General features: G+C 72.7%; 50 protein-coding genes and 1 pseudogene (1 of these 51 only partly in view). 29 read left to right on the top strand and 22 right to left on the bottom strand.

The annotated features are described in order from the left end of the window. On the top strand, positions 1-2,559 hold the 3' portion of the coding sequence (locus AB4Y83_RS17635; RefSeq protein WP_442297663.1) for an ATP-dependent helicase. Its footprint begins 2,367 nt before the window's first position; only the last 2,559 of its 4,926 coding nucleotides appear in the window; its start codon lies beyond the left edge, outside the window; its stop codon occupies positions 2,557-2,559. Positions 2,560-2,790: 231 nt separating this feature from the next. Further along, positions 2,791-4,884 carry a multicopper oxidase family protein gene (locus AB4Y83_RS17630; RefSeq protein WP_442297662.1) on the top strand — a complete coding sequence of 698 codons (2,094 nt, stop codon included), beginning with the start codon at positions 2,791-2,793 and terminating at the stop codon, positions 4,882-4,884. A gap of 7 nt (positions 4,885-4,891) precedes the next feature. Here the strand turns inward: AB4Y83_RS17630 and AB4Y83_RS17625 are convergent, their stop codons facing one another. Then, positions 4,892-5,779 (bottom strand): hypothetical protein, encoded by an 888-nt coding sequence (locus AB4Y83_RS17625; protein ID WP_442297661.1) that lies wholly within the window; start codon positions 5,777-5,779, stop codon positions 4,892-4,894. Positions 5,780-5,869: 90 nt separating this feature from the next. On the opposite strand from AB4Y83_RS17625, the gene AB4Y83_RS17620 reads away from it, so the two are divergent. Next, positions 5,870-6,643 (top strand): isocitrate lyase/PEP mutase family protein, encoded by a 774-nt coding sequence (locus AB4Y83_RS17620; protein ID WP_442276739.1) that lies wholly within the window; start codon positions 5,870-5,872, stop codon positions 6,641-6,643. A 6-nt stretch (positions 6,644-6,649) separates the two neighbouring features. On the opposite strand, the gene AB4Y83_RS17615 is transcribed toward AB4Y83_RS17620, so the two are convergent. Genes AB4Y83_RS17615 through AB4Y83_RS17580 form a run of 8 tightly spaced genes read right to left on the bottom strand, consistent with a single transcriptional unit; the run spans position 6,650 to position 15,495 of the window. After that, positions 6,650-6,928: a hypothetical protein gene (locus AB4Y83_RS17615; protein ID WP_442297660.1), complete on the bottom strand. Its 279-nt coding sequence runs from the start codon at positions 6,926-6,928 to the stop codon at positions 6,650-6,652. Between the two features lie 21 nt (positions 6,929-6,949). Next, the gene (locus AB4Y83_RS17610) at positions 6,950-8,236 is read right to left on the bottom strand and encodes a nucleotide sugar dehydrogenase (RefSeq protein WP_442297659.1); all 1,287 of its coding nucleotides are present in this window, start codon (positions 8,234-8,236) and stop codon (positions 6,950-6,952) included. Then, positions 8,229-9,458 carry a non-hydrolyzing UDP-N-acetylglucosamine 2-epimerase gene (gene wecB, locus AB4Y83_RS17605; protein ID WP_442297658.1) on the bottom strand — a complete coding sequence of 410 codons (1,230 nt, stop codon included), beginning with the start codon at positions 9,456-9,458 and terminating at the stop codon, positions 8,229-8,231. Before wecB ends, AB4Y83_RS17610 begins: the two co-directional genes overlap by 8 nt. Before the next feature lie 13 nt (positions 9,459-9,471). Beyond that, on the bottom strand, positions 9,472-10,731 hold the full coding sequence (gene wecC / locus AB4Y83_RS17600) for a UDP-N-acetyl-D-mannosamine dehydrogenase (protein WP_442276736.1): 1,260 nt from the start codon (positions 10,729-10,731) through the stop codon (positions 9,472-9,474). A 19-nt stretch (positions 10,732-10,750) separates the two neighbouring features. Next, positions 10,751-11,962, bottom strand: coding sequence for a glycosyltransferase (locus AB4Y83_RS17595; protein WP_442297657.1), 1,212 nt, complete (start codon positions 11,960-11,962; stop codon positions 10,751-10,753). Continuing rightward, positions 11,959-12,738, bottom strand: coding sequence for an ABC transporter ATP-binding protein (locus AB4Y83_RS17590; protein WP_442276734.1), 780 nt, complete (start codon positions 12,736-12,738; stop codon positions 11,959-11,961). Before AB4Y83_RS17590 ends, AB4Y83_RS17595 begins: the two co-directional genes overlap by 4 nt. Before the next feature lies 1 nt (position 12,739). After that, complete coding sequence (locus AB4Y83_RS17585) at positions 12,740-13,663, bottom strand: ABC transporter permease (RefSeq protein ID WP_442297656.1); 924 nt, start codon at positions 13,661-13,663, stop codon at positions 12,740-12,742. Continuing rightward, positions 13,660-15,495, bottom strand: a complete 1,836-nt coding sequence (locus tag AB4Y83_RS17580; protein WP_442297655.1) for a glycosyltransferase family 4 protein — start codon at positions 15,493-15,495, stop codon at positions 13,660-13,662. The genes AB4Y83_RS17585 and AB4Y83_RS17580 overlap by 4 nt, the downstream gene beginning before the upstream one ends. A gap of 79 nt (positions 15,496-15,574) precedes the next feature. On the opposite strand from AB4Y83_RS17580, the gene AB4Y83_RS17575 reads away from it, so the two are divergent. Next, entirely contained in the window at positions 15,575-17,455 is a 1,881-nt protein-coding gene (locus tag AB4Y83_RS17575) for a glycosyltransferase family protein (RefSeq protein ID WP_442297654.1), read from the top strand. Between the two features lie 9 nt (positions 17,456-17,464). Then, positions 17,465-18,679: a hypothetical protein gene (locus AB4Y83_RS17570; protein WP_442297653.1), complete on the top strand. Its 1,215-nt coding sequence runs from the start codon at positions 17,465-17,467 to the stop codon at positions 18,677-18,679. Here AB4Y83_RS17570 and AB4Y83_RS17565 read toward each other — a convergent pair. Continuing rightward, on the bottom strand, positions 18,624-21,596 hold the full coding sequence (locus AB4Y83_RS17565) for a glycosyltransferase (protein WP_442297652.1): 2,973 nt from the start codon (positions 21,594-21,596) through the stop codon (positions 18,624-18,626). The genes AB4Y83_RS17570 and AB4Y83_RS17565 overlap by 56 nt on opposite strands. Before the next feature lie 82 nt (positions 21,597-21,678). Between AB4Y83_RS17565 and AB4Y83_RS17560 the strand changes: the two genes are divergently transcribed. Further along, positions 21,679-22,551, top strand: coding sequence for a DNA-formamidopyrimidine glycosylase family protein (locus tag AB4Y83_RS17560; protein WP_442297651.1), 873 nt, complete (start codon positions 21,679-21,681; stop codon positions 22,549-22,551). Between the two features lie 69 nt (positions 22,552-22,620). Beyond that, positions 22,621-23,049, top strand: coding sequence for a VOC family protein (locus AB4Y83_RS17555; protein WP_442297650.1), 429 nt, complete (start codon positions 22,621-22,623; stop codon positions 23,047-23,049). Positions 23,050-23,073: 24 nt separating this feature from the next. On the opposite strand, the gene AB4Y83_RS17550 is transcribed toward AB4Y83_RS17555, so the two are convergent. The 3 genes from AB4Y83_RS17550 to AB4Y83_RS17540 are packed head-to-tail and all read right to left on the bottom strand — an operon-like array spanning position 23,074 to position 27,035. Next, positions 23,074-23,994, bottom strand: a complete 921-nt coding sequence (locus tag AB4Y83_RS17550; protein WP_442297649.1) for a carbohydrate kinase family protein — start codon at positions 23,992-23,994, stop codon at positions 23,074-23,076. A 27-nt stretch (positions 23,995-24,021) separates the two neighbouring features. Then, the gene (locus tag AB4Y83_RS17545) at positions 24,022-25,254 is read right to left on the bottom strand and encodes a hypothetical protein (protein WP_442297648.1); all 1,233 of its coding nucleotides are present in this window, start codon (positions 25,252-25,254) and stop codon (positions 24,022-24,024) included. Between the two features lie 56 nt (positions 25,255-25,310). After that, positions 25,311-27,035 carry a glycerol-3-phosphate dehydrogenase/oxidase gene (locus tag AB4Y83_RS17540; RefSeq protein ID WP_442297647.1) on the bottom strand — a complete coding sequence of 575 codons (1,725 nt, stop codon included), beginning with the start codon at positions 27,033-27,035 and terminating at the stop codon, positions 25,311-25,313. Positions 27,036-27,146: 111 nt separating this feature from the next. Between AB4Y83_RS17540 and AB4Y83_RS17535 the strand changes: the two genes are divergently transcribed. Both AB4Y83_RS17535 and glpK read left to right on the top strand, forming a co-directional pair. Continuing rightward, the gene (locus AB4Y83_RS17535) at positions 27,147-27,305 is read left to right on the top strand and encodes a hypothetical protein (protein ID WP_442297646.1); all 159 of its coding nucleotides are present in this window, start codon (positions 27,147-27,149) and stop codon (positions 27,303-27,305) included. 23 nt (positions 27,306-27,328) lie between these two features. Beyond that, positions 27,329-28,855, top strand: a complete 1,527-nt coding sequence (glpK, locus tag AB4Y83_RS17530; RefSeq protein ID WP_442297645.1) for a glycerol kinase GlpK — start codon at positions 27,329-27,331, stop codon at positions 28,853-28,855. 4 nt (positions 28,856-28,859) lie between these two features. Here the strand turns inward: glpK and AB4Y83_RS17525 are convergent, their stop codons facing one another. After that, on the bottom strand, positions 28,860-29,366 hold the full coding sequence (locus AB4Y83_RS17525) for a MarR family winged helix-turn-helix transcriptional regulator (RefSeq protein ID WP_442297644.1): 507 nt from the start codon (positions 29,364-29,366) through the stop codon (positions 28,860-28,862). Positions 29,367-29,455: 89 nt separating this feature from the next. Here AB4Y83_RS17525 and AB4Y83_RS17520 point away from each other — a divergent pair. Continuing rightward, a pseudogene (locus AB4Y83_RS17520) lies at positions 29,456-30,601 on the top strand (MFS transporter); the annotation flags it as partial. A 51-nt stretch (positions 30,602-30,652) separates the two neighbouring features. On the opposite strand, the gene tpx reads toward AB4Y83_RS17520, so the two are convergent. After that, a complete protein-coding gene (gene tpx, locus AB4Y83_RS17515) occupies positions 30,653-31,147 on the bottom strand; it encodes a thiol peroxidase (protein WP_442276721.1) in 495 nt (164 codons plus the stop codon). Positions 31,148-31,274: 127 nt separating this feature from the next. Between tpx and AB4Y83_RS17510 the strand changes: the two genes are divergently transcribed. The 5 genes from AB4Y83_RS17510 (at position 31,275) to AB4Y83_RS17490 (ending at position 35,869) form a co-directional block, all read left to right on the top strand. Continuing rightward, on the top strand, positions 31,275-31,448 hold the full coding sequence (locus AB4Y83_RS17510; protein ID WP_442297643.1) for a hypothetical protein: 174 nt from the start codon (positions 31,275-31,277) through the stop codon (positions 31,446-31,448). After that, complete coding sequence (locus tag AB4Y83_RS17505) at positions 31,445-31,843, top strand: ankyrin repeat domain-containing protein (protein ID WP_442297642.1); 399 nt, start codon at positions 31,445-31,447, stop codon at positions 31,841-31,843. Before AB4Y83_RS17510 ends, AB4Y83_RS17505 begins: the two co-directional genes overlap by 4 nt. Next, positions 31,840-32,088: a hypothetical protein gene (locus AB4Y83_RS17500; RefSeq protein ID WP_442276718.1), complete on the top strand. Its 249-nt coding sequence runs from the start codon at positions 31,840-31,842 to the stop codon at positions 32,086-32,088. Before AB4Y83_RS17505 ends, AB4Y83_RS17500 begins: the two co-directional genes overlap by 4 nt. Before the next feature lie 62 nt (positions 32,089-32,150). Further along, entirely contained in the window at positions 32,151-34,946 is a 2,796-nt protein-coding gene (locus AB4Y83_RS17495) for an alpha/beta fold hydrolase (protein ID WP_442297641.1), read from the top strand. Then, positions 34,943-35,869, top strand: a complete 927-nt coding sequence (locus tag AB4Y83_RS17490) for an ABC transporter permease subunit (RefSeq protein WP_442276716.1) — start codon at positions 34,943-34,945, stop codon at positions 35,867-35,869. The genes AB4Y83_RS17495 and AB4Y83_RS17490 overlap by 4 nt, the downstream gene beginning before the upstream one ends. 15 nt (positions 35,870-35,884) lie before the next feature. Here the strand turns inward: AB4Y83_RS17490 and AB4Y83_RS17485 are convergent, their stop codons facing one another. Both AB4Y83_RS17485 and AB4Y83_RS17480 read right to left on the bottom strand, forming a co-directional pair. Continuing rightward, positions 35,885-36,757 carry an LLM class F420-dependent oxidoreductase gene (locus AB4Y83_RS17485; protein WP_442297640.1) on the bottom strand — a complete coding sequence of 291 codons (873 nt, stop codon included), beginning with the start codon at positions 36,755-36,757 and terminating at the stop codon, positions 35,885-35,887. Positions 36,758-36,806: 49 nt separating this feature from the next. After that, entirely contained in the window at positions 36,807-37,340 is a 534-nt protein-coding gene (locus tag AB4Y83_RS17480) for a phosphoribosyltransferase (RefSeq protein ID WP_442276714.1), read from the bottom strand. A 153-nt stretch (positions 37,341-37,493) separates the two neighbouring features. On the opposite strand from AB4Y83_RS17480, the gene AB4Y83_RS17475 reads away from it, so the two are divergent. The 5 genes from AB4Y83_RS17475 to AB4Y83_RS17455 all read left to right on the top strand — a co-directional run bounded on the left by AB4Y83_RS17475 (position 37,494) and on the right by AB4Y83_RS17455 (position 41,792). After that, the gene (locus AB4Y83_RS17475) at positions 37,494-38,639 is read left to right on the top strand and encodes an aminotransferase class I/II-fold pyridoxal phosphate-dependent enzyme (protein ID WP_442297665.1); all 1,146 of its coding nucleotides are present in this window, start codon (positions 37,494-37,496) and stop codon (positions 38,637-38,639) included. Positions 38,640-38,656: 17 nt separating this feature from the next. Continuing rightward, positions 38,657-39,418, top strand: a complete 762-nt coding sequence (locus AB4Y83_RS17470) for a DUF5995 family protein (RefSeq protein ID WP_442276713.1) — start codon at positions 38,657-38,659, stop codon at positions 39,416-39,418. 143 nt (positions 39,419-39,561) lie between these two features. Beyond that, positions 39,562-40,305, top strand: a complete 744-nt coding sequence (locus tag AB4Y83_RS17465; RefSeq protein WP_442297639.1) for a DUF2589 domain-containing protein — start codon at positions 39,562-39,564, stop codon at positions 40,303-40,305. A gap of 52 nt (positions 40,306-40,357) precedes the next feature. Further along, a complete protein-coding gene (locus AB4Y83_RS17460; RefSeq protein WP_442297638.1) occupies positions 40,358-41,212 on the top strand; it encodes a hypothetical protein in 855 nt (284 codons plus the stop codon). A 1-nt stretch (position 41,213) separates the two neighbouring features. Beyond that, entirely contained in the window at positions 41,214-41,792 is a 579-nt protein-coding gene (locus AB4Y83_RS17455; RefSeq protein ID WP_442297637.1) for a hypothetical protein, read from the top strand. Between the two features lie 27 nt (positions 41,793-41,819). On the opposite strand, the gene AB4Y83_RS17450 is transcribed toward AB4Y83_RS17455, so the two are convergent. Beyond that, a complete protein-coding gene (locus AB4Y83_RS17450) occupies positions 41,820-43,109 on the bottom strand; it encodes an MFS transporter (RefSeq protein ID WP_442297636.1) in 1,290 nt (429 codons plus the stop codon). A gap of 133 nt (positions 43,110-43,242) precedes the next feature. On the opposite strand from AB4Y83_RS17450, the gene AB4Y83_RS17445 reads away from it, so the two are divergent. The 5 genes from AB4Y83_RS17445 to AB4Y83_RS17425 all read left to right on the top strand — a co-directional run bounded on the left by AB4Y83_RS17445 (position 43,243) and on the right by AB4Y83_RS17425 (position 48,473). Next, positions 43,243-43,755 (top strand): MarR family winged helix-turn-helix transcriptional regulator, encoded by a 513-nt coding sequence (locus AB4Y83_RS17445; RefSeq protein ID WP_020142038.1) that lies wholly within the window; start codon positions 43,243-43,245, stop codon positions 43,753-43,755. A 33-nt stretch (positions 43,756-43,788) separates the two neighbouring features. Continuing rightward, the gene (locus tag AB4Y83_RS17440; RefSeq protein WP_442297635.1) at positions 43,789-44,628 is read left to right on the top strand and encodes an SDR family NAD(P)-dependent oxidoreductase; all 840 of its coding nucleotides are present in this window, start codon (positions 43,789-43,791) and stop codon (positions 44,626-44,628) included. A gap of 22 nt (positions 44,629-44,650) precedes the next feature. Beyond that, positions 44,651-46,321, top strand: coding sequence for a 5,6-dimethylbenzimidazole synthase (bluB, locus tag AB4Y83_RS17435; protein ID WP_442297634.1), 1,671 nt, complete (start codon positions 44,651-44,653; stop codon positions 46,319-46,321). Positions 46,322-46,399: 78 nt separating this feature from the next. After that, positions 46,400-47,956 carry a peptide MFS transporter gene (locus AB4Y83_RS17430; protein WP_442297633.1) on the top strand — a complete coding sequence of 519 codons (1,557 nt, stop codon included), beginning with the start codon at positions 46,400-46,402 and terminating at the stop codon, positions 47,954-47,956. A gap of 1 nt (position 47,957) precedes the next feature. Beyond that, the gene (locus AB4Y83_RS17425; protein WP_442297632.1) at positions 47,958-48,473 is read left to right on the top strand and encodes a gamma carbonic anhydrase family protein; all 516 of its coding nucleotides are present in this window, start codon (positions 47,958-47,960) and stop codon (positions 48,471-48,473) included. A 101-nt stretch (positions 48,474-48,574) separates the two neighbouring features. Here AB4Y83_RS17425 and AB4Y83_RS17420 read toward each other — a convergent pair whose 3' ends face one another. Both AB4Y83_RS17420 and AB4Y83_RS17415 read right to left on the bottom strand, forming a co-directional pair. Continuing rightward, the gene (locus tag AB4Y83_RS17420) at positions 48,575-49,336 is read right to left on the bottom strand and encodes a sulfite exporter TauE/SafE family protein (protein ID WP_442297631.1); all 762 of its coding nucleotides are present in this window, start codon (positions 49,334-49,336) and stop codon (positions 48,575-48,577) included. Continuing rightward, the gene (locus AB4Y83_RS17415; RefSeq protein WP_056775573.1) at positions 49,333-50,031 is read right to left on the bottom strand and encodes a FadR/GntR family transcriptional regulator; all 699 of its coding nucleotides are present in this window, start codon (positions 50,029-50,031) and stop codon (positions 49,333-49,335) included. The genes AB4Y83_RS17420 and AB4Y83_RS17415 overlap by 4 nt, the downstream gene beginning before the upstream one ends. 119 nt (positions 50,032-50,150) lie before the next feature. On the opposite strand from AB4Y83_RS17415, the gene AB4Y83_RS17410 reads away from it, so the two are divergent. From AB4Y83_RS17410 to AB4Y83_RS17400, 3 genes are read left to right on the top strand one after another with little or no spacing between them, the layout of a single operon-like run. Beyond that, a complete protein-coding gene (locus AB4Y83_RS17410; RefSeq protein ID WP_442297630.1) occupies positions 50,151-51,491 on the top strand; it encodes an SLC13 family permease in 1,341 nt (446 codons plus the stop codon). A 4-nt stretch (positions 51,492-51,495) separates the two neighbouring features. Next, on the top strand, positions 51,496-52,671 hold the full coding sequence (locus AB4Y83_RS17405) for a CaiB/BaiF CoA transferase family protein (protein WP_442297629.1): 1,176 nt from the start codon (positions 51,496-51,498) through the stop codon (positions 52,669-52,671). Further along, on the top strand, positions 52,671-54,122 hold the full coding sequence (locus AB4Y83_RS17400) for a carboxyl transferase domain-containing protein (RefSeq protein ID WP_442297628.1): 1,452 nt from the start codon (positions 52,671-52,673) through the stop codon (positions 54,120-54,122). The genes AB4Y83_RS17405 and AB4Y83_RS17400 overlap by 1 nt, the downstream gene beginning before the upstream one ends. Here AB4Y83_RS17400 and AB4Y83_RS17395 read toward each other — a convergent pair. Then, positions 54,119-55,141: a DUF3800 domain-containing protein gene (locus tag AB4Y83_RS17395; RefSeq protein ID WP_442297664.1), complete on the bottom strand. Its 1,023-nt coding sequence runs from the start codon at positions 55,139-55,141 to the stop codon at positions 54,119-54,121. The genes AB4Y83_RS17400 and AB4Y83_RS17395 overlap by 4 nt on opposite strands. Positions 55,142-55,326: 185 nt before the next feature. Here AB4Y83_RS17395 and AB4Y83_RS17390 point away from each other — a divergent pair, with 185 nt between their 5' ends. Further along, positions 55,327-56,100 (top strand): helix-turn-helix domain-containing protein, encoded by a 774-nt coding sequence (locus tag AB4Y83_RS17390; RefSeq protein WP_442276700.1) that lies wholly within the window; start codon positions 55,327-55,329, stop codon positions 56,098-56,100. Positions 56,101-56,124: 24 nt separating this feature from the next. Here the strand turns inward: AB4Y83_RS17390 and AB4Y83_RS17385 are convergent. After that, positions 56,125-56,661, bottom strand: a 537-nt coding sequence (locus tag AB4Y83_RS17385) for an HNH endonuclease signature motif containing protein (RefSeq protein WP_442297627.1), incomplete at its 5' end; no start/stop codon positions are given.

Below are 56,661 nucleotides of genomic sequence, written 5' to 3'. Positions count from 1 at the left end.
GCAGCGCGGTTCAGGGAGTGCGCGGCGCGGGCGCTCCTGCTGCCCCGCCGCCGACCCGACAAGCGCCAGCCGCTCTGGCAGCAGCGGCAGCGTGCCGCCCAGCTGCTCGAGGTGGCGAGCCAGTACCCCACCTTCCCCATCGTCCTCGAGGCCGTGCGCGAGTGCGTCCAAGACGTCTTCGACGTGCCGGGTCTCGTCGAGCTCATGGGCGACATCCGCTCGCGCGCGGTCAAGGTCGTCGACGTCGAGTCGAGCCAGCCCAGCCCGTTCGCCAAGTCGCTCGTCTTCGGCTACGTCGCGCAGTACCTCTACGAGGGCGACTCGCCGCTGGCCGAGCGCCGGGCCGCCGCCCTCGCGCTCGACCCGTCGCTGCTCTCCGAGCTGCTCGGTCAGGGTGAGGCGCTCGCGCTGCGTGACCTGCTCGACCCCGAGGCCGTCGCACGCACCGAGGCCGAGCTCCAGCGGCTGACGCCCGAGCGGGGTGCCCGTGACGGCGAGGACGTCGCTGACCTGCTCCGGGTGCTCGGCCCGTTGTCGGTGCGCGACATCGTCGCCCGTGCGGCCGAGGGCTTCGAGCCGTCGACCGTCGAGGCGGCCCTCGCCGAGCTCGAGGCGGCCCGTCGCGTCATCGCCGTGCGCGTCGGCGGCGACGAGCGCTGGGCCGCCATCGAGGACGCCGCGCGGCTGCGCGACGCCCTCGGCACCGCGTTGCCGGTCGGCGTTCCGCAGGCCTTCCTCGACCCGGTGCCCGACCCGCTCGCCGACCTCGTCGCGCGCTTCGCCCGCACCCACGGGCCCTTCGCGGTCCAGACCGTCGCCGCGTGGTGGGGCGTGGGTCCCGCGGTCGTCCACGACGCGCTGCGCCGTCTCGTCTCGGCCGGTCGGGTCGTCGAGGGCGAGCTGCTCCCCACCGAGAACGGCGGCGGCCACGGCCCCGAGTTCTGCGACGCCGAGGTGCTGCGGCTGCTCCGGCGCCGCTCGCTCGCCGCGCTGCGCCACGAGGTCGAGCCGGTCGCCCAGCCCGACCTCGCCCGCTTCCTCCCGCAGTGGCAGGGCGTCGGTGGCGGCCTGCGCGGCCGAGAGGGCCTGCTCCGTGCCGTCGAGCAGCTGACCGGTGCGGTCGTCCCGGCGAGCGCCGTCGAGTCGCTCGTGCTCCCTGCGCGCGTCGCTGACTACCGCCCGGCGCTGCTCGACGAGGTGATGAGCTCGGGCGAGGTCGTCTGGCGTGGCCACGGCTCGCTGCCCGGTGACGACGGCTGGGTCAGCCTCCACCTCGCCGATGCCGCGCACCTGACGCTGACCCCACCCGAGGTCGTCGACCTCACCGACGACGAGCAGGCCGTCCTCGAGGCGCTCGAGGGCGGTGGCGCGTACTTCTTCCGGGCCCTTTCGACGCGGGTCGGACTCGGCGACACCGAGCTGAACGACGCGCTGTGGTCGCTGCTGTGGTCGGGGCGCATCACCAACGACACCATCGCGCCGCTGCGTGCCCTCCTCGCCGGTGGCCGCACCGCCCACAAGCGCACGACCTCCGGACCCCGGTCGAGCAGGTATGCCGGCCGGCGCGGCTCACTCGGCCGCTTCGGCTCCCTGCGCGGTCCCCTCACCGGCACGAGCCCGTCCCAGGTCGAGGCCGCCGAGGAGGCTGCGACGGGCAAGGCGCTGGCCGCAGGTCGCGCGGTCGGGTCCGGGCCGTCGACCGGCGTCGGTCGCTGGACGTCGCTGCCGCCCGCCGAGTCCGACCCGACGGTGCGGGCCGTCACCAACGCCGAGCTGCTGCTCGACCGCTACGGCGTGCTGACCCGCGGGTCGGTCGTCACGGAGGACGTCCCGGGCGGCTTCGCGGCGGTCTACCGCGTGCTCGCCGCGGCCGAGGAGGCCGGCAAGGTGCGGCGCGGCTACTTCGTCGAGGGCCTCGGCGCCTCGCAGTTCGCCTCGACAGGCGCCGTCGACCGGCTCCGGTCCATGTCGCGGCTTCCCGGTGCAGGGGCCGACGACCCGGGAGCCGGCGGGCGTCGGGTCGATGTCGCGGACGGCGACGAGTGGCTGTCCCCCTCGCCCTCCGCTGCGCCCGGCCGAGGCGGCTCGCGCGGGCGTGAGCGCACCGGTCCGCCGGCGCTGGTGCTCGCGGCCAGCGACCCCGCCAACCCCTACGGCGCCGCCATCGGCTGGCCCGAGCGCGGGCTGACCGACGCCGCCGACGAGCCGGCGGGCGACGCGAGCCCCACCTCCGACGACGGGACCGCCGCGAGGGCGTCTCGCCGCAAGGGCCACCAGCCCGGCCGCAAGGCGGGAGCGCTCGTCGTTCTCGTCGACGGCGAGCTCGTCCTCTACGTCGAGCGCGGCGGCAAGACGATGCTCTGCTGGTCCGACGACCCCGAGCACCTCCAGGCTGCGGCCGACGCGCTCGCGCTCGCCGTCCGCGAGGGAGCCCTCGGACGCCTCACCGTCGAGAAGGCCGACGGCGCCTCGGTGCTCGGCTCCGACCACCCGCTCGTGCAGGCCCTGTCCCAGGCCGGTTTCCACATGACCCCGCGGGGCCTGCGCCTGCGCCGCTGACGCGTCGTAGCGTCGGTTGCTGACCGCGAAATGTCGGGATCCTGCTGGTAAGACAGGGAATCCGCCATGAGCGTGTCTCATGGATCTCACAGCAACTTCCCTGATTCGCCGGTTTCGGGACTGACGCGGTGCGACGGTGGACGGAAGGGGGCACGGCGCCCCAGGCGGTCACCGAGCGCAGGCGGGGTCCACTCCGTCCGCGGGTTGTCGCCGAGGTGGACGGTGAGAACGATGCAGGACGCACGTGACAGACGGCAGCTGAGCCGGCGCAGCTTCATCAGGGCCGCGGGCGTCGCGGGTGCGGGATTCGTCCTCTACGCCTACGCACCCGATGGCACGAGACGGGCTGTTGCCGCCGTGTCAGGCGGCAGGCTGGATCCCGCGACCGTGCCGAAGTTCGTGACACCGCTGCTCATACCGCCGGTGATGCCGCGCGCAGGCACCATCAAGCGCAGGGGTGGTAAACCGGCCGACTACTACGAGATCTCCGTGACGCAGTTCTCCCAGCAAGTCCTTCCCGCCGGCCTGCCCGCGACGACGGTGTGGGGCTACGGCGCCGTGACCTCTGCCAGCAAGAAGGGGCTGTTGCTGCATCACGCCCCGTCGCTGACCATCGAGGCGCGCTGGGACCGTCCGGTGCGGGTCAAGTGGGTCAACGGTCTCGTGGACACCGCTGGGAACTACCTGCCCCACCTGCTGCCGGTCGACCCGACGTTGCACTGGGCCAACCCGCCCGGTGGCGTTGTCGGACGCGACACCCGCCCGGACTTCCAGCAGACGCCGGGGCGCTACACCGGCCCCGTGCCCATGGTGACCCACCTCCACGGAGCGGTCGGGGTCGGTGACGAGAGCGACGGCTACCCGGAAGCGTGGTTCCTGCCGGATGCTGACAACCTACCGACCGGGCACGCGACCGAGGGCACCTGGTACGCCTTCTTCAGGGACAAGGCAGCCCGAAAGTTCGGCACTGGGTGGGGCCCGGGCTACGCCGTCTTCGAGTACCCGAACGACCAACGCGCGTCCACCCTCTGGTACCACGACCACACCCTGGGCATGACGCGCCTCAACGTGTACGCGGGACCTGCCGGGTTCTTCCTCATCAGGGGTGGACCGCACGGCGACCACGCTGTCGTCGACGCCCGCTCCGGCACGACTGCCGTGCTGCCCGGTCCGGCTCCGGCGGAGGGGGACCGGTTCCCGTCGAACAAGACGTACCACGAGATCCCCCTCGCGATCCAGGACCGGGCGTTCGAGGAGGACGGCTCCTTGTTCTATCCCGACAGCCGCGAGTTCTTCGACGGCGCCACGGCGGCGGACCCGGGCTTCGTCCCGGACACGGACCTCTCGCCCATCTGGAACCCCGAGTTCTTCGGCAACACGATCATGGTCAACGGGAACACGTGGCCCTTCCAGGTCGTCGAGCAGCGCCGCTACCGGTTCCGCGTCCTCAACGGGTGCCAGTCGCGCTTCCTCATCCTCGACTTCGCCCACATCCCCGGCGTGGAGGTCTGGGCCATCGGCAACGAGGGCGGCTTCCTGACGGCGCCGGTGAACCTCACTGCCGACCACGACAACCGGCTCCTGATGGGCCTCGCCGAGCGCGCTGACCTCGTCGTCGACTTCACGCACGTGCCCGTCGGTCACCACCTGCTGGCCAACGTCGGCCCCGACGAGCCCTTCGGCGGTGGGGTGCCGGACGACGACTTCGACGCGGCCGATCCCGACACGACCGGTCAGGTCCTGCAGTTCCGGGTCGTGCCGGCCACCGGACCCGACCCCACGACGCCACCTCGGCTCCTGCGCCTGCCGGCCCTCGCGCCGCTGCCGGCCGAGACACGCACCCGACGACTCGGCCTGCTCGAGATGATGTCGAGCGCCTGGGACGGACCCGCCGAGGCGATGCTGGGCACCGTGGACCGCGGGGGACACCCGGAGCACCTCATGTGGGCGGACCCGGTCACCGAGAGTCCTCGCGTCGGAGACACCGAGATCTGGGAGTTCCACAACTTCACGGCTGACGCCCACCCCATGCACGTCCACGAGACGACGTTCGAGGTGATCGACCGGCAGGCCTTGGTGACCAACGAGGCCGGCGAGACCGAACCACCGTCCCGGCCGGCAGGCGATCCCCGCCCACCCGAGGCGTGGGAGAGCGGCGTCAAGGACACCGTCATCGCCTACCCGGGCGAGGTGACGCGCATCCGGGCCAGGTTCAGCAACCCGGGCCAGTTCGTCTGGCACTGCCACATCGTCGAGCACGAGGACAACGAGATGATGCGGCCCTACCGGATCGGACCCAGGCAGCACCGCCAACCGCGCGGCTGACCTCGGGTCAGGTGAAGGTGTCGCCGTCGGCCATCGTCACGGCGCTCGGCGCCGTGGGCCGCCAGGTCAGGGACTCCTGCGTGCCGAGATGTGCGCGCAGAACCGGCTGGGTGGCATACCACCCGATGAGCTCGGAGAGCTCGTCCGCCCGCAGCCACAGGTAGGCGACCGGGACGGCGACGCGACCGGCGAACGGCTGGTCGGTGACGTCGAGGGGCACGTCGACCGGGAAGGCCCGGTCACCTGTCGCGTCGGTCGCCCCGGCCAGGCCGTGTGCGAGGTCGTCGGGGGCGCCACGCACCGTCTCCCAGGGCACGCTCGCCGACCGCACGCCCCAGCGCAGCTCGACCGCGGTCGGCGTCAGGTAGACCCCGCCCGCCGAGGCGCGACCCAGGGCGAAGGGCGCCAGCCGGGCACAGGAGGCGAGCGTGGCGAGGCCGAAGACCACGGCTGCCCAGGGCACGGGCGCGGTGAGCACGACCATGAAGGCGCACCACGCCGTCACGAGGATCGCGTTGGTGAGCGGCGTCGCAAACGACCCGCGTGAGCGGAGGACGGCGGTCGAAGCGGCACCGGACGGCGCTGCCGCGAGGACGAGCCGTTCCGGGCGACGCACGCTCCACGACCAACGCGCGGCCGCCTCGACGACCCACACGACCGCGCCGCACGTGGCCATCGCGACGGTGCCGACGCCGAGTGCGCGCAGCCAGAGCGGCTCGTCCCGGGTCACGATGAGCAGTGCCACGAGCACGCCCGCGAAAGCGGCGACGAGGGCGAGCTCGGCGAGCACGAGCACCACGTAGGTGCCGGAACGCTCGCGGTCGAGCATCCGCCGGATGAGCACGGGACCGTAGCGGGCACCCCAGGCTCCGGCGGACGCGTACGACCCGATCACGTCGCGATGCTAGCCGCGAACGGGCCGTCGGTGCCCCGTCGCGTCCGGGTACGTCCAACTCGTCGAGCACCACGACCGAGAGGACCCGAGATGGACACCGCTGCCAAGGCCCAGGAGCTCCAGCGCCTGCACCGCGACCCCGAGCTGCTGCTCGTCGTCAACGTCTGGGACGTCATCACGGCCCGCGTCGTCGCCGACACCCCCGGCACGAAGGCGCTCGCCACGGCGAGCCACTCGATCGCAGCGTCCTACGGCTACCCCGACGGCGAGCAGATCCCGCGCGATCTCATGATCGAGGCCGTCGGCCGCATCGCCGCCGCCGTCGACCTGCCGGTCACGGCCGACCTCGAGGCCGGCTACGGCGACGCGGGCGAGACGGTGGCCCGCGCCATCGACGTCGGCATCGTCGGCGCCAACCTCGAGGACCAGATGAAGGCGCTGCCGGACGCCGTCCGGGCCGTCGAGGCTGCCGTCGCCGCCGGTGAGCGGGCCGGCATCCCCTTCGTCCTCAACGCCCGCACCGACGCCTACGTCAAGGCCGGCGACCGCGACCCGGCCGACGTGCTCACCGACGCCGTGGAGCGGGGCCGCGCCTATCTCGACGCCGGCGCCTCGACGTTCTTCGTCCCCGGCAAGCTCGACGAACCGACCGTGAGCCGGCTCGTCGAGGAGCTGGGGCCGCAGAAGCTCACCGTCATCGCCGTCCCGGGCTCCCTCGACCTCGCGACCCTGCAGCGCCTCGGCGTCGCCCGCGTGTCCTACGGGCCGTGGAGCCAGAACGTCGCCCTGACCGCTCTGGCCCGGCTCGCCGAGGACGTCTACGCCGGTGGCGTGCTGCCCGAGGGCACCCGCAAGCTCAACTGAGCCCGCTCAGCACCTCTCCCAGTAGCCGGGGGAGGACTGCTTGAGCGTGGCCGTGTAGAAGGTGTTGTCGAGCCCGAGGTTCTGGTTCGAGCCGAGGGCGTACGCGTAACCAGCCGACTGGTAGGCCCGCCCGGCCACGACGTGGTCGTAGTTGCTCGAGGTGATGCAGGTCGGCGGCAGCGTCGAGGTGGGCGAGGCGGTCGTCGTCGGGGGCGTGGAGGTCGCCGTCGTGTCGATACGTCGCCCGAGCCAAGGACGCCGGACCGTCGTGGGGCCCGGGACCATTGCGCCGCAACGGAGGAGGCGTCAGAGACGCTCAGCGTGCTCGCTGGGTGTGACGACGCCGCGGGTGTCGAGGAAGCGGCGCGACGCCCGCGCGAGCGCGTCCACGTCGTAGTCCCGGTGGCGCTGCAGCAGCACGACGAGGTCGGCGTCGGCGACGGCGGCCTCGAGGTGCGGCACCGAGACGGCGGCACCCCCGAGCTCGGGCTCCAGCTCGTCCCAGTGTTCGATGAGGGGGTCGTGGAACGACAGGCGTGCCCCCTGCTCGAGGAGGCGTCGGGCGACGGGGACGGCGGGCGACTCGCGCTGGTCGGCGATGTCGGCCTTGTACGTCACGCCGAGCAGCAGCACCTGCGCCCCGCGCAGCGCCTTGCCGTCCTCGTTGAGTGCGTCCTGCACCCGGCGCGCCACGTAGGCCGGCATCGAGGCGTTGATCTCCTGGGCGAGCTCGACGAAGCGGAAGGGGTAGCCGAGCCGCGTGCGCACGTTGTGCGAGAGGTAGTTCGGGTCGATCGGGATGCAGTGGCCGCCGACGCCCGGGCCCGGGTAGAACGCCTGGAAGCCGAAGGGTTTCGTCCGCGCTGCCGCGATGACCTCCCACAGGTCGATGTCGAGGTCGTGGCAGAAGCGCGCCATCTCGTTGACGAGCGCGATGTTGATGTGGCGGTAGGTGTTCTCGAGCAGCTTGGCCGTCTCGGCCTCGCGGGTGCCCCGTGTCGGCACGACGGTGTCGACGAAGCGTGAGTAGAAGGCGCAGGCCGCCTCAGTGCACGCGGGCGTGTGCCCGCCGACGACCTTCGGGGTGTTGCCGATGCCGTATGCCGTGTTGCCCGGGTCGACGCGCTCCGGCGAGAAGGCGAGGGCGAAGTCCACCCCGGCGCGCAGCCCCGACGTCTCGAGGATCGGGCGCACCACCTCGTCGGTCGTGCCCGGGTAGGTCGTCGACTCGAGGACGACGAGCGTGTCGCGGGTCAGGTGTCGGGAGAGGTCGGTCGTGGCCGCCCGGACGGCGGCGAGGTCGGGGCCGCCCTCGTCGCCCAACGGCGTCGGCACGCAGACGACGACCGCGCTGGTCTCGGCGAGGCAGGTCGGGTCGGTCGTCGGCTCGAAGCCGGCGCCCAGCATCTTCGTCACGTCCTCGTCGGTCAGGTCGTCGACGTGCGAGCGGCCGTTCGCGAGGGAGGCCACGACGACGGCGCTGGCGTCGAGACCGACGACGGACAGGCCCGCGCCGACCGCTGCCTGCGCGAGCGGGAGGCCGACGTAGCCGAGCCCCACGACGACGACGTCGTGGCGTCGGCGGTCAGACACGGACCAGTCGGGAGTCGCTGTCGGTCACAGCCTCCCGCGCGGACTCGATCGGGTCGAAGTCCGGGGCCCGGTGGCCGAGGCCGAGCAGCTCGGCGATGGCGGCGACCGACCGCTCGGCGGCCCGACCGTCGCCGTAGGGGTTCACGGCGTTCGCCATCGCGGCGTAGGCGCCGGCGTCGTCGAGCAGCTCCTCGACGGCGGCGCGGATCGTCGCGCCGTCGGTGCCGACGAGGCGGACCGTCCCGGCCTCGACGGCCTCGGGCCGCTCGGTCGTGTCGCGCATGACGAGCACCGGCTTGCCGAGGCTCGGGGCCTCCTCCTGCACGCCGCCCGAGTCGGTGAGGACGACGGTCGTGCCGGCGAGGGCGTGCGCGAACTGGTGGTAGTCGAGCGGCTCGGTGAGCAGCACGTTGTCGAGCGACCCGAGAAGCGGCTCGATGACGTCGCGGACGATCGGGTTGCGGTGCATCGGCAGGAGGACCTGCAGGTCGGGCCGGTCGAGCGCGAGGTCGCGGATCGCCGTCATCGTCTCGACCATCCGGGGACCCCACGACTCACGGCGGTGGGAGGTGACGAGGAGCAGGTCGCGCCCACCCGCCGCGTCCTCGACGGCCTCGGCCACCCGAGGGTCCACGAACTCGACGGGCTGGGCGGTCGTCCACTGGAGCGCGTCGATGACGGTGTTGCCGGTGACGGGCACGCGGCTCGCGTCGATCGACTCGCGCACGAGGTTCGCCCTGGACGTCGCCGTCGGGGCGAGGTGCAGGTCGGCGAGCGGCGCGGTGAGGCGCCGGTTGGCCTCCTCGGGGAAGGGCGAGCGCACGTCACCCGTGCGTAGGCCCGCCTCGAGGTGCACGACGGGGATGTGCTCGTAGAAGGCGGCCAGCCCCGTCGCGAGCACCGTCGTCGTGTCGCCCTGGACGACGACGACGTCGGGGCGGGTCTCCCGCAGCAGGGCCGAGGTGGCGAGGACCGTGCGGGCCGTGATCTCGGCGAGCGTCGCCCCCGGGGCCATGAGGTCGAGGTCGTGGGCCGGACGGATCCCGAAGAGCGCGTTGACCTGGTCGAGCATCTCGCGGTGCTGGCCGGTCACGGCCACGACCGGCTCGATGCGTTCGTCGGCCTCGAGGGCCGCCACGAGCGGGGCCATCTTGATCGCCTCGGGTCGGGTCCCGTAGACGGTCATGACGCGGTGTCGGGCCGTGGGCAGTGCAGTGCTCATGTCCTGATCTCCTTCAGCGCCAGAGGCCGCGGGTGTCGACGAGCTCGCGACCGCGGAGGTCGCCGAGGCTGATGGACCGGAAGGCGGCGTGGTCGACGAGGAGGACGACGACGTCCGCCTCGTCGATGGCCTGTCCGGTCGCGGCCAGCTCGACGTTCGGCAGGGCGGCCAGGGCCGGGGGCAATGCGCCGACGTGCGGCTCGACGGCGAGGACCCGGGTGCCGGGGAGCTCGGCGGCGAGGGTCTCGGTGATGAGCAGGGCCGGCGACTCGCGCAGGTCGTCGATGTCGGCCTTGAACGCGAGACCGAGGCAGGCCACCGTCGCGCCCTGCCCGTCCCCGCGGCCGGCGGCCACGAGCGCGTCGGACACCTTCCGGATGACGGTGCCCGGGCGGGCGTCGTTGGTCTCCCGGGCGGCTCGGATGATCCGCGCCTGCTCGGGGGCCGCCGACACGATGAACCACGGGTCGACGGCGATGCAGTGCCCGCCGACGCCGGGGCCGGGCTGGAGGATGTTGACCCGGGGGTGGTGGTTGGCCATCGAGATGACCTCCCAGACGTCGAGGCCGATGTGCTCGCAGATCTCGGCGAGCTCGTTGGCGAAGGCGATGTTGACGTCGCGGAACGCGTTCTCGGTCAGCTTGGACATCTCCGCGGACTTCGCGTCGGTGAGGATGATCTCGCCGGTGACGAAGAGCCGGTAGACCTCCGCGGCGCGCAGCGCGCACTCGGGCGAGAGACCGCCGACGATGCGGTCGTTGGAGAAGATCTCGACCATGATCCGGCCGGGAAGGACCCGCTCCGGGCAGTGTGCGAGGTGCACGTCCGAGATGCCGCCCAGGTGCGGCAGCTTGAGGTCGGGGCGCAGGTCCGAGATCCACTCGGAGATCAGCTCGGTCGTCCCGGGAGGCGACGTCGACTCGAGGATGACGACCTCCCCGCCACGGAGCATCGGCGCGATCGCCTCGGTCGCCGAGCGCACGTGCCGCAGGTCGGGCTCGTGGTCGCCCATGAACGGGGTCGGCACCGCGATGAGGTAGACGGACGCGTGCGGCATCGTCGTCGTCGCCGTGAGCAGGCCGTCCGCGACGGCCGAGGCGATCGCGACGTCGAGGTTCGGCTCGACGATGGGCACGCGTCCGGCGTTGATCTCCGAGACGGTGCGTTCGTTGACGTCGACGCCCGTGACCCGCAGTCCGTGGCGGGTGAGGGCGGCGCAGGTGGGCAGGCCGATGTAGCCGAGGCCGATGACGGCGATTCCGTCCTCGAACATGGTGGATCTCCCTGTGCTGTCAGTGCTGCTGGTGGGTGGCGGGGTGGGCGTAGGTGCTGGGTCGCTCGGCGATGTCACGGGGCTCGCCCGCGCCGCGGTGGCGCTGGGCGAGGTCGGTGACGTGGCGCACGAAGTCGCGGCCGATGACGTTCCAGTCGTGGTGCTCCCGGGCGTACGCGTGTCCGGCCCGTCCCAGGGCCGCGCGCCGCTCGGGGTCGCGCGCCAGCTCGATGAGGGCGGCGGCCGTGGCCTCGGCGTCGTCGAAGGGCACGACGACGCCGCAGCCGGATCGCTCGACGAGGTCGGCCGCGAGCGGCAGCGGCGTCGTGATGACCGGCAGGCCGTGGGCCATGTACTCGATGACCTTGGTCGGCATCGAGTGGCGGTAGTTCGGGCGGTCCTCGAGCAGCGACAGTCCGGCGAGCGCGCCGTCGAGCATCGGGAGGGCCCGCGCGCTCGGCACGAAGCCGTGGTGCACGACGTGGCCGCACTTGACGCCCCAGTCGAGGGTGTCGGCCGTGCGGGTGTCGCGGGCGCCGCCGATGATCTCGACCTTGACCTCGCCCCGGGTCGCGACCGTGAGCAGCCGCCCGGTCTGGAGCAGGGTCGCCGCGCCGCGGGCCATCGTCAGCGAGCCGAGGTAGACGGCGCGCGAGGCGCCGGGCGCCGTCGCCGTGGCCGGGACGCGCACCGTGTTGGGCACGACGACGTGCTCCCGCTCGAAGCGGTCGGCGTAGGCGTACTCGGCGAGGATCAACTCGTGCCGACGTTCCGCGTGCCRCTCGATGGCGCGGGCCGCGCTGGCGAGAGGGGAGCGGGCACGTGCCGGCACCCAGGACTTCGCCTCGATGGCGGCGGCGGTGTCCTCGTGGACGTCCCAGACGAGGTTGTCCAGACGCAGACCCGCTGCGGCAGCGACGATCTCGGGGTCGTGGACGAGCACGACGTCGTGGTCGCGAGCCTCGTGGGCCAGCAGCCGCCGGGCGGCCCGGAAGGCCTCGCCGCGCGAGCGCCCGGTGGCGTGCGGGAGGTCGACCGGGCGCAGGCCGGCCACGTCGGGGAGGTCGAGTCCGTGCGCGACGAAGGGGGCGGCATACGTGACCTGCACCCCGGCGTCGAGGAGGGCGCCGATCTCGCGGTGCCGGATGCGGGCGTCCTCGGGGTGGTGCACGACCGTGACGACGAGCGCGCGCAGGACCCCGTCGCGTCGCGGTGCGGGGTGAGGGCTCACGCCGGGGCCTTCCGGTGGGACTGCTCGTAGGCCCGGACGACCTCGTCCGTGGGGCCGTCCATGACGAGCCGTCCCTGCTCCATCCACAACACGCGGTCGCAGGACTCGCGGATCGCGGCGTTGCTGTGGCTGACGAGGAAGACGGTGCTCGCGTCGCGGCGGATCTCGGCGATGCGGTCGCGGCTGCGCGCCTGGAACTCCGCGTCCCCGGTCGCGAGGGCCTCGTCGATCATGAGGATGTCGGGGGCGGCCGCCGTCGAGATGGCGAAGCGCAGCCGCGCCCCCATGCCCGACGAGTAGGCGCTCATCGGCAGGTTGACGAAGTCCCCGATGCCGCTGAAGTCGACGATGTCGTCGTAGCGCTCACGGACCTGGCGGGGCGTCAGGCCGAGTGCGAGACCGCCGATCATGACGTTCTTCGCGCCGGTCAGGCCCGTGAGCAGCACGGCGTTGACGCCGAGGAGCGACGGTCGCCCGGAGGCCCAGACGCGTCCGTTCGTCGGGGGCATGAGCCCGGCGATGGCGCGCAGCAGCGTGCTCTTGCCCGACCCGTTGCGACCGATGATGCCGACGGCCTCGCCGTGGTTGACGACGAACGAGACGTCCTTGACGGCGTGCACCTTGCGGACCGAGCTGACCGGGTTCCGCTTCGTCAGCAGCCGCTCGACGAAAGGCAGCTCGCCGCCCGTGTCGGTGCCCTTCTGCTTGGCGCCGAAGACCGTGTAGACGATGTCGAGCCCCGAGCAGACGACGCTCGGTTTCGTCGTGTCAGCCACGTCAGTTGCTCCCATAGCGACCCTCCCCGCGCCAGAAGAAGACGATCCCCGTCACGCTGAGCGCGACGCCCCAGGCCGCGGCAGCGACCCAGCTGCCCCACGTCAGCGGGTACTGGTCCATCAGGGCCTCGCGCGCGGTCGTCATGCTGACGGCGAGCGGCTGGTAGAGCAGGAGCGCGCTGAGCAGGCCGAGTCCCGCGTAGTGCGGGATCGAGAAGAAGACGCCCGAGACGTAGCGGGCGAGACGCACGCCGACGGGCACGAGGTTGGCCGAGTCGCGGGCCGTGTTGACGACGCGGGCGAGGTAGAACGCGAGGCCGAGGTTGATGAGGCTCTGGAAGACGAGCGCGACGGGGAACAGCAGCCAATGCGGCGAGAACGGCTCTCCCGTCAGCGGGATCATGACCATGAGCACGGCGAACGCCGGGACGTTGACGAGGAACTGCGTCAGCGTCACCGAGATGGGCAGCACGGCCCGGGGGAAGCGCAATGCGCGCACCAGCCCGATCTGCCCGACGACGGCCCGCGATCCGGCGATGATGGCGCTCGCGGAGTAGCCGAAGACGAAGATGCCGATGGTGAGGAACGCGATGTAGTTCGACGTCCCGCCGCGCGTCTTGAGCAGCAGGCCGAAGATCAGGTAGTACGACCCGACGAGGAGCAGCGGGTTGAGCACCGCCCAGAGCTGGCCGAGGTAGTTGTTCTGGTTCGTCGCCCAGGCCTGCGCCGACGACAGGTGCCAGACGAGGTGGCGGTAGCTCCAGACCTCGCGGGCGTAGCCGACGAGACCGGGTCGGACGCCGAGCTCCTCCAGGCCGGCACTGCGCGCCAGCGCGGCCGCCTCCTCGGCGGTGAGCCGGACCGGCTCGGTCCGTGCCTCCGGCGCCTCGACGCTCTCCACCACGCTGCCGCTCCCGATCGTCATGGCGCCACCGCCTCCACCTGCTCGTAGACCTGTCCGTATGCAGCCGCGGCCACCGACCACGTCCGCTCCTTCGCGACGTGGTCGCGTCCGCTCGCCCCGAGCCGGTGCCGCCGGTCGGGGTCGGCGACGAGCTCGCCCAGCGCCTGCGCGAGCAGCTGCGGGTCCGCGCCCTCGACGACGAGTCCGCGGTCGGGGCCGACGAGCTCGCGCAGCGGCGGGAGGTCGGTGACGACGACGGGACGTCCGAGCGCCATCGCCTCGACGGGCTTGAGGGGCGGCACGAGGGTCGTGACCGGGGTGGCCCGGCGGGGGACGCAGAAGACGTCGATGGCCGCGTGGTGCTCGTGGGTGCGGCTGTGCGGCACCCGTCCGGTGAGGACGAAGCGCGTCCGCGTGCCCGACCGGCGCAGCTCGGCAGCGCGACGGGTGAGGCGTTCGTGGGCCGGACCGTCCCCGACGACGAGCACGACGAGCCGGGCGTCGTCGAGCAGGCCACCCGCGTCGAGGAGCACGTCGATGCCCTCGTACGCGTTGAGCGTCGACACCGTGCCGATGACGACGTCGGTGGGGCGGATGTCGAGGGCCTCACGCACGGGTCCGCCGTCGACGACGTCGGCRAGCAGGGCATCGGGGACGCAGTTGCCGACGACGTGGACCCTCGTCGGGTCCACGCCGCGCGCGACGACGTCCTCGCGCATGCTCTGCGACAGCGTGACGACGGCGTCGGCGAGCGAGAGGCAGCGCGTCTCCGTCCGGCGGGTCCACCGGTAGAAGTCGCTGTCGGCGTCGCCGCCGCGGGTACGCCACGTGTCCTCGAGGAACCCCCGGGCCTCGTAGACGACGGGCACCCCGAGGCGTCGGCCGGCGAGCAGGGCGGCTTGCGCGTTGACGTGCTTCGAGTGCGCGTGGACGACGTCGGCACCGACGGCGCGGGCGAGCGCGGCGACCGTGACGGCATACGCCTCCAGGTGCCGGTCCGGGAGGTCGAGACGGCGCCCGGCCGCGAGGTCACGGTGGTAGGGCACGCCTGCGAGCGTCGTGAACGGCGCCGCGCCGAGGTGTCCCTGGGCGACGGGGAAGCCCGGCGGGGTGCACACGTGCGCGTCGATCCCGGCGGCGCGCTGGGCGGCGACGAGGCCCTGCGTGCGCACCGTGTAGCCGGCCTGCACCTCGGGCAGCGAGTTCGTGACGACGTGGACGACGGAGGTGCGGGTCGCCGTGGCCGGAGCGCGGTGCGGGCCGTCGGTCGTCGTGGGTAGTCCGTCGAGGGCCGCGCCCGTCAGGACGGAGCGCTCGCCGGCCAGCCAGCGTCGGTGCGCTCTGGCGGCAGGGTTGCGCAGGCCGTCGAGGGCGCGCTGCGCACCGGTGACGTCACCGGCGGCGTGGGCGAGGTAGGCGGCGGAGGAGCCCGTCGTGGCCTGCGTGAAACCGCCTGTGGCGCCGTCGATCCCGGCCAGCTGGCCCGTCGCGGCCGCGGCCGCGAGGAGGTGCTGTGCCCGCCGGGGACCCGCGCCACGCAGCTCGTCCGCGAGACGGCGGCGAGCGAGCTCGCGCTGTCCGGAGGCCGCGGCGGCGATGACCGACAGCGGTCCGCGACTGCGCCGGCTCAGCTCGCGCTGCGCGCCGGCGGGGAGCACCCGGGCGCCGACCCACACCGCCTGCCACGGGTTGCGGGCGAGGTGGGAGCTGGCCACGCACGCGGCGACGGGGAGGTTGGCGACGAGCAGTGCCGTCGTGGTCGGGACGTCACCAACTGTTCGACTCCCCGTTGCATCGCGTGGACCGGGGGCGCCGAGCGCGGATGCCACACTGGCGCCGAGTCTGGAGGTCACGCACCGAACGTTGCAGTCCCACCCCCAACGGCGGACCGGCCCAGGCGGAACGTCAGTCGAACAGAGAGAGAAGTTTGTGGTGAACACGCGGCAGCGAGTGCTGTCCGACCTCGACCGGGCCCGCAGTGCAGCAGTGCGGGCGGCGCGGGATCCTCAAGCGCGACAAGCTCTTCCGCGCAAGGTGCGCAAGGAGGTCGAGCGCCGACTGCCCCGGGTGAGGTCGGCCCGGCTGCGTGTCGACGTGCCGCGCCCGGAGATGCCCAGCGGTCCCGTGGCGCGTCCGGAGGTCGTCGCGGCGGTGGTCCTCGACGACTTCTCGCAGCTCGCGCTCGGCTACGAGTGGACCCAGGTCTGCGTCACGCCGCAGGACTGGCGCGACCAGCTCGCGGCCCGGCCGGTCGACGTCCTCTTCGTCGAGTCGGCGTGGGCGGGCAACGGGGGCACGTGGCGCCTCGCCATGACGAGCGAGGCCGGACCGTCACCGGAGCTGCGCGCGCTCGTCGATCACTGCCGCTCGACGGGCGTCCCGACGGTCTTCTGGAACAAGGAGGACCCGCCCAACTACGACCTCTTCGTCGAGACGGCCCGCCTCTTCGACCACGTCTTCACCGTCGACGCGGGCCGCATCCCGGACTACGAGCGCGACCTCGGCCACACCCGGATCGGCCTGCTGCCCTTCGGTGCCCAACCACGCATCCACACGCCGGTGCGGCACGGCGCCGGCCGCACCCGTGAGGTCGCCTTCGCCGGGAGCTACTTCACCGACAAGCACGACGAGCGCCGGGCACAGATGGCCTACGTCCTCGAGCCCGCCCTGCCGCTCGGGCTCGAGGTCTTCTCCCGGCTCGCCGGTCGCGACCCGCGCTACCAGTTCCCGAGGACGTATGCCGGAGCGCTCGTCGGGAGCCTGCCGTACCGTCGCATGCTCGGTGCCTACACGGCCTACAAGGTCTTCCTCAACGTCAACTCCGTCACCGAGTCGCCGACGATGTGCGCCCGGCGGCTCTTCGAGCTGTCCGCCGCGCAGACGCCGGTGCTGTCCGGTCCGGCCGCCTCGGTCGAGCCCTTCTTCGGCGACACGGTCCGCGTCACCCGCAGCGCCGAGGAGACGACGCGCGAGCTGCGGGCCCTCCTCCAGCACGAGGACTACCGCGACCGGCTCGGGCTGCGCGCCCACCGCCGGGTGCTCGACGCCCACACCTACGGTCACCGCATCGACACCGTGCTGGCCGCCGTCGGTCTCGAGACGCCGGCCCGCGACCTCGGCGTCTCGGCGGTCGTCCCGACGATGCGTCCCGGCCAGGTCGACCACGTGCTGGGCTTCGTCGCGGCCCAGGCCCATGCTGAGACCGAGCTCGTCCTCGTCACGCACGGGTTCGAGGTGGGTGGCGAGGAGCTGCGTCGTCGCGCCGAGGCCGCCGGCCTCGACCCGACCCGCGTCGTCGTCGTCGCGCGTCCCTCCACCGACACCCTTGGCGCGTGCATGAACGCCGGCGTCGACGCCGCGTCCGGGCGCTACGTCGCCAAGATGGACGACGACAACGTCTACGCCGCGCACTACCTCCGCGACCTCGTCCGCGCCTTCGACTACACCGACGCGGCCGTCGTCGGGAAGTGGGCGCACTACGCGCACCTCACCGCGACGGGCGCGACCCTGCTGCGCTTCCCCGACGCCGAGCACCGCTACGTCGACCTCGTCCAGGGCGGCACCCTGCTCCTCGAGCGCGACCTCGCCGCGCGGCTGCGGTTCGAGGACCTCCCGCGGCGGGTCGACACGACGTTCCTCGACAAGGTGCGCGCCGAGGGCGGCCGCGTCTACTCGACGGACCGCTTCAACTTCGTGTCGGTGCGCGCGTCGACGCCGGACGGTCACACGTGGCCGATCTCGGACGTCGAGCTGCTCTCCCGCCGTGGGGTGCTCGCCTTCCACGGCGACCCCACCGTCCACGTCACCGTCTGAGGACCCACCATGAACGCACTCGCCCGTCGCCTCGTCGCGTCGTACTGCTTCCCGCCCTACAGCGACACCGCTGCGGTCGTCGCGGCCAAGCGCGTCCACGACCGCGGCGAGCCCGTCGACGTCATCTGCAACGCGATGGACTCGATCCGCCACCAGGACCCTGACCTCGTGCAGCTCTGCGGCGGCCTCGTCCGGCGCTTCGCCGCCGTGCCTTCACGCACGGCCTTCAGCTCATGGGGCTCCATCGTCGACTACCAGCAGCTCGGTCTCGAGACCTTCCTCCGCTGGGAGTCGCTACAGGGTGAGTACGAGTCCGTCTACAGCAGAGCACAGTTCGCGGCATCCCACTTCCTCGCGGTCGCGCTCAAGTCGGCGCGGCCCGGGCTGCACTGGGACGCCGAGTTCTCCGACCCGCTGTCGCACGACGTCCTCGGGCAGGTCCGTGTGGCACCGGCCCACGACGACCGCACCCTCGCGCGACTGCGGTCGGCGGTCGAGGCGGTCGGGTTCCGGCCACCCGCCGGCCTCAACGCCTTCGAGTGGTGCGAGGTCGCGGCGTTCGCCCTCGCGGACTCGGTGATGTTCACCAACACGCGCCAGCGCGACTTCATGCTCGAGAGCTGCCACGACCGCGAGCTCGCGGCCCGCGTCGAGCAGGTCGCCGTCGTGTCACCGCACCCCACGCCGCCGGCCGCGCTCTACGACGCGAAACCGTCGACGCACCAGCTGGACCCGGGCCGGCGGCACATCGGCTACTTCGGCAACTTCTACGCCAACCGCGGCGTCTCCGGGGTGCTCGACGCCCTGGCCCTGCTCCCTCGCGAGTCCCGCGAGCGCATCATGCTCCACGTCTACACGTCGAAGCCCGAGGAGCTGCACGACGTCGTCGTCGCGCGCGGGCTCACCGACTGCGTCCGCGTCGGGCCCTTCGTCGGCTACCTCGAGTTCCTCGCGCTGTCGCGCCGGATGGACTGCCTGCTCGTCAACGACGCGGTGAGCCCACCGGGGGCGCCGAACCCCTTCCTGCCGTCGAAGTGGAGCGACTACCGGGGCAGCGGCACCCAGGTGTGGGGCGTCGTCGAGGAGGGCAGCGCCCTCGACGAGCAGCCCCTGGACCACCGCTCGCCGATCGAGCACGTCAGCGCGGCGGTGCAGGTGCTCCGCCGGATCAGCGCTCTCCCAGCACGATCCGGCGCAGCCGCTCTGCCGAGTCCGTCCCGCTGAAGCGCTCGCGCACCGTGTCGACGGTGCGCCCGCTCGCGTCGTCCCACGTCCCGGAGCCGCTGACCCTGAGGATCCGCTGAGCGGCCTCGGCCGCGGTGGTCGACACCCAGTCGGCAGGGAAGAGGCTCGTGGCACCGCCGATGCCGGCATACACCGGCCAGTCGCGCACGACGGGGACGGCGCCGCTCGCGGCCATCTCGACGAGGCCGATGTGGAAGCCCTCGCGGCGGCTCGAGCTCACGGCCCAGCCGACCTCACGGAGGTGCTCGGGCAGCCGCGCCGTGTAGCCGACGAAGTCGACGCCGTCGGCGACGAGGGGGTCGCCCATCCGGGCGTGGAAGGCGCGAGCGGCCTCCCGCTCGACGGGGTTGGGGTCGTCGACGGCGAAGTCGGCGCCGATGAGCCGCAGCCGCCAGCGGGGGTCGTGCCGGCGCAACGCGGCGAGGACGTCGAGGGTCCACAGCGGGTCCTTGACCTGCTGCGCCCAGCCGACCATCCCGAGCGTCGTGCGAGCGGACTCGGTCTTGGGCAGGACGTAGCGCTCGACGTCGACGGGGTTGGCGACGACGTGCTGGCGTATGCCGTCCAGACGTCCTCCCAGCGCCGCCGCCGCCGCACGCCGCAGGTGGTCGCTCGGGAAGATCACGTCGTCGACCTTGTCCCACTCGGCGGTGTGCAGCCAGGCGCTCAAGGTGTCGACGCCGTGCAGGCGTACGACGACGCGCGTCCCCTCCGGCACGACCTGCGTCAGCCAGGTCAGGCCCTTGTCGGCCCAGTCGACGAAGACGACGTCGGCCGAGAGCGCCTCCGCGGTGGCGAGGTCGAGCGTCGGGGGGTGGCCGGTCGCGGCGAGCAGCCGCTCGCGCACCGTCACCGGGTCGACCCCGGTGTTGGCGAAACGCCTCTGCCGGGCCGAGAGGTCGAGCACCTCGACGTCGGCGCGGTCGTCGAGGCCGGCGACGACGGCCGCCGCGAACTTCGGGTAGGCGCCGGGCAGCACGGTGACGCAAGGGCGGTCGGTCTCCCTCGGCTGCTGCCGCGACAGCCGCGACACCCGCGGCGTCGGGCTGGCCGTGCGCCGGCCGAGCAGGCGGCCGACCTCGGTCTCCCTGAGGGGAGCGAGGAAGGCGTCGGGCTCGGACACGATGGCCGAGCGCGTCTCGGCCGTGTGCAGGCGCCGTGTGAAGAGCAGGTCGAGAGCGACCGTCGTGAGGAAGGCGGCGCGGTCGAGGTCGCCGTCGGCCAGCGCGTCGTCGGTGTGACGCAGCGTCACACGGGCGGCGTCGACGACGTCGACGGTCGACGGGTCGACGCCGGTGAGGACGGCGTGAAGTGCCTGGAGAGCGGGGTGGGCGAGCGCGCCGAAGAGGGCCTCCCGGTCGTCGAGCAGGGCGGTGGCGGCCTCGAGCCTACCGGCGCGGAGCAGCCGGTAGGCCACCATCGTCCACAGCTCCGGGTCGAGCTCGCCGCGGGTGCGTGCGGCCTCGCCGCGCAGCAGCCGCGAGGCCGCGCGGACGGCGTGCGCGTCGGCGAGCGACCCGCGCAGCTGGCTGGCGGCCGTGCGCAGCACGAGGTCGGCGAGCTCGGGCGCGCCGACGGTGGGGCTGTCGTCGCCCCACGCGCGCAGCAGGGTCGAGCCGGCGCGGTCGAGGACGAGCCGCGTCCCCGGCTCGGCGAGCAGCGTGGCGGCGCGGGTGTCGACCCGGCCGAAGGCGGGTGCGGCCAGCCGGGCGGGCACGAGCTCGGGGAGCGCGCGCCGACCGAGGCGCAGGCCCTCCTGCGAGGCCCGCAGCGCGATCCGGCGGCGGCGGGGCGCACCGGCGGTGACCCGGGCCTCGATCCAGCCGAGGGAGGCGGGAAGCACCTCGACCCGATGCGTCTCTGGGAGCCTGCGCAAGCTCTGCTTGAGCCGACCTCGGTAGTGCAGGACGCGGATGCCGTGCCCGCTGCGGGCGAGGAAGCCGAGCATCCGCGCGTGCTCGTTGACGGACCCGGCGCTGCCCGCGACGACGACGAGCGACCGGGCGCCGGACGGAGGAGTGTGGAAGAGGCCGAAGCCGTCGGCGGTCCCGTCGACGTGGGCCGGTCCGAGCGAGGTGATGCCCCGGATGCCGGCGTCGCGGAGAGCGGCCTCGACGTGGGCGTGCCCGCCGGGGTGGAGGTCGCTCATCTGCCGCAGGTCGGCGACCTCGGCGGCCGCGAGGGCGTTCGTGACCGGGGTGCGGTCGGCCGGGTCGGCCTGCGTCCCGGCCGTCAGGGCCGTGAGGACCGACAGGTGCGCCCGGACGGCTGCGTCGGGGTCTACGGCGTCGGCAGCGTCGGGCCGGTCCCCGGGCGCGTCGGCGGGACCAGGCGTCAGGTCGAGCTCGGCGAACTGACGGTCGAACCGGCTGAGCAGCTGCCCGTGGAGCACCGTGTCCTCGCTGCCGCACAGCCCCTCGACGAACGGGGTGTCGACGAGCCACCGGGTCGGGTAGAGCCTGCCGCGCCGCCCGCGCAGGCTCTCAGCCGCGAGGTGCGGCGCGACGTGGCGCGGGGCGTCGTCGCCCGCCGGCGTCGTGCTGACGACGATGCGCTCGGGGTGGCGGACGGCATACAACGTCTCGAGGTGCGTCGGCGCGACGGCGTCGGTCCCGTCGACGAACGTCGTCCACGGGGCGCGCGCGAGCCCGACCCCGACGTTGCGGGCGGCGCCCGGGGAGCCTGCGACGGCGTCGACGAGCTCGACCTCGTGGCCCGCCAACGGTCCCCGCGCCACGCGCTCGACGGTGTCCCGGGCGCTCGACCCCGGGCCGTGGAGCACGACGACGACCTCGAACCGGTCGGCCGGGAGGGTCTGGGCCGCCAGCGCACCGAGGCACGCGGCCACCCGGTCGCAGGAGCCGTGGGCGGACACGACGACGGAGAGGTCACGCACCCGGCGAAGGTAGTCGGGAGATGTGAATAGGCTGGACGGGCGCGCGACCGCGCAGGTGAACGACCGGTGATCAGGAGGTGGCGTGCCCGAGGGAGACACCGTGTGGCGCACCGCCACCCGCCTCGACCAGGCCCTCGCCGGCCGCGAGATCGTCGAGTCCGACCTGCGCTGGCCGGGGGAGATCGCCACGGCTGACCTCACCGGCCGCACGACCCTCGAGGTCGTCAGCCGGGGCAAGCACGTGCTGCACCGCGTCGAGGGCGGTCTCACCCTCCACTCGCACCTGCGGATGGAGGGCCAGTGGCGCGTCGAGGCGACACCGGGGCTTCCTGCCCGGTGGCGGCGCAACCCGCAGCTGCGGGCCCTCGTCGCGGCGCCCGACTGGACCGCCCTCGGGCTGCGGCTCGGCATGCTCGACCTCGTGCCGAYGGCGCACGAGGGCGACCTCGTCGGCCACCTCGGGCCCGACGTGCTCGGCCCGGACTGGGACCTCGCCCGTGCCGTCGACAACGTCGCGGGCGCGCGGGTGCCCGTCGGGCAGGCCCTGCTCGACCAGCGCAACCTCGCGGGCGTCGGCACCATGTGGTGCGCCGAGACGCTCTTCCTCGAGCGGGTGCCGCCGTGGAGCCGCGCCGACGAGCTCGGGCGCGAGACGGTCGAGCGGGTCGTGGCCCGYGCCCACCGCCTCATCGACAACGGCCGGCGCCATGCGGTGCAGTCGAGCACGGGCAGCCAGCGCCTCGACGAGGCGCACTACGTCCACGCGCGCAGCGGCCGGCCCTGCCGGCGCTGCGGTGCAACCGTGCGGGTCGCGATGATCGGCGAGCCCACCCGTGAACGCACGATGTTCTACTGCCCCGGCTGCCAGGGCGGCCTGGGACCGACCGACAACGGCCGGACCCAGGCACCCCTTGGCTCGAACCGGGGAGCGGCCCGGTCGCGACGCTCGTACTGAAAGCAACCGCGGATGTCGGTCCGCGGTCCTACCGTGAGGGATCCGCTTCACCCAGAGAGGAGCACGGCCATGGCATCCCGCCTCAACCCCTACATCAGTTTCAAGGACGACGCCCGAGCGGCGATGGAGTTCTACCGGTCCGTCTTCGGCGGCGAGCTCGTCGTCTCGACGTTCGGCGAGTTCGGTGACAACGGTCCCAGCGCCGACAACGTCATGCACGCCCAGCTGGAGACGCCGAGCGGCTACACGATCATGGCGTCCGACACCCCCGAGCAGATGCCCTACCAGCCGGGCACCAACATCTCCGTCAGCCTGAGCGGCGACGACACCGACGAGCTGCACGGCTACTGGGACAAGCTCGCCGACGGTGGCTCCGTCATGATGCCCCTCGAGAAGCAGGCGTGGGGCGACGAGTTCGGCATGGTGACCGACCGGTTCGGCATCGGCTGGATGGTCAACATCGGCAGCGGCATGTCGGACGACGCGCCGACGGGGTGAGCGCCGAGGCGTTCCGGTCGGGCCTCAGTCCCGACCGGCACCGCCGTAGTGGCGCGCCAGCTGACGGATGAGCTCGTCCGGGCCGATGAGGCTCGAGTGCGTGCCCGCGGTACCGCACGCCCACGACCCCGCCACGGTCCCGGCCCGGGCCGCCGCGCGAGCGTCACCGCCGGCGAGCCACGCGTGCAGGAAGGCCGAGACGTAGGCGTCGCCGGCGCCGTTCGAGTCCACCGCCAAGCGACCGTCGATGTCGACGGCGGCCACCGCGAACGAGCCACCCTCGCGCACCGTCACCCGGCTGCCCCGGGCGCCGTCCATGACGACGACGAGCCGGGCGCGGCCGCGGTCGAGCACGTCGGCGACGACGTCGTCCTCGACCCCGTCCAGACGCGAGCCCGACACGAAGACGAGGTCGGCGGCATACGCGAACGGGCGGTGGTGGGGGTTGCGCCCGTCCCAGTCGTGCAGGTCGGTCGACGTCGTGGCCCCGGCGGCCGTGGCGTCCTCGAGGGCGCCGACGGCCCACGGCATGATCGAGGCGTGCACGTGCCGTGACTGCTCGAGCGGACTGCGCCAGAGCGCCGGGTCGGGCGCGAGGTCGTAGGGGTGGCGCGGGTCGTAGAAGGACATCCGGCGGCCCGTGGCGTCGACGAGGTTGACGGCCCGACGGGTGCCGCTCGCGTCGACGACATGATCGAAGGCGAGCCCCTCGGCCGCGAACCGGTCGAGGAGCATCCGGCCCTCGTGGTCGTCGCCGATGACGTCGACGAATCGCGTGGCGAGGCCGAGGCGGTGGCAGCCGAGCGCGACGCCGCAGCCCGTGTGCCCGACGACGGTGTCGATGGGCGGGACGACGTGGGAGTCGGAGAAGGGAACGGGCAGGGCATCGACGCGCACGATGGTGTCGACGCCGGCACCGCCGACGACGAGGACGTCAGTCTTCACGGCCTCATTGTGCACGGCCGGACGCGGTCAGGGACGCGTGACGCTGAGCAGACCGAGGCACATCTCGTCGGTCGTGCCCTCGCCCCAGACGACGTAGCGCTCGGGCAGCCCCTGGAGGTCGGGCAGCTTGTCGCGCCAGGCCTGGTCGTGGGTGCAGCTGACCCGGATCGAGTCACCGGGCCGGATCGCCGTCGCCGGGATCGGGACCGAGCCCTGGTTGTCGAAGTCCCAGGCCAAGATGTCGAGCAGCGTCTTCGCGCGGGCGGTGCCGGGGTTGAGGTCGATGCGCAGGGACGAGCCGAGCAGGTGCATGTGGCCGGCAACGGCGCGGATCGTCGCGGCCTGCTCGACGCTGCGCGTGCAGGACTGGGTGGCGCCGGGGGTCGGGATGAGCGTGCCGTTGCAGACGAGCAGCAGGCCGTTGACGATGCGCGACGACATGGCGCCGAAGCGTTCGGTCACGTCGGCGACTGCCGCGTTGCGATCGCACAGCGGTCCCGACTTTCCTGCGCGACAAGGCAGCTCGACGGGCGCGGGGTAGAGCATCGTCTCGAGGGGCTTGAGCTTCGACGAGGACGAGAGACGCAGCTTCACGGAGGTGCGGTCGGGCGTCACGCCGTGCCGGAGGTTGTAGTGCACCTGCATGACGAGCAGGGAGCCGCGCTGCAGGGGGATGCCGACGTCGGCCGGTAGGACGTTCTCGCGACCACCCGGTGCCCAGGCTCCGACCCACGGGGCGTCGTCGAGGCTCGCGCCGCGCGACCCGAGCCCGGTGCCGCCGAAGCAGGTCCAGCCCCTGCCGCCGGACTCGGCGTCGCGGGCGCGGGCCGCAGCGGCCGCCGACGGTGGCACGCGGAAGAGGATGACGTGGTGCACCTCCTGCGGCTGGCCCGGGGCGATGTCGAAGCCGGTGACGAACGCGTCGCGCGTCACCCCGGGGTCGAGGACGAAGCACCGATAGTCGTCGGTGCCGGTCGTCGGCGCCTTCGGCGTGTAGGAGACCGGCGACGTCACCGTCCGCATCGACTCACCGGCCCGCAGCGCGGCCGGCTTGGCGGGAGCGACGGGCTTCGCCGCGTGACCCGTGGCAGCCGTCGCCGGGTGGTCGGTGGCGCCCGCCGTGTGCCCGGTCGCGTGCCCCTCGAGCCGGGCCTGGGCGGTCGGGTTGGGCGTGCCGCAGCCCGCGACGAGCAGGACGACGGCCGCGACGGCCGCCGCGACGGTAGCCCCTACCGCGGTCCGGCCGCGTCGAGTCCTCATCCTGTCAGTCTAGGAACGAGGCCGTCCTGCGGAGCGGTTGTCGAGCGTTCGGTCCCTCAGGACTGCTCGGGCGCGCGGCTCACCGGGATGCGGCGGACGTCCGGGGCGCTGAGGCGCTCGGCGTTGGCCTCGGAGTCGGCGAGCTCCTTCTGCGACTCGAGCTCGGCCTCGACCCTGGCGATGTAACCGGACACTTCGGCCTCGACCCGCTCGGGATCCCATCCGAGCACCGGCGCGACGATCTCGGCCACGGCGCGGGCGCTGTCGGCGCCGCGGCTCGAGGTCTCGATGGAGATGCGGGTGCGCCGGGCCAGCACGTCGTCGAGGTGCAGCGCGCCCTCGTGCGTGGCGGCATACAGCGCCTCGACCCGGAGGTACTCCTCCGCCCCGGGGAGCGGCTCGTAGAGCGAGCGGTCGTCCTCCGCGAGGGCGAAGAGCTCGTGGACGAGCGATCCGTAGCGCTCGAGCAGGTGCGTGATGCGCCAGACCGGGAGGTCCTGGTGGCGCGCGAGGCGGTCGATCTGGTTGACGAGGGCGACGTAGCCCTCGGCGCCCGACAGCGGGATGAACTCGGTGACGCTGTCGGAGACGTCGCCGCCGATGTCCTCGCGTGCGGCGTCGACGGCATCTGCCGCCATGACGCGGTAGGTCGTGTACTTGCCGCCGGCGATGGAGACGAGCCCGGGCTGCGGGCGGGCCACGGCGTGCTCGCGGGAGAGCTGGCTCGTGTCCTCGCTCTCGCCGGAGAGGAGGGGGCGCAGGCCGGCGTAGACGCCCTGGATGTCCTCGTGGGTCAACGGCACCTTGAGCACGGTGTTGATGTGCTCGAGGATGTAGTCGATGTCGGCGCGCGTCGCTGCCGGGTGGGCGAGGTCGAGCTCCCAGTCGGTGTCGGTCGTGCCGATGATCCAGTGCGTGCCCCACGGGATGACGAAGAGGACCGACTTCTCGGTGCGCAGGATGAGGCCCGACTCGGAGTTGATCCGGTCGCGGGCGACGACGATGTGCACCCCCTTGCTCGCGCGGACGTGGAAGCGGCCGCGGCCACCCGCCATGGTCTGGATGTCGTCGGTCCACACGCCGGTGCAGTTGATGACCACGGAGGCCCGGACCTCGGTGCGCTCGCCCGTCTCGACGTCCTCGACGAGGGCGCCGACGACCCGCTCGCCCGCACGCAGCAGCTCGACGACGCGGGCCGAGGCGACGACGGTGGCGCCGTAGGCGGCCGCGGTGCGGACGGTCGTCAGCGTGTGGCGGGCGTCGTCGGCCTGGGCGTCGTAGTAGAGCAGCCCACCGGTGAGGGCGTCGCGCTTGAGGGCCGGGGCCAGCTTGAGCGCTCCGGTGCGGGTGAGCTGCTTGTGGCGCGGGACCGAGCGCGCGCCGCCCATCGAGTCGTAGAGGGTCAGGCCCGCGGTGACGTAGGGGCGCTCCCAGCCGCGGCTGGTCAGCGGGTAGAGGAAGGAGACCGGCTTGACGAGGTGTGGTGCGATGCGGCTCAGCATGAGCTCGCGCTCCTTGAGCGCCTCGCGGACGAGGTCGAAGTTCATCTGCTCGAGGTAGCGCAGGCCGCCGTGGAAGAGCTTGGACGACCGCGACGAGGTGCCGGAGGCGAAGTCGCGCTGCTCGACGAGTGCCGTCGAGAGACCGCGGGTGGCCGCGTCGAGGGCCACGCCGCCGCCGGTCACGCCGCCACCGACGACGAGCACGTCGAACTGCTTCGTGGCGAGGCGCTTCCACGCCCGCGCCCGGTAGTCCGTGTCCAGCCGCACTGGGCTCGTCATCGGTTCCCCTTCACGTCGGTGCCGAGAACGACACTCTAACGACCGGGCCCGGCAGCACCTCGAGCTGTCCAACCCGTCTCACGGACGGCTCTGGTGGACGACACTGGGCGGGTGAGACTCATGTGGATCATCTGCCTGTTCGCCGGTCACCGGTGGCGCCGTGAGAGCCGCGACGAGGACACGATCATCGTGTGCGGACGGTGCGACGCGGTCAGCCGCGTGGCGGAAGCGCGCGAGCGGCACCGCGAGCTCGGACGCGGCGAGATGTAGGCGCGCGACGGTACGGTCTGGTCATGCCGACGGAGCAGCGCAGCCATGTCGTGTCGATCGACCAGGGGACGACGAGCACCCGGGCCATGGTCTTCGACCGGAGGGGCCGCGTCGTGGCCGTCGACCAGATGGAGCACCGGCAGATCTTCCCGCGCGCCGGGTGGGTCGAGCACGACCCGATGGAGATCTGGCAGAACACCCGCGTCGTCGTCGGCGGGGTGCTCGGCAAGGCCAACCTCAACGCCACCCACGTCGCCGCGGTCGGCATCACGAACCAGCGCGAGACGACCGTCGTCTGGGAGCGTGCGACCGGCCGGCCGATCCACAACGCCATCGTCTGGCAGGACACCCGCACCCAGGCGATCTGCGACGAGCTGGCCCGCGACGGCGGCATCGAGCGCTTCAAGGACGTCACCGGTCTGCCGCTCGCGACGTACTTCGCCGGGCCCAAGGCGCGCTGGATCCTCGACCACGTCGACGGCGCCCGCGAACGGGCCGAGGCGGGGGAGCTGCTCTTCGGCACCATCGACACGTGGCTGCTCTGGAACCTCACGGGAGGCGCGGACGACGGTGGCGTGCACGTCACCGACGTCACGAACGCCTCGCGCACCCTCCTGATGGACCTGCGCACCCTCGACTGGGACGCGTCGGCCGCCGAGGCGATCGGTGTCCCGCTCGCGATGCTCCCCGAGATCCGCTCGTCGTCCGAGGTCTACGGCTCGTGCAAGCCGGGCATCCTCATCGACGTGCCGGTCGCCGGCATCCTCGGCGACCAGCAGGCGGCGACGTTCGGCCAGGCCTGCCTCGACGTCGGCACGGCCAAGAACACCTACGGCACGGGCAACTTCATGCTCCTCAACACGGGTGAGGAGATCGTCGCGTCGAAGAACGGGCTGCTGACGACCGTCTGCTACCAGCTCGGTGACGGCCGGCCCGTCTACGCCCTCGAGGGCTCCATCGCCGTCACCGGGTCGCTCGTGCAGTGGCTGCGCGACAACCTCGGCCTCATCAAGGACGCCAAGGAGGTCGAGACGCTCGCGGCGAGCGTCGACGACAACGGCGGCGCCTACTTCGTCCCGGCCTTCTCGGGCCTCTTCGCGCCGCACTGGCGTCCCGACGCCCGCGGTGCGCTCGTCGGTCTGACCCGCTTCGTCAACAAGGCCCACATCGCCCGAGCAGCGTTGGAGGCCACGGCCTTCCAGACGCGCGAGGTGCTCGAGGCGATGAACGCCGACTCGGGAGTGCCGCTCACCGAGCTGCGGGTCGACGGCGGCATGGTCGTCAACGAGACGCTCATGCAGTTCCAGGCCGACCTGCTCGGGGTCGACGTCGTGCGACCCGTCGTGGCCGAGACCACCGCGCTCGGCGCCGCGTATGCCGCCGGGCTGGCCGTCGGCTACTGGCAKAGCACCGACGAGATCCGTGAGAACTGGGGCGAGGACCGCCGGTGGACCCCCGCGATGGACGAGTCCGAGAGGGAGCGCCTCTTCCGCACGTGGAAGAAGGCCGTCGAGCGCACCCTCGACTGGGTCGACGACGACACTCCCTGACGGCTCAGTCCTCGCCCTCGAGGTGGAGGACGACCTTGCGCAGCAGGCCATTGAGGGCGACGAGCTCCTTGGCGGTCAGTCCCGAGAAGGCCTCCTGCTCACGAGCCATGCCGGCCTCGATCCCCTTCTCCCACATGGCCCGTCCCGACGGCGTCGGCCGGATGAGGATGCGGCGCCGGTCGATGGGGTCGACCTCGCGGGTCGCGTGGCCCCGCTGGACGAGCCGGTCGACGCGTGACGTCATCGCGGCGCGGGTCACGCCGCACGCATCGGCGAGCTGCGCGGGTGTCGCCTCCTCGGGGAACGGCTGGATCATCAGCGCGTGGAGCGTGTGGTAGTCCTCGATCGTGTCGTCCGTACCGGCGTAGCTCGCGTGGTCGGCTGCCTTGAGCCGCTTGGTGATCGCCTGCATGCGCGAGACGGCGCCCTCGACCTCGGGGTCCATGTCCTCGAGGAGGCCGCTCCAGCGTGCGACGTGCCGGTCGACCGAGTCCTGCCGTGCTCTCGCCATGGCGTCAGTCTCGCAGAGCCGAAGCACGGGGAGCGCAGATCCCTGACTATTCGTTGACAGATAGTCAGACGTTTAACTAATGTCACCCCATGCCCATGCGCGACCTGCTCCACCTCCGCGACGTCCGACTCCTGCTGGCCGGCCAGGGGCTCTCGTGGGTCGGTGACGCCTTCAACCCGATCGCCCTGTCCGTGGCCGTCGTCCTGGGTGGCGGGGGAGCAGGCGAGCTCGGTGTCGTCCTCGCGAGCGCCGTGGTGGCCCGCCTCCTGTGCACCCTCGTCGGCGGCGTCTGGGCCGACCGCGTGACGCCGCACCGGATCATGGTCGGCGCTGACCTCACCCGAGCCGGCTCCGTCGCCGCCATGGCCGTCGCCTTCGCGCTCGGCGACCCGCCGGTGGGCGTACTCGCCGGTCTGGCCGCGGTCACAGCGGGTGCGGGCGCCTTCTTCCACCCGGCCTTCGTCTCGCTGAGGCCCCTCATCGTCCCGGCCGCGGCACTCCAGACCGCCAACGGCGCGATCAGCTTCCTCCAGTCGAGCGCCCAGGTGGGCGGCCCGGTCCTCGCCGGCCTCGTCGTCGCCCGGTTCGGCCCGGTCGCCGGTTTCACGGTCAACGCGCTGACCTTCGCCTGGTCGGCGGTCTGCGTCGCGCGGCTCCGGGCTCGCGCCGACCACGTCGCGGAGCGCACCGGCATGCTGACCGAGATCCGCGAGGGCCTCGCCGAGATCCGGAGTCGGGACTGGCTGTGGTCGAGCCTCCTCGCGGCGGCGATGTTCCACGTCGCGAGTGGGGTCTTCATCGTCCTCGTCGAGGTGACGGCCGTGCGCGACCTCGGCGGCGCGCACGCCCTCGGCCTCGTCACGGCGGCGCTCGGCGCGGGCGGGCTCGTCGGAGGGCTCGTCGCGATGCGGCTCCAGCCTCGCCGGATGCTCCTCTGGGCCTTCGCGGCCCTCGGCCTCTTCCCGCTCTTCCCGCTCGCGTTCGCCTGGCCCGGAGGGCTCGTCGCGATCATGGCGCTCGCCCTCGTCGGCCAGGCCGGACTGCTCTACTTCGACGTCGGGTGGCAGACCGCCGTCCAGCAGGGTGTGCCCCACGACCGGCTGGCCCGCGTCGTCTCGTGGGACGTGCTCATCTCGTTCGTCGCGCTGCCTCTCGGCAACGTCATCGCCGGCCCGCTCAGCGCCTCCGTCGAGACGCCCGACCTCATGGTCGGCATCGCCGTCTGGATGCTCGTCGCCGGCTGCTGGCCGCTGCTGGTGCGCAGCGTCCGCGGCTTCACCCGCGCGTCAGCCCAGGGCGGCGATGGCGGCGTCGTAGTCGGGCTCCTGGCCGATTGCGGGGACGAGCTCCGTGTGCGCGACGGTGCCGTCCGCGTCGATGACGACGACCGCACGGGCGAGGAGGCCGGCGAAGCCGCCGTTCTCCATCCGTACGCCGTAGTCGTAGCCGAAGCCGGAGCGGAACGACGACGCCACGACGACGTTCTCGATACCCTCGGCGCCGCAGAAGCGGTTCAGCGCGAACGGTAGGTCGGCCGACACGCAGACGACCGCCGCGTTGTCGAGCCCGGCGGCGATCTCGTTGAAGCGGCGCACGCTCGCCGCGCAGACGCCGGTGTCGACGCTCGGGAAGATGTTGAGCACGACGCGCCGGCCCGACGGCAGCGTCACGTCGTCGCGCAGGTTCGTGCCGGTCAGCGTGTACGCGGGAGCGGGGGTGCCCACGGCCGGCAGGTCGCCGACGGTGTGGACGGTGGTGTCTCCGAGGGAGGTGGTGGCCATGGACGTATCTAACACGGGTCGCCTGGGGCTACCGTCGCGGCATGCCCGCTGACGGCGCGACGTGCCTCGCGACCCGCTGCTTCTGCGAGCTCGCTCGCCCCGACGGCATCGCCCAGCCGGCCGGCGCGTGGTCGTCCTCGGCGGGGTCTCCCTCCTCGTGGCCCTCGGCGTCCTGATCTGGGTCTGGCCCGAGTCCCGACGGGTGCTCTTCGCCGCGGTCCTGCTGCCCGGCATCGTCCTCGGCGCCGTCGCCGGGTGGTGCCTCGCCCGGCACTGGGCGACCCGTAGGTTGGTGTCATGACGGAGTCGCCGCTCACGCCGGAGCAGCTGGAGCAGATCGTGGCGGTCGCGATGGACATGGCGCGCGACGGTCGCACAGCCGACCTCGTCGAGTTCCTCGACCACGGCTTCCCGCTCGACCAGCAGGACGCCGCCGGCAACACGCTCGTCATGCTCGCGGCCTACCACGGCCACCTCGACACGGTCACGAGCCTCGTGGACCGCGGCGCCGACGTCGACCGCCGCAACGACCGCGACCAGTCCCCGGTGGCCGGGGCGATGTTCAAGGGCGAGGACGAGGTCGTCCGGGTCCTCGTCGCGGCGGGCGCCGACCTCGACGCCGGGTCGCCGACCGCGCGCGCCACGGCCCAGCTGTTCGGGCAGCAGCACCTCATCGACGGAGAGGACCGACCGTGACCGACCCGCACGACACCGGAGCACGCTCGCGCTTCGTCATCAACCTCGTCGGCGTCATCGGCATCGTGTTCGGGGTGCTCCCGATCCTGCGCTACCTGCTCGACCTGTCGCTCTTCGAGTTCACCGTCGCGCCCTACGAGTGGCTCCAGCTCGAGGGGGCCGCGCGGTTCCTCCCGCCCGGGATGGTCCTCGTCGCGTGCATCGTCGTGGCCTACGTCCTCGAGCAGCGGCTCTCCCGCGACTGACCCCGGTCCAACCCTCGACGGTCGGTGACCGTTCAACGACGAGCCCGTGATGTGATGTGGGCATGTCGGTCCGGGCCTCCCTCCTCGCCGCGCTCGTCCTCGGGTCGAGCCTGGCGATGGCGCCCGCCCCGGCCGCTCTCGCCGCCGACCCGGTCTCGCCCGAGGCCACGACGGTGCCCGTCGGTGCCGAGCCCGACGGCACGGCCGTGCGCCTCGACGTCTCCGTGTGGCCGCAGTCGAGCGGCAAGCACCCGGTCGTCCTGCTCGCCCACGGCTTCGGCGGCACCAAGGACTCGGTGACGAGCCAGGCGAACGACCTGCACGACCGCGGCTACGTCGTCATCGCGTGGAGCGCCCGTGGGCACGGCGCGTCCGGCGGTCGCATCCACCTCAACGACCCGGCCTACGAGATCGCTGACGCGAGAACGCTGCTCGACCTCGCGGCCAAGCGCTCCGACGTCGAGCTCGACGGTCCGGGAGACCCGCGCGCCGGGGTCATGGGTGCCTCCTACGGCGGCGCCCTCGCCCTCATGCTGGCCGGCTCCGACCGGCGGGTCGACGGCGTCGTCTCGGCCATCACGTGGAACGATCTCGCCGACGCCTTCTTCCCGCAGGCCGCCGTGACGAAGGCGGCGACCACCGCTGCCGGGCGCTCGCCGATCGACGTCGCCGGACCCTTCAAGCAGGTCTGGGCGACAAACTTCTTCCTCTCGGCGCTCCGTGGCGGCCAGGGGGCGGGCACCGGAACCGCCGACTGCGGCCGCTTCGACCCGACGATCTGCCGCCTCTTCGTCCAGGCCTCCGAGACCGGCACCGCCTCACCCCAACTGACGACGCTGCTGCGCGCGCACAGCCCGAAGCCGACGATGAACGCCCTCACCGCGCCGACCTTCCTCGTCCAAGGGGTCGGCGACTCGCTCTTCGGGCTCGACCAGGCCGACGCCAACGCGTCGGCGCTCGCCGCCTCCGGCACGCCGTATGCCGTCCGGTGGAGCGACGGCGGCCACGACGCCCCGAGCACCCACGAGGCGGAGGAGGTCGAGGCCTCCTACACGTGGCTCGACCACTACGTGCGTGACAAGGGCGCACGCGGATCGGCCCTGCCCACAGCGGCCTTCACCTACGGCACCCCCGCCGGTCGGGCGGGTCAGCCGACGACGCTCCACACCCTCACGGCATACCCGGGGCTGTCCGGCGCGGCGCTCCGGACGCGCGAGCTGCCCCTGACGACGACCTCCGGGGCGCTGCTGCACCCGCCCGGCGGACAGCCGGCCTCGCTCATCGCCGTGCCCGGCCTCGCCGCCCTGGGCGTCAGCCTCTCGACGTACCAGATCGCGGCGCTGCCCGGTCAGTCGACGGCCCTCGACACGCAGCCCGTCGCCGAGGCCGAGACGGTGGTCGGGTCGCCGACGATGCGACTCACCGTCACGTCCGACGCGCCGGACGTCACGCTCTTCGCGTCGGTGTGGCGCGTCACCGGTGGCTCGGTGACGCTGACCAACCCGCTCGTCGCGCCGGTGCGCCTCACCGTGACGCCGGGCCGGCCCACCCCAGTGACGATCTCGCTCCCGGCAGCGACCTACGACCTGCCGGCCGGCACCCGGTGGCGCGTCCTGCTGACGAGCACCGAGTCGACGTACTCCAACTCGCGGACCCCGAGCGGCATCCGCATCTCGGGGGCCTCGGCGCTCACCCTCCCGGTCGCGACCGGTGCCGCGGTCGACGGGGCCGTGGCCGGCGGCGTCGACACCGAGACCCTCCTCGCCTCCGGCGCCCTCGCGGTGCTGCTCCTCGCGGCGCTCGCCGGTTGGCTCGTGCGCCGTCGCCGCCGGATGCACCTGCCCGCGCGGCCTGACCTCGCCGACGTCCCGCTCGTCATCGAGGGACTCGTCAAGACGTACGCCGACGGCCACCGCGCCGTGGACGACGTGTCGTGGCGGGCCGAGAAGGGTCAGGTCGTCGGGCTGCTCGGCCCCAACGGCGCCGGCAAGACGACGACCATGCGGATGGTCATGGGACTCATCTCCTCCGACGCCGGCAGCGTCCACGTGCTCGGTGAGCCCGTCTCCGCCGGCTCGCGGGTGCTCGGCCGGGTCGGCGCGCTCATCGAGGGCCCCGGCTTCCTGCCGCACCTCACCGGGCGCCAGAACCTCGAGGCCTACTGGTCCGCCACGGGCCGGGACCCCGAGGACGCCCACATCGCCGAGGCCCTCGACGTCGCGGCCCTCGGCGGCGCCGTCGACCGGCCGGTCAAGTCCTACAGCCATGGCATGAAGCAGCGACTGGGCATCGCCCAGGCGATGCTCGGGCTGCCCGAGCTGCTCATCCTCGACGAGCCGACCAACGGCCTCGACCCGCCCCAGATCGCGGCGATGCGCCCGATCCTGCGCCGCTACGCCGAGACCGGGCGCACCGTCGTCGTCTCGAGCCACCTGCTCGCCGAGGTCGAGATGACGTGCACCCACGTCGTCGTCATGCACGCCGGCCGGGTCATCACGCAGGGCCCCGTCGCCGAGCTCGTCGACAGCGACGACACGACGATCCTCGACCTGCCCGAGCACGTCGACCACGACGTCGTCAGCGCCGGCGTGCACGCGCTCGAGGCCGCAGCTGGCGTCACCGAGGTGCGCGTCGACACCCCGACCCGGATCGTCGTCGTCGCCGACCGCGGCCGGGCCGAGGTCGTCGCGGCTGCCGTGTCGGCGGGGCTGCCCGTCGTCGGCGTCAGCAGCCGCCGCCACCTCGAGGAGGTCTTCCTCGGCGTCATCTCGTCGGCGTCCGCACCGGGTGCGGCCGGCGAGCCCGGAGACGAGGGTGCGTCCCTCGTCGAGCGACTGAGGCAGGTGAGGGCGCGATGAGCGAGACCCACGCGGGGGGCCCGGACGTGAGCCCCGGGGACGCTCTGCTCGACGTCATCGAGCCGGCTCCGGCAGCGGGGAGCGGCGAGATCCACCAGGTGCGCGATCCGCTGTCGTGGCGGTCCGAGCTGCGCCGGCAGTGGGGCCGGCGACGCACGATCTGGGCCTTCGGCCTGCTCCTGGCGCTGCCGCTCGTCCTCGTCGGGTCGTTCGCCTTCGGCCAGCGGTCGAGCAACAGCCGTGGCGGTGCCTCGACCCGGATCTTCGACCTCGCCCAGAGCGGGGCCGCGAACTTCAGCCTCGTGCTCGTCTTCCTCGCCTCGGAGCTGCTCCTCGTGCTGCTCGCCGCCCTCTTCTGCGGCGACGCCGTGCCCTCCGAGGCGTCGTGGTCGTCGCTGCGCTACCTGCTCATCGCGCCGGTGCAGCGGGCCCGCCTGCTCACGAGCAAGCTCGCGATCGGGATCGCCTCGACCCTCGTCGCGACGGTCCTGCTGCCGGCGTGGGGCCTGCTCGTCGGCGGCGTCGCCTACGGCTGGGACCCGCTGACCAACCCGCTCGGCGAGAACCTCTCGTGGGGCCAGTTCCTGCCGCGCCTGGCGCTCGCGATGGCCTACATCTTCGTGACACTGCTGCCGATCGCCGCCATCGCCTTCTGGATCGGGACGCGCTCCGACGCGCCGCTCGCGGCGGTCGGCGGCGCCGTGCTCGTCAGCATCCTGCTCAACATCCTCGACCAGCTCGACGCGCTCGACCCCTACCGCAACGCCTTCCCGGGCCACTACTCGCGGGCCTGGCAGGACGCCCTCGCCGTGTCACCGGACTACACCGACATGGTGCACGGCGCCTTGTGGGCGCTCGTGTGGGCCGTCGCCTTCACGATGCTCGCCTACCGCCGCTTCCGGCGCAGCGACATCCTCAGCTGACGCCGCGCCTCCCGCTCAGAACGTCGCGGCCTCGGGGATGATGCGCTCGCCGATGAGCTCGAGCACGTCGGTCTTCGAGCCGTCACCGATGCCCAGCTGCACGTGCGTCACACCGAGCCCGGCGAGGTCACGCAGGTGCTCGAGCGTGGCGTCGACGTTCTCGCCGTCCGCGCCCGGGTCGACCGGTCCCATGACGGTCTTCTCGACCTCGTCGTAGTCGCGGCCGAGAGCCTCGCAGTGGCCGCGGAGGACCTCCAGCTTGTGGGCGAGGTCGGGGCTGTCGAAGAGGTTGCAGGCCTGGGCGTACTGCGCGACCATCCGGAGCGTCTTCTTCTCGCCGCCGCCACCGATGAGGATGGGCGGGTGCGGACGCTGCACCGACTGCGGGGAGTTGAGGGTGCTGCCGAGTTGGTAGTGCTTGCCGGCATACGGCTCGACGCTGTCGCCCCACATCTGGAGGCAGATCTGCAGCGTCTCCTCGAGGCGCTCGAAGCGCTCGGCGGTGGCGGGGAAGGGCAGGCCGAGACCGACGCACTCCTCCTCGTTCCACGCCGCGCCGATGCCGAGCATGGCGCGGCCCTTCGACAGCACGTCGAGGGTCGTGACCTCCTTGGCGAGCAGCCCGGGCTCGCGGTAGACGGCGGCCGTGACCCAGGCGAGCAGCTGCACCTTCTCGGTGACGGCCGCGAGGAAGCCGAGGGCCGTGTAGGCCTCGAGCATCTCGTGCTCCTTGGGCCCGACCATGCCGATCTGCCAGACGTGGTCCATGACCGAGAGCTTGGTGAAGCCGACGTCCTCGGCCGTCCGCGCCGTGCGGACGAGGTCGTCGACGAAGGTGGAGGAGCCGCCGCTCCACGTGAAGTTGGCGAGGTGCAGTCCGAGATGCATCCTCCGACACTACGTCCGCTCGCTGGAAGTGGAACCCCTGAGCGAGCCTTCAGGGGGCGTCCGGCGCCGCGGTGAGCTGGGAGCCGGAGACGGGCGGCTCGGCCGACCACGGGAAGACGATCCACTGGTCGGTCTGGCGCCAGACGTAGTCGGGCGTCACGGCCGATCCGGGCTTGCCGTAGAGCACCGCGCTGCGTGCCTCGGCGCCGTGCTCCTGGAGCAGGTCGAGCACGAGCGCGAGAGTGCGGCCCGAGTCGGCGACGTCGTCGACGACGAGGATCCGGCGGCCCTTGAGGCTGCCGGTGTCGAGGTGCGGGGCCAGGAGCACCGGGTCGGGCAGCGTCTCCTCGACGTCGGTGTAGAACTCGACGTTGATGGCATCGGTGAGCTTGACGCCGAGCGCGTACGAGAGCCCGCCGCCGGGGATGAGCCCGCCACGCGCCACGGCGACGAGCACCTCCGGGCGGAAGCTCGAGTCGGCGACGAGGGTCGCGAGCTCGCGGATCGCGACGCCGAAGCGCTCCCACGTCAGCACCTCCTTGTCGACGAGCGTGGAGGCGTCTGCGTGGTAGGCGATCGTCATGCGAGGAAGGCTAGTCACGTCCCGTGAACGGCGTGTTTCGGGTGTCGAGGGTTCGGGCAGACTGGCCGGGTGACCCCCGACCCGAGCCGCGCCAGCTGCCCGACCCGACCGCTCCGGCCCTCCCGGCGCTCGCAGGTGCCCCCGTTCGAGGTCATGGACGTGCTCGACCGGGTGGCCGTGCTCCGGGCTCAGGGGCGCGACGTCGTGTCCCTCTGTGCCGGTGAGCCGTCGGGAGGTGCGCCGAGCCTCGTCTCGGAGGCCGCGGCGCGCATCCACGGCTCGGGCCGTGCCCTGACCTACACCTCGGCGCTCGGCATCCGTGAGCTGCGGTCCGAGATCGCCGCGCACTACGGCCGGTGGTACGGCCTCGACGTCGACCCGGCCCGCGTCGCGATCACGACGGGCTCGTCGGGCGGCTTCGTGCTCGCCTTCCTCGCCGCCTTCGAGCCGGGGGACCGTGTCGCGCTCGCGCGGCCCGGCTACCCGGCCTACCGCAACATCCTCACCTCGCTCGGGTGCGAGGTCGTCGAGATCGACTGCGGCCCCGAGACCCGGTACCAGCCGACGCCCGAGCTGCTCGACGCCGCGCAGGCCGACGGCGAGCTCGCGGGGCTCATCCTCGCCTCGCCCGCCAACCCGACCGGCACGATGGTCGACCGCGCCGAGCTCGCGGCGATCACCGACTGGTGCGCCGCCCACGGCGTACGTCTCGTCAGCGACGAGATCTACCACGGCGTCACCTATCCGGACCCCGGCGCCGCCGACCCCCGCGGTGTCTGCGCCTGGGAGACGGACGACACGTCTCTCGTCATCTCCTCCTTCAGCAAGTACTGGGGGATGACGGGCTGGCGCCTGGGCTGGATGCTGCTCCCCGACGACCTCGTGCGCCCCGTCGACGCGCTGGCCGGCAACGTCGCGCTGTGCCCACCCGCACCGGCGCAGTATGCCGCCGTGTCGGCCTTCGCGGAGGAGTCCTACCACGAGTGCGACGACGCGGTCGCCGAGTTCGCGCGGACCCGAAAGCTCTTGCTGGACAATGCATCCCGCCTCGGCTGGGGTGAGTCCGCGCCGCCGGACGGCGCGTTCTACTACTGGGCAGACCTCGGGCCGCAGCGGGGCCGGTGGGGCGGCTCGGCGGCATACGCCAGCGCCCTCCTCGAGGAGGTCGGCGTCGCGATCACGCCGGGCGGCGACTTCGACGACCGGGCGGGCGGCCACTCGGTGCGGCTCAGCTTTGCCGCCGGAGCGACCGCGGTCAGCGAGGCGATCGAGCGGATCGAGGCATTCAACGCCCGCTGAGCCGCTAGCGTCGGCCCATGGGGTGGTTCTCCGGCGCGGTGGCGTGGGTCCGCTCGCGGATCGGGAGCCAGCCGCGGCCCGAGCCGCCGGCGCCCGGCCAACCGGCGACGGTCGACGCGCTCGTCGAGCGGATGCACGAGATCGACCGCGCGCTGCCCGGGAGCGACGGTGTCGCGGCCTTCAACCGGATGTACCTCCGCGTCACCGAGCTCGTCCGTGACCGGCTCGTCGAGGGGTGGTTCGGCAATCCGGCCTTCGTGACGCGGCTCGACCTCGTCTTCGCCGGGCTCTACCTCGACGCGGTCGGTGCGGGCTCGCCCGACCCGTCCTGGCAGCCGCTCTTCACGTGCCGGCTCGAGCCGGGCCGGGTGCCGATCCAGTTCGCGCTCGCCGGGATGAACGCCCACATCAACCACGACCTGCCGCTGGCCGTCGTCACGACGTGCCGCCAGCTCGGCCTGACGCCGGACAGCCCCGGGGTCGAGGACGACTACCACCGGGTCAACGACCTGCTCGCCGCCGTCCAGGAGGACGTGCGCCGATCGTTCCTCGACGGCATCGCGCTCACCGTCGACGAGCAGTACGCCGGCCCGGTCGCCAACCTCGTCAGCGGCTGGAGCATCGTGCGCGCCCGCGACGCCGCGTGGACGAACGCCCGTGTGCTGTGGTCGCTCGAGGGCGTCGAGCCGTTGCGCACCGACTTCCTCGCGACGCTGTCGCGCACCGTGGGGATGGCCGGGCGCTACCTGCTGACGCCGGTCGCCGACCTCGCTTCCTGACCTCGGCCTCGCGGGCCAGGCGACTCGTGCCGTTTTCGAACGGTTTGGGTGTATCAACGACCCCCGATGTGGCTCTGAACGGCCGTGACCCGTACAGCGGTCGCGCTGATGTCTCCCAGGGGGAGTCCACGAAAGGAACTGAGATGGCAGAGACCAAGAGCACGGCCGGCCAGGCCGCCAAGCGCCGCACCACCGCCGGCAGTGCGGGGCGCGCGGTCGCCACAGGTCGCAACGGTGCGACGGCCGAGGCACAGGACGTAGCCGACGTGGCTCAGGACGCCGCGGAGCTCGCGATGCAGACGGCCGGCGCGATCGCCGACCGTGCCCTCGCGGACCCGCGGGCAGCCACACCGACGACGAACTTCACGTCAGAGCTCAACAACATCGACTTCCGCAAGATGATCGGCGGTCCGCTGCAGGCAGCGGTGGACGCGCAGGTGGCCTCGTCGCTGGCGACGATCGACTTCATCAACAGGGTCGGCTTCTCGGGGGAGGGCGACAGTCGCGAGCTCGTCATGGTCGACTTCTCGCACAAGCGCAAGGACGTCGACTCCACCGGAGCCGAGGTGACGAAGGACGTCGCGCTCCGCGTGCCGCTGCTCGCCATGCTGCCCATCCCGTCGCTGCGCATCGAGCAGGTCGTCATCGACTTCAACGTCAAGCTCAACTCGGTCGAGAGCTCCAGCACGAGCGACGCGCTCGGCGTCGATGCGGAGGTCAAGGCGGGATGGGGACCGGTCAGCTTCAAGGTGTCCGCGTCCTACCAGCGCAAGACAGCCACGAACGTCGAGGTGAAGAAGGAGTACGCGCTCAACGTCAACGTCAAGGCGGTCCAGGACGAGATGCCCCCGGGCCTCGAGAAGGTCCTCGGGATGTTGTCGGCCTGACGGACCGACGCGCCGACACGCAGACACGCCGACACGACGAAGGAGAACGGGCATGGCCGAGGTGACCCTGGGCGACTACACCGGCTACATCCTGCTCGAGATGATCAGGGCCCGGGAGATGGCCGACCACTACTCCCGGACCGTGGCCGAGCGGTATGCCGCCGACGAGGTGATGCGCCACTTCGCGGTGCCGCGCTTCAAGGTGCCGAAGATGGAGCTGACCATCCCGGTGCTCATCTCCGGGGCGCGGTTCAGCCAGGTGCTGCGTTTCGACATGGCCGCCGACGACTTCGTCGCCACCATGGGGCAGCGTGCGGCAGAGGCCCGGGAGCGGCTGGCCAGCCCGCCCCTCCCGGGCTTCCCGGGCAAGATCGGGCCGGTCATGCCGGGTCGGCCAGACATCCCGATCCTGCTGCCCCCGCGGCCGGTGCCCGTCGATCGTGACGCCACCGTCGGCGCGGCCGTGACGGACACCGGGGACCCGACGGCCACGCCCGACCTGCGCTCCCTCGCCCTGGACTTCCACGCGCAGCTCGTCGCCAATCCCGACCCGCTACGACCCGAGACGATCGTCGCGGTGATGTGGAGCCGGATCTTCTGGTCCGCCATGGGTGATCCGACGTCCAGCCCGACGGCCCCGCCGGAGTCCGCGCTGCCGACCGACCCGCGACAGGCTCTTCTCGCGGAGACGAGCCAGGACGTGCTCGAGCTCGTGCGGTCCCGCACCGTCATCGACCGGACGACGATCGACAACCTGCTCATCAACCCTGAGACCAACGTCGTCAAGAACGGCAGCACGGACTCGAGCGTCTTCACCGTCTCGGCCGAGCTGCTGGAGGAGGCGTTCTTCCTCCGATCCGTGACCGACGAGTCGGGTGCGACGTCCACGGTCGTGGAGTTCGAGTGACATGCTGCCCTTCCTCCATGACCGACTGACGAGGTATGCCGTCCTGCTGGAGTCGTCCTCCGCGGCGATGACGGCGTATGCCGCGAACGACGCGGGATACGCCGTGGCGGTCGCCGACCACCTCGCCGCCACGGCCGCCGCCTACGAGTCGATGGGCTCGAGCGACGCCGAGAACGCGGTTCGCGCGTCCCGCGCTGAGCTGGAGGCGGCCCGTCGCGGTGTCGACGTCGGGACGGGGGTCCGTGTGGAGACCCGGCGGCGCGAGTTCGAGCGCTCGGCCGCGCTCCGAGTCCTGCTCGCGACCGCGGAGCGGCTCCGTGACGACCATGGGAACGCGAGGTCCACGCTCGACGACGCTCGTGAGCAGCTCGGCCCCGTGGTCGTGTTCGCGCTCGACCACGGCCTCATGCCGGCCGGCTTCGGCGCCCCGACCCAGGAGGAGCTGGAGAAGCTCTGGCGCGCGATCCTGCTACGTCCCGAGAGCCGGGGCACGGCTCAGGTGCTCGCGATGCGGCTGTCGCAGCCCGACATCCTGCTCCTGCTGGCCGACCTGCTCGTGGCAGCCGGCGTGCGGCAGTGACCGGCCCGCCTGCCCCGGACCGCGGGCTCAGGCAGCGACCACGGCGCGGGCCGGCGCGCTCTCCGAGGCGGCCGACGTGACGCCCGCAGCGGCGGTGCGACGCTCCTCGACCCGGCGGTCCCGGAGGGCGCCCCGCAGTCGCCACGCGCCGTAGACGGCGCCGACGCTGATGACGAGGTGCAGGCCGAGGAAGCCGTTGGCGAGCCCCATCCCGAGCAGGGCACCGGCCACGAGCGGCCCGACGGCCGAGAAGGTCGTCTGGATCGCCGTGAAGGTGCCCAGCGTCGTGCCGACGAGCCCGCGGGGAGCGAGGCTCGCGGTGAGCGGGTTGAGCACGGGTGCGTACATCGTCTCGCCGACGGCGAAGATGCCGAACGTCGTGACGAAGAGGGCCGAGGCGACCTCCGGCGTGAGCTGCGCCACCGAGAGGACGACCCACGACAGGGTCCAGATGGCGCCGACGACCATGAGCAGGCTGGCCGCGTTGCGACGCGCGGTGACCCGCACGACGACGACCTGCAGGACCACGATGACGACGCAGTTGACGGCGGCCGCGAGACCGATGGCGGACTCGTCGACGTCGAGGACGGTCAGGGCGTAGGCCGGCAGGCCGGACTCGAACTGCGCGTAGAAACCGAGGGCCAGGGCCACTGCGACGACCGCGGTCCAGCGCAGGGCCGGCACGGCGAAGATGCGGCGCAGGGCCGCCATCGTGCCGAGCTGCGTCTCCGCCTCGCCCGCGGCGAGGTCGGGGGCGACCTCGCTCGGGGCGCCGATGCCGGCGACGTGGATGAGGACGGCCGAGATCGCGAAGCCCGCCCCCGCCGCGATGAACGCGAACGTCATGCCGTCGGCGCGCGAGAGGTCGACGAACTGGCCGGCGACGAAGGCGCCGAGGGCCATGCCGATGGCCTCGGCGGTGAACTTGTAGGCGAAGACCTTGCGGCGGTCGTCGCTCCCGGCCCAGCGCAGCACGAGCACCGACGCGGCGGGGCCGGCTGCGGTCAGGCCGAAGCCGAAGACGAACATGCCGACGAGGAAGGCCGGCGCCGACCCGGCCCAGACGAGGCTGCCGACGCCGACGGCGGCGAGCAGCTTGGCCACGACGGCGACGGTGACCGGGTTGTAGCGGTCGCTGAGGCGCCCGGCGAAGGGTGCGGCGACGAGCGCGCCGACCGAGAAGAGCGTGCTGGCCAGGGCGGCAGCGAGGGCGCCCCAGCCGCGGGTGTTGGCCGCATACGCGTACTGGTAGGGCAGCACGGTGCCCCATCCGAGCATGCCGATGGACGACGCGAGGATGAGCAGCTTGGTGCGCATGGGTTTCACACCCTTTCCGGGACGGGGAGGCGGACTTCGGGAGTCAACGCAGCTTCGGTATCGAATATTTCGTCATCGAAGTTCGACTTCGAAACAGTAGCACCAGCCCACCCGGGTGCGACAATGCCTTTCCATGGCAGCGAAGCGACGACAGACCGCCCAGCAGGAGCACGCCGCGGACGTCGCGACCTACGTGGCCGCCGGCGGCGAGGAGTCCGTGCAGCGGGTCATCACCGCGGTGTTCTCCGTGACGAAGAAGCTCGACCAGTGGTACGTCCGGCAGTTCGCCGACCTCGACCTGACCCAGGGCGAGTGGTCGGTGCTGGCCTCCCTGGCCCGCGCGGGCGACACGTGCCTCACCCCGAGCCAGCTCGCCGACCTCTCCAACGTGGCCCCCTCGTCGATGACGCACCGCCTCGACAAGATGGCCGGCCGTGGCCTGCTCCAGCGCCGCCCCGACGAGTCCAACCGCACCCGCACCCTCGTCTCCCTGACGAAGGACGGGTGGGCCCTGTTCAGCGCCGCGGTCCGCGAGTCCAACGTCGTCGAGAGCGACACCCTGCGCGGACTGTCCGACTCGGAGCGGCACGAGCTGGCCCGGCTCCTCGAGATCGTCATCGCGGGCCTCGACGACATCGACGCGTAGCCGGGCCTGCGTCGCGGGCGTAGCGTCGCCCGCATGAACGCCAACGGGCAGCCGGTCGCCCTCGTCACCGGAACCTCCTCGGGCATGGGCCTGGACACCGCCGTCGAGCTGGCCCGTCGCGGCCTCGCCGTCGTCGCGACGATGCGCGACACGAGCCGGTCCGGGGCACTGACCGCTGCCGCGACCGAGGCGGGCGTCGAGCTCGACGTGCGGGCCCTCGACGTCACCGACCACGAGGCCGCCCGGGCCTGCGTCGACGGGGTGCTCGCCGACCACGGCCGCCTCGACGTCCTCGTCAACAACGCCGGCCGCGGCGCCGTCGCCACCGCCGAGCAGCTGAGCCTCGACGAGATCCGCGACCAGCTCGAGGTGAACTACCTCGGGCCCGTCGCCCTGACCAAGCTCGTCCTGCCCCACATGCGCTCGGCCGGGTCCGGCGCCGTGCTCACCGTGACGAGCGTCGGTGGCGCCGTCGGGCAGCCGTTCGCGGACGCCTACTGCGGCGCCAAGTTCGCCGTCGAGGGCTTCATGCAGTCGCTCGCCGTCGTCATGCTCGCCCACGGCGTGCACGTCTCGGTCATCGAGCCCGCGGCCGTCGCGAGCGACTTCGTCGGCAACGTGGCCCGTCCCGAGGGCGATCCCGCCGACCCGTATGCCGCCCAGCTCGACGCGTACCTCGCGCGGTCCGCGGGCGCCTTCGCCAACGCGCAGTCCTCCCGGGACGCCGCGGTCGCCATCGCCGACGCCGCGACGTCGGCCGAGCACCGCTTCCGCTGGCAGACCTCGGAGGGCGCGACCGCCTTCGTCGGCATGTCGCTCGCCGACACGGACGGCAGTCGCGTGCTCGGCGTGACCCGGTCCTGGATCGAGTGAGCTCCTCGTTAGAGTCGGCCCCGTGAGCTACCGCAGGCCCGTCCCGACGATCGGCGACCCGTCGTCGGCCGCCGAGCGGGCCCAGGCGCCCGACGCGTGGGCGCTGCGCGACGACCTCGCCTCGCTCGAGCGGGTCGTCGGCGCTCGCCGCGACATCCGCCGCTTCCGACCCGACCCCGTGCCCGACGACGTGCTCACCGCGGTGCTCACGGCCGGTCACCGGGGTCCGTCGGTCGGGCACAGCCAGCCGTGGCGCTTCGTCGTCGTCACGGAGGCTGCGACCCGCGACACCGCCGCCCTCATGGCCGACCGGAGCCGCCTGCGCCAGGCCGCCGGGATGACGGAGGAGTCGGCGCGCGGCCTGCTCGACCTGCGTCTCGAGGGCATCCGGGAGGCGCCCGTCGGCGTCGTCGTCGCGTGCGACCGCCGCACCCCGGCCGCCGGGGTGCTCGGTCGGGCCACCTTCCCCGACGCCGACCTCTGGTCGTGCGCGGCGGCCATCGAGAACATCTGGCTGACGGCCCGGGCCCACGGCCTCGGTCTCGGCTGGGTCACCCTCTTCGAGCCGGCCGAGCTCGCCGACCTGCTCGGCCTGCCCGACGGCGTCGAGACCCTCGGCTGGCTCTGCCTCGGCTGGCCCGACGAGCGGCCGCCCGAGCCCGGCCTCGAGCGGGCCGGCTGGAGCAGGCGCCTCCCGCTCGAGCAGGTCGTCATGCGCGAACGCTGGACCGAGCGCGACGCCCCGCCCTCCCACCTGCGTGCGCCGGAGCCGGCCGACGTCGTCGCCGCCCGCGACCGATCCGACGACCTCCTCACGGTGCCGGGCTCGCTCGGGGTCCTCGACACCGTCCTCGACCGCGTCACCGCGCTCGCGGCCGTGGACGGTCGGGGCACCCTCGTCGTCGCGGCCGCCGACCATGCCGTGACGGCATACGGCATCTCCGCCTTCGACCCGACGGTCACTGCCGATGTCGCCCGCGCGACCCGTGAGGGCACGTCGATGGGGGCCGTGGCCGCTCGCGCTGCGGGCCTCGACGTCGAGCTCATCGACGCCGGGATCGGTTGCAGCAGAGGCGATCTCGTCACCTCCGACGCGCTAGACGAGAGGGCGTATGCCGCCCTGCTCGCTCTCGGTCGCGACCGCGGTCGCGCGCTGGCGGGCGCCGGACCCGTGGCGCTCGGCGAGGTCGGTGTCGGCAACACGACCGTGGCGGCCGCCCTCGCCGCCGCCCTGCTCGACGTGCCGGCCGACGACGTCGTCGGCCGTGGGTCCTCCGCCGACGCGGCGATGCTCGACCGCAAGCGCGACGTCGTGACGCAGGCGCTCGCCCGGGTCGGGCGCGTCGGCCCGGACGAGGCCGTCCGTCGCCTCGGCGGGGGAGAGCTTGCCGTCCTCACCGGGATCGTGCTCGGGGTGGCCGAGTCCGGAGGGGTCGTGGTGCTCGACGGCCTCGCCACCTCGGTGTGTGCGCTCGCCGCCGTGCGCCACGAGCCGGCGGTCGCGGCGCACCTCGTCGCCGGCCAGCGGTCACGTGAGAAGGCCCACGCCCTCGTGCTCCGCGAGCTGGGTCTCGAGCCCCTCCTCGACCTGCGTATCCGTGCGGGCGAGGGCGTCGGTGCGGCCCTCGCGACCGGGCTCGTCAAGGCCGCGCTGGCGCTGCGGACGGGCGTCGCGCGCACCTCCACGGTTTGAGTCCGACGGCGGGACCCCTCTAGTTTTGTGTGGTTGTCCAACCATCGAACTGCCCCCACGAGGGGCTGGGAGACTCGCATGACCACACAGACCCAGGACCGACCACCGACTCCCGACTCGGGCGCCAGCGCCGACGACCGGGCCTTCCTCGGGCACCCCAAGGGACTGTCGACCCTCTTCTTCGTCGAGCTGTGGGAGCGCTTCTCCTACTACGGGATGCGCGCCATCCTGCTCTACTTCCTCATCGACACCGTGGCCAACGGCGGCCTCGGCATCGACGAGACCACCGGCACCGCCGTCGTCGCGATCTACGGCGCGTCCGTCTACCTCCTGTCGATCATCGGCGGCTTCACCGCCGACCGGCTCTTCGGCGCCCGCCGCTCGACGCTCTACGGCGCGGTCGTCATCATGGCCGGCCACGTCTGCCTGGCCATCCCGGCCGCGGCGACCGCCTGGCTCGGCATCGCGCTCGTGGCCCTCGGCACCGGCCTGCTCAAGCCCAACGTCTCCGCCATGGTGGGCACGCTCTACAAGCCCGAGGACGCACGTCGCGACGGCGGCTTCTCGATCTTCTACATGTCGATCAACATCGGCTCGTTCTTCTCGCCGCTCGTCGTCGGGTGGCTGCGTGAGCACTACGGCTACCACGTCGGCTTCTCGGCCGCAGCGGTCGGCATGGCCATCGCCATCGCGTGGTTCGTCCTCGGTCGCAAGGCCCTCGGCCCCGCCGTCGACGACGTGCCCAACCCGCTCTCGCCCGAGGAGCGCGGCCGCGTGTCGGCCCTCGCCGTCGGCGCCGTCGTCGCTTTCGCGGTCATCGTCGTGCTCGCCGGCCTGTGGCGCGACACCGTCCTCGACCAGGTCATCGACGGGATCTCGATCGTCGCCGTGCTGACGCCCATCGGGTACTTCACGATGATGTTCCGCAGCCCCAAGGTCGAGCGCGAGGAGAAGTCGCACCTCGCCGCCTACCTCCCGCTGTGGATCGGCGCGATGCTCTTCTGGATGATCTTCGAGCAGGCCGCCGGCAAGATGGCGATCTTCGCCGCCGACAACACCGTCAAGGAGACGGCGGGCATCACCATCAACCCCGAGTGGTTCCAGTCGATCAACCCGCTCGCCATCGTCCTGCTCGCGCCGGTCTTCGGCTGGATCTGGACCAAGCGCGCCGGACGCTTCCCGTCGACCCCGATGAAGTTCGTCCTCGGTGTCACGATCATCGGCCTGTCGGCCCTCGCCATGTCGTGGGCCTTCGCGACGTTCCAGGGCAACACGGCGCCCGTCTACATCCTCGGTGGCATCTTCGTCATGCAGACCGTCGCCGAGCTCTGCCTCTCGCCGGTGGGGCTCTCGGCCACGACCCGTCTCGCGCCGCGCGCCTTCGCGAGCCAGGCCATGGCGCTCTGGTTCCTCGGCAGCGCCGCGGGCCAGGCCATCGCCGCGCAGCTCATCCAGGCGATGGGCGGCCTCAGCGACGCGGTCTACTACCTCGTCAACGGCGTCATCACCCTCGTCGTCGCCGGCGTGCTCCTCGCGCTCGTCCCGTGGATCCGTCGCAAGATGTCGACGGCCGAGCTGCACGCCACCGACCGCGTCGCCAGCACCGGCCGCACCGACAGCGTCTCGGTGCACTGACGTGATCGTCAGGCTCGACGGCGTCAGCCCGGTGGTCCACGAGACCGCCTGGGTGGCGCCGAGCGCCGACCTCGTCGGGGCCGTCGACCTCCGGGCGGGCTCGAGCGTCTGGTACACCGCCGTGCTCCGCGCCGACGTCGACCCGATCGTGCTCGGCGAGGGCAGCAACCTGCAGGACGGCGTCGTCGTGCACACCGATGCCGGACACCCGACGAGCATCGGCGCGGGCGTGTCGGTCGGCCACCGTGCCGTCCTCCACGGCTGCACCGTCGAGGACGACTGCCTCGTCGGGATGGGGGCCATCGTGCTCAACGGGGCCCGCATCGGCGCGGGCAGCCTCATCGCCGCCGGCGCCGTCGTGCCCGAGGGTGCCGTCATCCCGCCCCGGTCGCTCGTCGCCGGCGTGCCGGGGAAGATCCGCCGCGAGATCGACGAGCCGGGGCTTGCGCGCATCCGCGCCAACGCCGAGGTCTACGTAGAACTCGCCCGCCGCCACCGCGCAGCCACCAGCGCCTGAGGGCGCGCACGCGCGGCGGCGGCCCACCCGGCATACCCTCCGCTGGTTCGAGGTGATGTCGCGAGGCACATGTCCGTGCCGGCAWCACCTCGAACGGCGGTTCAGCGGAGGAGCAGGACCGCGGCGACGACGCCGGCGACGACGACGAGCACCCGGAAGAGGGTCGGGGGCAGGCGGCGTCCGACGCGGGCACCCACGTAGCCGCCGACGACCGACCCGGCCGCGAGGAGCCCGATCGCCTGCCAGTCGAGGTCGGCGACGGCGATGAAGATGAGCCCGGCGACGACGTTGCCGGCGAAGATCGCGAGGGTCTTGAGGGCGTTGACGACCCGCAGGTCGATGTCGAGCCCGAGCCCGAGGACGGCGACCATCATGACGCCGGAGCCCGCCCCGAAGTAGCCGCCATAGACACCGGTCAGCAGGGCGAAGAAGGTCGTCACCGGTCCCATCCGGGTGCGTGGTCCGACGTCCTTGCCGCTGCGCGACCGGAGCCACCGGGCGACCCACGGCTGCACGCCGACGAGCAGGCAGGTGAAGAGGATGAGCCACGGCGCGACGGCCTCGAAGACGCTGGACGGCAGGGCCAGCAGCAGCACCGCCCCGCCGACGGCACCCACCGCGCACGTGACGACGACGGTCCACGTGATGCGCGGGTGCTCGCGCAGCTCGGCCCGGTAGCCGAACGACCCGCTGACACCCGCAGGCACGAGGCCGACGGTGTTGGAGGCGTTGGCCACGACGGGTGGCAGCCCGACGGCGAGCAGGACGGGGAAGCTGAGCAGCGAGGCCACCCCGACGGTCGTGGTGAGGATGCCGGCGCCGAGACCTGCGCCGAGGACGGCGAGCATCTCGAGGGGCGTCACGACCCGTCTCGCAGCACCGCCACGTCACTGACCATGACGACGTGGGCGTGCATCGCCGCGGCGGCCGCCTCCGGGTCGCCGGAGCGGATGGCGTCGGCGATGGCGCGGTGCCCGACGAGCGAGTCGGCAGGGCGGCCAGGCTGGCTCAGGGACTCGATGCGGGTCTCGCGGACGAGGTCGCGGATCTCGTCCATGAGCCGGGCCAGCAGCAGCGAGTGGGCGGCCGCGGTGACGGCGCCGTGGAAGCGCTCGTCGCCCTCGACCCCGCGCCCGCCGGCCTCGACGTCGCGGGCCATCTCCTCGATGGCCTCGTCGATGCGGGCGAGGTCGTCGGCGGTGCGTCTGGCTGCGGCGAGGGCGGCGATCTTCGTCTCGAGGGCGTCGCGCGTGTCGATGATCTCGGGCAGCCGGTGGGCGTGCGCGCGGATGGCCTCGACGATCCGCCGCGGGCCGGGGGCGTCCGACAGGACCGTGCCGTCGCCGTGCCGGACCGTCACGACACCGATGACCTCGAGCGCGACGAGGGCCTGGCTGAGCGTGGCGCGGCTGACGCCGAGGCGCTGGGCGAGCTCGCGCTCGGGAGGCAGCCGGTCTCCCGTCGTGAGACCGTTCGACTCGATCCACGCGGTGATCTGCTCGGCCACCTGCTCGTAGAGCCGGGTGCGCGTGAGGCGGGACATGCCCGATGTCGACATGGGGTCACTCTATTGACAGTCGGCCTATTGACCTATTGGCTAGGCCACTGAGCCAGCCATGAGCCTCGTCACAAGGGCGTGGAACCAGGCGCGCTGGCCGCGACCGACGGAGGACACGCATGGGACCGGAATGGGTCTCGATCATCGCGCTCGTCGCACTCTTCGTGATCGGCACGCTGCTGCCGATCAACATGGGAGCCCTCGCCTACGTGGCGGCCTGGCTCGTCGGGGTCTACTCGCTCGGCCTCAGCGAGAAGGAGATCCTCGGTGGCGTCAGCGGTGACCTCATCCTCACCCTGATCGGGGTCACCTACCTCTTCGCCATCGCCAAGAACAACGGCACCGTCGACCTCATCGTCAGATCCGCGGTCAAGGCGGTCGGCGGGCGCGTGGCGCTCATCCCGTGGGTGATGTTCTTCGTGACGGCTCTGCTCACCGCCATCGGCGCCGCGAGCCCTGCGGCCTGCGCCATCATCGGCCCGATCGCCCTCGGCTTCGCTGGACGCTACAAGATCAACCCGCTCCTCATGGGCATGTTCGTCGTGCACGGCGCCCAGGGCGGCGGCTTCTCGCCGATCAGCATCTACGGCACCATCACGAACTCCGTCATGAAGGACAACGGCCTCCCGTCGAGCGAGATGACCGTCTTCCTCGCGAGCCTCGCAGTCAACGTCCTCATGGCCGTCATCCTCTTCCTCGTCCTCGGTGGCCGTCGCCTCATGAACCAGCGCGCCGACGACCTCGACGACGTCGACGGCCCGATGGGCGGCGACTCGATCTCCGAGGACCTCCACCGCGGCGGCGTCGGCGTCGCCACGCGCGGCACCGGCACGATGACCGCGACCCGCACCCAGGCGCTCGGCGTCAAGCGCGACCAGGTGCTGACGCTCGTCGCCTTCACGCTCGTGGCCCTCATCGCGCTGGCCTTCGACAAGAACATCGGCTTCGTCTCGATCACGGCCGCCGTCATCCTCGCGATGTTCGCGCCGACCCAGCACAAGGACGCCATCAAGCAGGTCGCGTGGCCGACCGTCCTCCTCGTCGCGGGCGTGAGCACGTATGCCGCCGTGCTGACCGAGGCGAAGGCGCCCGAGTTCGTCGGCAACTGGGCTGCAGGCCTCGGCGCCGCCGTCATCGGGGCGCTCGTGCTCTGCTACGTCGGTGGCGTCGTCTCGGCGTTCGCGTCGTCGACCGCCCTGCTGCCCGTCATCATTCCGATCGCCGTGCCGCTCATCGCCAACGGCGGCATCGGCGCTGCGGCGTTCGTCGCCGCGCTCGCGATCAGCTCGACGATCGTCGACGTGAGCCCGTTCTCGACGAACGGGGCCCTGATGCTGGCCAACCGGCCCGACACCATCAGCGAACCGGTGTACTACAAGCAGATCCTCACCTACAGCGTCATCGTGGTCGTCGCCGGCCCGTTGCTCGTGTGGGCCGCCCTGATCCTCCCCGGATGGTGACCGAATGACCGCTCATGGACCCCTTTCCGACATCGTCGTCGTCGACCTCTCGCGTGCCCTCGCTGGACCGCACGCGACGATGATGCTGGCCGACCAGGGCGCGCGCGTCATCAAGGTCGAGGCCCCCGGCCGCGGGGACGACACCCGCGGCTGGGGCCCGCCCTTCGTCGGCGAGGAGGGCGCGCGCGAGTCGACGTACTTCCTGTCGGCCAACCGCAACAAGGAGTCGATCACCCTCGACCTCAAGGACGAGGCGGACCGCGACGTGCTGCTCGCGCTCGTCGACCGGGCCGACGTGCTCGTCGAGAACTTCCGCACCGGTGTGCTCGAGCGGCTCGGCCTCGGCATCGACTCGCTCATGGAGCGCAACCCGCGGCTCGTCGTCCTGTCGATCACCGGTTTCGGCCACGACGGGCCCGAGGGCGGCCGCGCCGGCTACGACCAGATCGCCCAGGGCGAGGCCGGCGTCATGTCGCTGACCGGCTCCGGGCCCGACGACCCGCAGCGCGTCGGCCTGCCGATCGCCGACCTGCTCTCCGGGATGTACGGGGCCTACGGCGTCGTCGCGGCCCTCAACGAGCGGCACCGCACCGGGACGGGCTCCGTCGTGCGGACCTCCCTGCTCGCAGCGGTCGTCGGCGTGCACGCGTTCCAGGGCACGCGCTGGACCGTGGCCGGAGAGGTGGGCCGATCGGCCGGGAACCACCACCCGTCGATCAGCCCGTACGGCCTCTTCCACTGCCGCGACGGCTTCGTCCAGATCGCCGTCGGCAGCGAGGGCCTCTGGCAGCGGCTCTGCGCGGCGTTCGGCCTCGACCCGGCCGCCGAGGGACTCGCGACGAACGCCGAGCGCGTCGCCGAGCGCGAGCGGGTCATCGAGGTCGTCGAGGCGGCCTTCGCCGACTGGGACGCCGAGCCGCTGCTCGCCCGGCTCGCCGAGGTCGGCGTGCCCGCCGGCAAGGTGCGCAGCCTCGACGAGGTGTACGCGTGGGACCAGACCGCGAGCCAAGGCCTGCTCGTCGAGGTCGAGCACCCGACCCTCGGGTCGCTGACGCTGCCGGGTCCGCCACTGCGGTTCTTCGACGGCGACGGCACCGAGGTGACGCGCCGCGACCACGACGCACCACCGACTCTCGACGAGGACGGCGCGGCCATCCGCGCCTGGCTGAAGGAGGAGTGATGGCGCGCCGACCGTGGACCGCGCACGAGCTGCTCGACCTCGTGCTCGACTCCGGCTCCTTCGAGTCGTGGGACGAGCCGATCGACATCAGCGGCCAGCCCGAGGACTACCGCCGCCAGCTCGAGGCGGCGGCGGCCAGGGCCGGGACCGACGAGTCCGTGCTCACCGGGCGCGGCCTCGTCCGCGGCCGTCCCGTAGCCGTCGTCGTCAACGAGTTCCGCTTCCTCGCCGGCTCGATCGGTCGGGCCGCGGCCCAGCGGATCACCGCCGCCGTGCGGCGCGCGACCGCCGAGGGTCTGCCCGTGCTCGCCTCGACGGCCTCCGGTGGCACCCGCATGCAGGAGGGGACCCCGGCGTTCATCGAGATGGTCGAGATCTCGCGGGCGCTCATGGCGCACCGCGCCGCCCGGCTGCCCTACCTCGTGCACCTGCGGCACCCGACGACCGGCGGGGTGTACGCGTCGTGGGGGTCCCTCGGGCACGTGACCGTCGCCGAGCCCGGAGCGCTCGTCGGCTTCCTCGGGCCGAAGGTCTACGAGGCGCTCAACGGTGTGCCCTTCCCGGCCGGCGTGCAGACCGCCGAGAACCTCGCCGCCAAGGGGGTGCTCGACGCCGTCGTGGCCGCCGAGGACCTGCCGATGCTCGTCGACCGGGCCCTGGGCGTCCTCGTCGACGGCCCGACCCTGCCGCGTCTCGACCACCGCGCCGGCGAGCCGAGCCGGCACCTGTCCGCCTGGGAGTCCATCGAGGTCACTCGCCGTCCGGACCGCGCCGGCGTTCGTGAGCTGCTGCGCTACGGCGCGACCGGCACCCTGCGGCTGCGGGGCACCGACGAGGGTKAGCGGGACTCCACGATGCTCGTCGCGCTGACGCGCCTCGACGGACAGCCCTGCGTCCTCGTCGGACAGGACCGGGCGCGGCAGTCGCCGACGTCGCCGATGGGGCCGGGCGCGCTGCGTGAGGCCCGGCGCGCCATGCGCCTCGCGGAGGAGCTGGGTATGCCGCTCGTCACCGTCATCGACACCCCCGGCGCCGAGCTGTCGGCGCACGCCGAGGAGGGCGCGATCGCGGGCGAGATCGCCCGGTGCATCGCGACCCTCACGACGATGACGGTGCCGACGGTGTCGGTCGTCCTCGGGCAGGGTTGCGGGGGAGGGGCGCTCGCGCTGCTACCGGCCCGCGAGGTCATCGCCGCCGAGCACGCCTGGCTCTCGCCGCTCCCGCCCGAGGGCGCGAGCGCCATCGTCCACGGCGACGTGTCGCACGCCGCCGAGATGGCTGAGCTCCAGCAGGTGGGCGTCCTCGATCTCGCCGCGCGGGGGATCGTCAGCCGCATCGTGCCCGAGCCTGCCGACGACACGCCCGCCTCGCTGGCGCTCGCGGTCGTCGCCGAGTGCGCGGCCGCGCTGCGTCGCCAGACCCATGGCGAGGCCCACGTCCTCGCGAGCTAGGGCACCCGGAGCGAGGTCGGGGAGAGGAACGGGCGAAGGGGGCTGTCGACGCCCAGGTCGGGCCACCGCCGGGCGACGCCGGCCAGCAGGTCGGCGACCTGGACGCGCGCGTCGTCGCGGGAGTCGACAGTGACGAGCCCGGCGAGCGGTAACACGCCGCGGTGGCTGCGGTCGTGGCCGCCGTCGTCGGTGCCGTCCGACAGGGCCTGCTGGAGGCGGCGGAGCCGGTCGGCGGTCAGGGCGCTCTGCTCGTCGTGGACCACGAGCACCTGCTGTCGACCGTCGCTCCACGTGAGGACGGTGTCGGCGAGGGCTGTCAGCAGGGGTTCGAGCGGTGGCGGGATCGTGCGGTCGTCGTGGACGAGCCGCGTCACGACGCCGCGCACCCTCGTCCGGGTCAACGCCGCGAGAACGGCCCTGGCCTCGGGGTCCACCTCGGGCGCGAGCGCGTCCCTGGCCTGGAAGAAGGTCTCGAGCACCCTGCGGTCGACGTGGTGTCGGCGCTTGGTGCGGACGAGGTCGACGAAGGCCGCGAGGAAGGCAAGCCACTCCGGTGCGCGTGACCGGCCGCACCGGTGGAGCGCGATGGCGGCGGGTCGCTGGTGCGCCGTCAGGCGGGTGCCGGCCGCCCACGACGGCTCCGAGAGGAAGAGGTCGACGACGCGGGTCGCGAGGAAGTACTCCTTGTCGACGACCTCAACGTGCGCACGGCCCTGGAGGCGCGAGAGCAGCCACACCAGGGCCTCGTCCGCGTGACGGCCCCGGAGCAGCTGTCCGGACTTGAGCTCGTCGAGCGACCAGCGTGAGTCGCTCCTGAGCGCCTCCACGAGCTCGGACGCCTCGGTGAGGCTGAGGTCGGTGCTGGCGTGCGTGAACACCGGCGTCGCGGGGTCGAGCAGGTTGCTGCCCGAGAAGCCCGACTCGTCGCAGGCGATCTCGACGGCGGCACCGGCGAGATCGCCTGCGGGCGGCAGGCCGCCCTGCAGGGGAGGTCGCGATGCGCCGGCCACGCGGCCCATGCTCGTCCGGAAGGGGCGGGAGCACCAGTCAATAGAAGCGGTGCCCACGGACGGGACCTGGCTCGGCTCCCTTACGGTGGGAGGGCCCGTCCGATCGACGGGTCCGTGGGCGGGCGTGACACCCCGCCGGGACCGGAGAAGCCGGGAGAGGCCCGGAGAAGACCAGAGGAGACCAGGAGGTGCCGGTGCGCGGCGACAGGGAGCGGCACCTGACCGCAGGCGCCGGGCTCGACCTCTACGCGGCGGCTGCCGATCTCACCCAGCTCGTGAGCGGCCACGTCGTCGGGCTGCTCGCCGGGCGACCGACGCCTGGCTTCCGCCGGCTCGGCGTGGGCATCGACCAGATCGACAAGGGGCTCACGGCCCTCGAGCCCACCGCCCAGCGCAGCGTCTGGACGATGCACCCGATCCTCAGCTACGACCCAGCGAACGAGATGAGGCTGCTCGACGACCACACCCGACGCCGAGGCGTCGACATGCGGTGCATCACGACCGAACGCAGCCTGAACCTCTACCCCCTCCTCACCTCGGAGATCCCGCACGTCCAGTTCGGCCCGGCCCGCTCACAGTTCATCCTCGTCGACGAGGCGGTCGCCGTCGTGGGTGGTCCGCACAGCGAGGAGGGGTACCCGACGGCGTGGCTCACGACCCGGACCGACGTGCTGACGCTCGTCCGAGGCATCTGGGACCTGACCTGGCAGCTGTCGCACCCTGGGGTGCCCGCGGGCCAGAAGCCGCCCTTCACCGCCCGCCAGTGCGAGGTCGCCCGAAGGCTCGTCCTCGGGGCCAAGGACTCGGCCATCGCCCGCGATCTCGACGTCTCGCTGCGGACCGTCGCCGCCGACGTCTCGGTGCTCATGCATACGCTCGGTGCGGTGTCCCGAGCGGAGACGGCGCACCTGCTCGCGGGTGGGAGCCATCGACTCGACGCGGCCCGGCTCCGAGCGGAGGCGACATAGTCGAGCGGTACGCGCTGGAGGGCCTCAGGTCGGGGTGAAGTCGACGAGGTGCAGGTGCAGGGTGCCACCGGAGGGTGCGGGGTAGCGGCGACGGAGTCGGGCTGGTGGTCTGCGACGCTCCGACGCGTATGCCCCGTCTGCCCCGTCTGACTCGTCCGGCCCGTCTGACCGGTCCGGTTGGTTGGGGTCGGGGGCCAGGGTGAGCCGCGGCTGCGGGGGCGGTGTGGGTGGTGGGGGTGGTTTCTGGGGTGGGCCGATGAGCAGGCCGGTGTCGGTGTGGAAGGTGAGTCCGTCGGGGTGGGTGGGGTCGCCGGTGAGGGTGAACTCGCCGCGGTGGTGTCCGTCGTGGTGGAAGGTGCACAGGGCCAGGAGGTTGGTGGTGTCGGTGGGGCCGCCGTCGCGCCAGTGGATCAGGTGGTGGATCTCGAGGTGGTGGGTGGAGGCGCAGCCGGGGAAGCGGCAGCCGCGGTCGCGGTCCAGGACCAGGACGCGGGTGCGGTGGGGGACGACGCGGTGGGCGCGGCCGACGTTGACGGGGTGTCCGTCGGTCTCCCAGACCGG

The sequence above is a fragment of the Terrabacter sp. RAF57 genome (assembly GCF_052113925.1).
Taxonomy (GTDB): Bacteria; Actinomycetota; Actinomycetes; order Actinomycetales; family Dermatophilaceae; genus Terrabacter.
The sequence above is the reverse complement of the archived record's forward strand: the minus strand, read 5'-3'. Positions and strand labels throughout refer to the sequence as shown.

What these genes read in the sequence shown, in the direction of transcription:
- AB4Y83_RS17630 (WP_442297662.1), top strand. Translation starts at nt 2,791, where the DNA reads ATGCAGGACGCACGTGACAGACGGCAGCTGAGCCGGCGCAGCTTCATC.
- AB4Y83_RS17620 (WP_442276739.1), top strand. Translation starts at nt 5,870, where the DNA reads ATGGACACCGCTGCCAAGGCCCAGGAGCTCCAGCGCCTGCACCGCGAC.
- AB4Y83_RS17615 (WP_442297660.1), bottom strand. Translation starts at nt 6,928, where the DNA reads ATGGTCCCGGGCCCCACGACGGTCCGGCGTCCTTGGCTCGGGCGACGT.
- wecB (WP_442297658.1), bottom strand. Translation starts at nt 9,458, where the DNA reads ATGAGCACTGCACTGCCCACGGCCCGACACCGCGTCATGACCGTCTAC.
- wecC (WP_442276736.1), bottom strand. Translation starts at nt 10,731, where the DNA reads ATGTTCGAGGACGGAATCGCCGTCATCGGCCTCGGCTACATCGGCCTG.
- AB4Y83_RS17585 (WP_442297656.1), bottom strand. Translation starts at nt 13,663, where the DNA reads ATGACGATCGGGAGCGGCAGCGTGGTGGAGAGCGTCGAGGCGCCGGAG.
- AB4Y83_RS17570 (WP_442297653.1), top strand. Translation starts at nt 17,465, where the DNA reads ATGAACGCACTCGCCCGTCGCCTCGTCGCGTCGTACTGCTTCCCGCCC.
- AB4Y83_RS17555 (WP_442297650.1), top strand. Translation starts at nt 22,621, where the DNA reads ATGGCATCCCGCCTCAACCCCTACATCAGTTTCAAGGACGACGCCCGA.
- AB4Y83_RS17545 (WP_442297648.1), bottom strand. Translation starts at nt 25,254, where the DNA reads ATGAGGACTCGACGCGGCCGGACCGCGGTAGGGGCTACCGTCGCGGCG.
- AB4Y83_RS17540 (WP_442297647.1), bottom strand. Translation starts at nt 27,035, where the DNA reads ATGACGAGCCCAGTGCGGCTGGACACGGACTACCGGGCGCGGGCGTGG.
- AB4Y83_RS17525 (WP_442297644.1), bottom strand. Translation starts at nt 29,366, where the DNA reads ATGGCGAGAGCACGGCAGGACTCGGTCGACCGGCACGTCGCACGCTGG.
- tpx (WP_442276721.1), bottom strand. Translation starts at nt 31,147, where the DNA reads ATGGCCACCACCTCCCTCGGAGACACCACCGTCCACACCGTCGGCGAC.
- AB4Y83_RS17505 (WP_442297642.1), top strand. Translation starts at nt 31,445, where the DNA reads ATGACGGAGTCGCCGCTCACGCCGGAGCAGCTGGAGCAGATCGTGGCG.
- AB4Y83_RS17495 (WP_442297641.1), top strand. Translation starts at nt 32,151, where the DNA reads ATGTCGGTCCGGGCCTCCCTCCTCGCCGCGCTCGTCCTCGGGTCGAGC.
- AB4Y83_RS17490 (WP_442276716.1), top strand. Translation starts at nt 34,943, where the DNA reads ATGAGCGAGACCCACGCGGGGGGCCCGGACGTGAGCCCCGGGGACGCT.
- AB4Y83_RS17485 (WP_442297640.1), bottom strand. Translation starts at nt 36,757, where the DNA reads ATGCATCTCGGACTGCACCTCGCCAACTTCACGTGGAGCGGCGGCTCC.
- AB4Y83_RS17480 (WP_442276714.1), bottom strand. Translation starts at nt 37,340, where the DNA reads ATGACGATCGCCTACCACGCAGACGCCTCCACGCTCGTCGACAAGGAG.
- AB4Y83_RS17475 (WP_442297665.1), top strand. Translation starts at nt 37,494, where the DNA reads ATGGACGTGCTCGACCGGGTGGCCGTGCTCCGGGCTCAGGGGCGCGAC.
- AB4Y83_RS17470 (WP_442276713.1), top strand. Translation starts at nt 38,657, where the DNA reads ATGGGGTGGTTCTCCGGCGCGGTGGCGTGGGTCCGCTCGCGGATCGGG.
- AB4Y83_RS17465 (WP_442297639.1), top strand. Translation starts at nt 39,562, where the DNA reads ATGGCAGAGACCAAGAGCACGGCCGGCCAGGCCGCCAAGCGCCGCACC.
- AB4Y83_RS17460 (WP_442297638.1), top strand. Translation starts at nt 40,358, where the DNA reads ATGGCCGAGGTGACCCTGGGCGACTACACCGGCTACATCCTGCTCGAG.
- AB4Y83_RS17455 (WP_442297637.1), top strand. Translation starts at nt 41,214, where the DNA reads ATGCTGCCCTTCCTCCATGACCGACTGACGAGGTATGCCGTCCTGCTG.
- AB4Y83_RS17450 (WP_442297636.1), bottom strand. Translation starts at nt 43,109, where the DNA reads ATGCGCACCAAGCTGCTCATCCTCGCGTCGTCCATCGGCATGCTCGGA.
- AB4Y83_RS17445 (WP_020142038.1), top strand. Translation starts at nt 43,243, where the DNA reads ATGGCAGCGAAGCGACGACAGACCGCCCAGCAGGAGCACGCCGCGGAC.
- AB4Y83_RS17440 (WP_442297635.1), top strand. Translation starts at nt 43,789, where the DNA reads ATGAACGCCAACGGGCAGCCGGTCGCCCTCGTCACCGGAACCTCCTCG.
- AB4Y83_RS17430 (WP_442297633.1), top strand. Translation starts at nt 46,400, where the DNA reads ATGACCACACAGACCCAGGACCGACCACCGACTCCCGACTCGGGCGCC.
- AB4Y83_RS17415 (WP_056775573.1), bottom strand. Translation starts at nt 50,031, where the DNA reads ATGTCGACATCGGGCATGTCCCGCCTCACGCGCACCCGGCTCTACGAG.
- AB4Y83_RS17410 (WP_442297630.1), top strand. Translation starts at nt 50,151, where the DNA reads ATGGGACCGGAATGGGTCTCGATCATCGCGCTCGTCGCACTCTTCGTG.
- AB4Y83_RS17405 (WP_442297629.1), top strand. Translation starts at nt 51,496, where the DNA reads ATGACCGCTCATGGACCCCTTTCCGACATCGTCGTCGTCGACCTCTCG.
- AB4Y83_RS17395 (WP_442297664.1), bottom strand. Translation starts at nt 55,141, where the DNA reads ATGGGCCGCGTGGCCGGCGCATCGCGACCTCCCCTGCAGGGCGGCCTG.